The 41,724-nt window shown below is 36.7% G+C and carries 28 protein-coding genes and 1 pseudogene (1 of these 29 cut by a window edge); 21 read left to right on the top strand and 8 right to left on the bottom strand.

Going from position 1 to position 41,724, the window contains the following annotated elements:
* Positions 1-356: 356 nt before the first annotated feature.
* From CCAND38_RS04460 to CCAND38_RS04445, 4 genes and pseudogenes are all read right to left on the bottom strand, one after another.
* Positions 357-1,271 (bottom strand): hypothetical protein, encoded by a 915-nt coding sequence (locus tag CCAND38_RS04460; RefSeq protein ID WP_042344041.1) that lies wholly within the window; start codon positions 1,269-1,271, stop codon positions 357-359.
* Positions 1,272-1,276: 5 nt separating this feature from the next.
* Positions 1,277-2,119: a peptidase associated/transthyretin-like domain-containing protein gene (locus CCAND38_RS04455; RefSeq protein WP_042344040.1), complete on the bottom strand. Its 843-nt coding sequence runs from the start codon at positions 2,117-2,119 to the stop codon at positions 1,277-1,279.
* Positions 2,120-2,140: 21 nt separating this feature from the next.
* Positions 2,141-3,544 (bottom strand): TlpA family protein disulfide reductase, encoded by a 1,404-nt coding sequence (locus tag CCAND38_RS11350; protein ID WP_052458120.1) that lies wholly within the window; start codon positions 3,542-3,544, stop codon positions 2,141-2,143.
* A gap of 49 nt (positions 3,545-3,593) precedes the next feature.
* Positions 3,594-4,421: pseudogene (locus CCAND38_RS04445) on the bottom strand (IS1595 family transposase).
* A gap of 396 nt (positions 4,422-4,817) precedes the next feature.
* Here CCAND38_RS04445 and CCAND38_RS04440 point away from each other — a divergent pair.
* The 3 genes from CCAND38_RS04440 to CCAND38_RS04430 are packed head-to-tail and all read left to right on the top strand — an operon-like array spanning position 4,818 to position 10,370.
* Complete coding sequence (locus tag CCAND38_RS04440) at positions 4,818-7,730, top strand: SusC/RagA family TonB-linked outer membrane protein (protein WP_042344039.1); 2,913 nt, start codon at positions 4,818-4,820, stop codon at positions 7,728-7,730.
* A 30-nt stretch (positions 7,731-7,760) separates the two neighbouring features.
* Positions 7,761-9,341, top strand: a complete 1,581-nt coding sequence (locus CCAND38_RS04435) for a RagB/SusD family nutrient uptake outer membrane protein (protein WP_042344038.1) — start codon at positions 7,761-7,763, stop codon at positions 9,339-9,341.
* Positions 9,342-9,359: 18 nt separating this feature from the next.
* The gene (locus CCAND38_RS04430; RefSeq protein WP_042344049.1) at positions 9,360-10,370 is read left to right on the top strand and encodes a SusE domain-containing protein; all 1,011 of its coding nucleotides are present in this window, start codon (positions 9,360-9,362) and stop codon (positions 10,368-10,370) included.
* A 124-nt stretch (positions 10,371-10,494) separates the two neighbouring features.
* On the opposite strand, the gene CCAND38_RS04425 is transcribed toward CCAND38_RS04430, so the two are convergent.
* Positions 10,495-10,716 (bottom strand): hypothetical protein, encoded by a 222-nt coding sequence (locus tag CCAND38_RS04425; RefSeq protein ID WP_042344037.1) that lies wholly within the window; start codon positions 10,714-10,716, stop codon positions 10,495-10,497.
* A 131-nt stretch (positions 10,717-10,847) separates the two neighbouring features.
* Between CCAND38_RS04425 and CCAND38_RS04420 the strand changes: the two genes are divergently transcribed.
* The 3 genes from CCAND38_RS04420 (at position 10,848) to CCAND38_RS04410 (ending at position 15,460) form a co-directional block, all read left to right on the top strand.
* Positions 10,848-11,525 (top strand): DUF6261 family protein, encoded by a 678-nt coding sequence (locus CCAND38_RS04420; RefSeq protein WP_231549994.1) that lies wholly within the window; start codon positions 10,848-10,850, stop codon positions 11,523-11,525.
* Positions 11,526-11,712: 187 nt separating this feature from the next.
* Positions 11,713-13,125 carry an alpha-amylase gene (locus CCAND38_RS04415; RefSeq protein WP_042344035.1) on the top strand — a complete coding sequence of 471 codons (1,413 nt, stop codon included), beginning with the start codon at positions 11,713-11,715 and terminating at the stop codon, positions 13,123-13,125.
* A gap of 226 nt (positions 13,126-13,351) precedes the next feature.
* Positions 13,352-15,460 carry a glycoside hydrolase family 97 protein gene (locus tag CCAND38_RS04410; protein ID WP_042344034.1) on the top strand — a complete coding sequence of 703 codons (2,109 nt, stop codon included), beginning with the start codon at positions 13,352-13,354 and terminating at the stop codon, positions 15,458-15,460.
* A gap of 157 nt (positions 15,461-15,617) precedes the next feature.
* On the opposite strand, the gene recA is transcribed toward CCAND38_RS04410, so the two are convergent.
* The 3 genes from recA to dut form a co-directional block, all read right to left on the bottom strand.
* Entirely contained in the window at positions 15,618-16,760 is a 1,143-nt protein-coding gene (gene recA / locus CCAND38_RS04405) for a recombinase RecA (RefSeq protein ID WP_042344033.1), read from the bottom strand.
* 371 nt (positions 16,761-17,131) lie between these two features.
* Positions 17,132-17,908, bottom strand: coding sequence for a lipoprotein insertase outer membrane protein LolB1 (gene lolB1, locus CCAND38_RS04400; protein ID WP_042009446.1), 777 nt, complete (start codon positions 17,906-17,908; stop codon positions 17,132-17,134).
* A gap of 6 nt (positions 17,909-17,914) precedes the next feature.
* Positions 17,915-18,349 carry a dUTP diphosphatase gene (gene dut / locus CCAND38_RS04395; protein WP_042344032.1) on the bottom strand — a complete coding sequence of 145 codons (435 nt, stop codon included), beginning with the start codon at positions 18,347-18,349 and terminating at the stop codon, positions 17,915-17,917.
* 239 nt (positions 18,350-18,588) lie between these two features.
* Between dut and CCAND38_RS04390 the strand changes: the two genes are divergently transcribed.
* From CCAND38_RS04390 to purL, 15 genes are all read left to right on the top strand, one after another.
* A complete protein-coding gene (locus tag CCAND38_RS04390) occupies positions 18,589-21,714 on the top strand; it encodes a SusC/RagA family TonB-linked outer membrane protein (protein WP_042344031.1) in 3,126 nt (1,041 codons plus the stop codon).
* A gap of 19 nt (positions 21,715-21,733) precedes the next feature.
* On the top strand, positions 21,734-23,650 hold the full coding sequence (locus CCAND38_RS04385; RefSeq protein WP_042344030.1) for a SusD/RagB family nutrient-binding outer membrane lipoprotein: 1,917 nt from the start codon (positions 21,734-21,736) through the stop codon (positions 23,648-23,650).
* Positions 23,651-23,828: 178 nt separating this feature from the next.
* Entirely contained in the window at positions 23,829-25,967 is a 2,139-nt protein-coding gene (locus tag CCAND38_RS04380; protein ID WP_042344048.1) for a prolyl oligopeptidase family serine peptidase, read from the top strand.
* Positions 25,968-26,355: 388 nt separating this feature from the next.
* Positions 26,356-27,732: a T9SS ring complex lipoprotein PorK/GldK gene (gene porK / locus CCAND38_RS04375; protein ID WP_042344029.1), complete on the top strand. Its 1,377-nt coding sequence runs from the start codon at positions 26,356-26,358 to the stop codon at positions 27,730-27,732.
* Positions 27,733-27,786: 54 nt separating this feature from the next.
* Entirely contained in the window at positions 27,787-28,449 is a 663-nt protein-coding gene (gene porL / locus CCAND38_RS04370) for a type IX secretion system motor protein PorL/GldL (RefSeq protein WP_042344028.1), read from the top strand.
* 32 nt (positions 28,450-28,481) lie between these two features.
* Positions 28,482-30,056: a type IX secretion system motor protein PorM/GldM gene (gene porM / locus CCAND38_RS04365; RefSeq protein ID WP_042007223.1), complete on the top strand. Its 1,575-nt coding sequence runs from the start codon at positions 28,482-28,484 to the stop codon at positions 30,054-30,056.
* Positions 30,057-30,067: 11 nt separating this feature from the next.
* On the top strand, positions 30,068-30,967 hold the full coding sequence (gene porN, locus CCAND38_RS04360) for a type IX secretion system ring subunit PorN/GldN (protein ID WP_042344027.1): 900 nt from the start codon (positions 30,068-30,070) through the stop codon (positions 30,965-30,967).
* Positions 30,968-31,057: 90 nt separating this feature from the next.
* Positions 31,058-32,107, top strand: a complete 1,050-nt coding sequence (locus tag CCAND38_RS04355) for an NAD(P)/FAD-dependent oxidoreductase (RefSeq protein ID WP_042344026.1) — start codon at positions 31,058-31,060, stop codon at positions 32,105-32,107.
* Positions 32,108-32,281: 174 nt separating this feature from the next.
* Positions 32,282-32,692 carry a bactofilin family protein gene (locus CCAND38_RS04350; protein ID WP_042007230.1) on the top strand — a complete coding sequence of 137 codons (411 nt, stop codon included), beginning with the start codon at positions 32,282-32,284 and terminating at the stop codon, positions 32,690-32,692.
* A complete protein-coding gene (locus CCAND38_RS11495) occupies positions 32,658-32,882 on the top strand; it encodes an AtpZ/AtpI family protein (RefSeq protein WP_082021442.1) in 225 nt (74 codons plus the stop codon). Before CCAND38_RS04350 ends, CCAND38_RS11495 begins: the two co-directional genes overlap by 35 nt.
* Before the next feature lie 3 nt (positions 32,883-32,885).
* Positions 32,886-33,266: a hypothetical protein gene (locus CCAND38_RS04345; RefSeq protein ID WP_156129763.1), complete on the top strand. Its 381-nt coding sequence runs from the start codon at positions 32,886-32,888 to the stop codon at positions 33,264-33,266.
* Positions 33,267-33,363: 97 nt separating this feature from the next.
* Positions 33,364-34,914, top strand: a complete 1,551-nt coding sequence (locus CCAND38_RS04340) for a beta-N-acetylhexosaminidase (RefSeq protein ID WP_042344047.1) — start codon at positions 33,364-33,366, stop codon at positions 34,912-34,914.
* A 130-nt stretch (positions 34,915-35,044) separates the two neighbouring features.
* Positions 35,045-36,238: a glycine C-acetyltransferase gene (gene kbl, locus CCAND38_RS04335; protein WP_042007234.1), complete on the top strand. Its 1,194-nt coding sequence runs from the start codon at positions 35,045-35,047 to the stop codon at positions 36,236-36,238.
* Positions 36,239-36,341: 103 nt separating this feature from the next.
* The gene (locus tag CCAND38_RS04330) at positions 36,342-37,703 is read left to right on the top strand and encodes an OmpA family protein (protein WP_042344024.1); all 1,362 of its coding nucleotides are present in this window, start codon (positions 36,342-36,344) and stop codon (positions 37,701-37,703) included.
* 448 nt (positions 37,704-38,151) lie between these two features.
* Positions 38,152-41,724, top strand: partial view of a phosphoribosylformylglycinamidine synthase gene (purL, locus tag CCAND38_RS04325; protein ID WP_042344023.1) — the 5' portion only. The gene runs 90 nt beyond the window's last position; the window shows 3,573 of its 3,663 coding nt (coding positions 1-3,573); it begins with the start codon at positions 38,152-38,154; the stop codon falls past the right edge of the window.

Below are 41,724 nucleotides of genomic sequence, written 5' to 3'. Positions count from 1 at the left end.
AATATTCCCCGTAATTCGTAATTAACTATCGTAATTTGTAATTAATCTCTTACAGAGTCAATTACGAATTTGAAATTACGATTTACAAACATCTCTCGTAATTCGTAATTAATCATCGTAATTTGTAATTAAACTCTAATATAGTTTTTTTGAGAAGTATGAATTGTTGAGGCAAATGTAATGTTTTTTTATGGATACACAAAAATAAAACACATTTTTTCTTTCAAAAGTTGTATTTCACCAATGTGCCTATTTTTTTAGGTAAAAAAGAATGATTATTCGGTGTAATTTTTCAGAAAGTATAGCACTACATCTTGTTTATAAAAAGGGAATTTTGACATTTGATTTTACACGGTTTAATCTTGATATTCTATTTCTATTCCAAAGTTAAAGCATTGTTCACGGATTTCGCTATAAAACATCTCTCTCCACGTATTACAATATTTGTCGAAATCATAACTGTATTCACGAAATTTAGATGATTTTCTAATAGCAACCGCATCAAATCGTGGAGGGTTCATTCGTTTTGCTATATAAAATTCGGTAGCATAGACCGAAACCATTACGCAAATTCCTTCTTTTGGAAATTCAAGAATCATGGACTTATCTACTTCAATTTCAACTCGTTCACCCACTCGTTTGCCTACCACCCAATCCTCTGTTCGGATTTTTTCTTTTGGTAGGTTCGCTATTGTATCATAGCTCATCAAATTTACTCGAAAAGGTATGTAAAGTGTATCCAATTCAGATTGTTTATCCTCAGATTCCAAAATGATTTTCTTTATAAAAGTTTTTTTATCAGACTTATTATTTGGAATATAAACTGCAACAGATTCATACACCGTTGGAAGAAATGAATATTCAATGCGATTTGAACCATGTGTGTAAATCAATTGTATATCAGCTTTTTCCATAATTGTATTCAAAAGTGATTTTTCTGGCAACAATGTTTTTCTCTTTCGCTTTTTAGGGCTTGAAACTTCCACTTCACTCAATACAAAGGTATTTTCTTCTAATACGATTTGTTTATTTTCTGGGAGTTCAATCCTTTTTAAGGTTTTTGTTTGAAAAGAAATATGCTGAATTTCTAATTTTTCAAATGGTTTTTGTGGTATATTAAACTTCCCTTTTTCATCTGAATAAGCAAAAAAAACATCATCTAAGAATAAATGAGCATAAGAAACAGCAATCCCTTGTTTGTCCAAAAGCGTGTATTCTTGTGAAAAACTGATGTTTACGAAAATTAAAAACAAAAGATAGATTTTTTTCATACGGTTTATTTTTCGGTTTCTATATCCATACAGAAAATGTAAGGTTGTTTTTCCCAACGTACCTTGCTATGGATATTCCTGCTTAGGAATGATTTTTTTCCACCTTTGGAAGGTTCCATTTTTAGTGTTGGTACAGGCTCTATTACCGAACCGCTACGGGTGTAATACAAATTTTTGTCATAATATGATTTGTCCAAAGTTTCCAAAACCACATAAATTCCCTCTTTTGGCATTGTGATGTTTTCGTTGCTAATGTCAATAACTGTCCATTTTTTGTTATCTTTCCTACGAATGACCTCACTTTGGAAAATGACTTTATCGGGCAAACTCGTTAGCGTATCCACTGAATGTAAATTGGCTTTGAAAGGTTGATATTTTAATCCTTTAACTCCATTAAAATCAGCTAATCTGTATTTTAATTTTGTGATTTTCTTTCTTTTATTTTTAAAGGTCGCAGGAATGAACGTTACCGCATAGCTATTCATGTTGAGGTTTGTGCTAAACCCAAATGGTAGCCATTCTTTTTTTTCTTTGTGAGTTACTGTAACATCATCTAATTTGTAAACTTTTCTTTCCAAAAAATATTTCTTTTCTGACACATTTTCGGTTTGAAAATCAATATACCCTAAATGGGTGAAAATCAACTTGGTTTTGGATAAACTACTTGGAATCTGCAAGTTAAAATATCCATTTTCATCGGTTTTGGCGGTGGCGATGTTTTTTCCATCGACTTGAAGCAATACATAAGTATCGGCTATTGGTTGCCCATTTTCCTTGTCCAACACTTGAGTTTGAGCGTTAATATTTGGAAAAATAGCGATTAGAAAAATTGTTAATATATATTTCATTGTTAAACTTCTTATTTTTACTTATTCCAACAATTCCTCCAACTCTTTTTGAATTTCTTGTGAATCAGGTTGTGGAGCGTTTTTGTGTACTAACTTTCCTTGTTTGTCGAAAAGCAAATAACGTGGTATGGAACTCAGATTCAACTCTTTATAAAAATTTGCTTTTGGATAATTCACTGCAAACAGATTATTTCCGTCTATTGCCAATTGTTCTTGGGCTACTGCTTTTTGCCATTTGTCAAAATCTGTGTCAATGGAAATATAAACAAAAACCACTTTATCACCATATTTGTGATGCAATTTTTTAGAAAAAGGCATTTGTTTTCGACAGGGGGTACACCAACTCGCCCAAAAATCCACGTACACTACTTTCCCTTGATTGGCTTCTAAAAGTTTAGATAGAGTGGTTGTTTGTTTTTGATAATCAATGAAATGTATGTTATTTTTATCTGTAATTAACTCATCAAAATCAAGTAAAAAACTATTTTTTAATTCTGTGATTAGCAACGAATCTTTTGTGACCTTATTGAATTTATCCAATCGAAGTTTAACGTCAGTAAATGAGGTTTTATGTTGCATATTTTTTAAAGACTCATAAAGCAAAAACTCTTTTACGTTTTCTCCGTAGAAATTAGAATCGTAAACCGCATCAAACATAGACAAAGGTTCATAGAACACTTCATAATCACTTGATGTGAGTTTAATGGTAAATTTCTTTGCTGTAAAAGATTTTACATAAGATTGGTAAGCTCTAATTCCTATAATTGAATCGTGTTTTAGATGACTTTCATCATTGATGTCAATATTTTTTGTTTTACGTGAATAGAAATAAGACAATTTTCTTGCATCATAAATAAAAGAGGTTACCAGATTTTGAGCAAATAAAGAATCTAATTTTCGTTCGTTTTCTACTAAGCGTAAACTATCCTTTAAGTGATTTGCTTTTCTTTGTTGTTTATCATTTGAAAACATTACTTGTATGTCAATAGAATCTTTAACATAAATCGGTTCTATATCACCTTGTAAGGCATTTTTGCTTTGATAATATTCTTTGATGTTACGTAAATCTGAAAAATCAACAACAAGTGTATCTCCTGCTTTTAAGTAATAGGTATTACTTATAAAAGGTGAATGTGTTACCTTAGCAATCATTACTTTACTTTCGTTAGTTATTGATATTGTATCTGAATTACCTTTAAAATTTGTATATTTTTGCCTGATAAATGAATTAGGATTAATCACTTCAACAGGAGCATCCAAAGTCAATGTGTAATGGTATTTACTAAAATAATATTTTTCTGTTGGATGAAATTTTTTTAGAATTAAAACTGAACTATTTGTTTTAATTTGTTCCGCAATGGAATTGTTTTGATCACTACAAGAAATTAATATTATTAACGAAATAAATACAATAAATTTTTTCATAAATATAAATTTTAGGAAAAAGCTATTTATATTTTTTTGAGTTCCATACTTAACTACATATCAAATTTCTATGATAGACAGGCTCGGTGTCAATCATTCGTTTGATGAGGTTGTTGAATATATTATTTTTGGATTCAGAACGATTAATTTGGTATGAAAATTCAGTCAAATATCTATTCATATTGAAATCTGAAACTCGACAATAAATCGTTCTCAACCAACTTTTTACTTGGTGTATTATGGTATGTAAAATCGGGAAATTCATCCCTTTATTACTCGGTATTTGTTTGATATTGAAATCTTTAATAGGTCTGTAACCTTTCCAATCATCAGTGGTTACTTGGGCGGATTTGTCAATATATTTATTAAAAATAGTTCGCAATAATTTAGCAGAATAATCTTCTATTTTGTTGGTATATAATCGTTTAACCTTTCTGTCATCGGTCAGTTCGATCCCACAAACTATCTTCTTTTTCTTTGAGTCGTAGCTTTGTCCTTGTTTGCCTTCTTCTTTTCCTCCACTTGAACTTTACCTTTCATTTTATGTAATTCATTGGATTTCATCGATTCACGAACTTTGTGCATAAACAATTGAGCCGTATCTTCGGTAATTGCGTAACGAACAGACATTTGTAAGACAGTGGTTGCACGCATTTAACTTCGTCGAATCTTCGATTTCAAAACAAATAAAAAAAGCCTTACGAAGTCCGAATTTTACTTTGTGAAAAAGTGTTCCTGCCGTAGGGCTTTCTGTATCAGAACAAATGTTACAAGTTCTTGAAAAATCCTTACGAATTTAGCTTTTTGTATGCCCACATCTGCGACATACGAAGCCTTTTTCTCACTTGCAATGAGCTAAATATTTTTCACAATCCAAGTCAGTTTTGAAGCGTTAAGGGAATTCTAAAAGATTTTGACCTTTAAAAATTTCCATAACTAACTGATTTTATGAGTTACAAAAATATGAAAATATAGAGGAACTCAAAAAGTTTTTTTCAAAAAACCTTAAATTTGATTGTCTAACAAACATTTCAAATTAAAAAGCGAAATCCTTGTTGAGTTTATTTTGAGAAAATAAAAACAAAATATTTCCATAAAAAACATCTGATTTTACTGACTTTTGTCAGTAAATTTCGAAAAGTTATCCACACTCCATCGTTTTCGTTTCGGTTTATTTCGTCAAGAAATTTTTCGTAACAAAAAAAAGTTGTAGTTTTACAGCCGAGAAGTAAAAATTGTTATATAAAATCGTTTAACTATTAAAGAAATATTTATGAAATCGTTAAAACTACGTATTTTGCTTTTGTTTCTTTTCGTTTCTGTAGGGATGTATGCTCAACAAATCGTAAAAGGAACTGTCAAAGACGCAACCACAGGCGATCCGCTGTTGGGAGTTACGGTAGTCGTTAAAGGGACTTCACGTGGAACAGCGACCGACTTTGACGGAAATTATGAATTGAAAGCCGATCGTGGCGAAGTATTGGTCTTCTCCTCCATAGGTTTTAGAAGTCGAGAAATTACCGTGAACGGAACTGTTTTAAACGTAACGCTCCAAGAAGATGCTCAACAACTCGATGACGTTGTAGTTATTGGTTACGGTGTTGCTAAGAAAAAAGATGTTACCGGTTCGGTAAATTTGGTAAATGAGAAAGATTTTAACAAAGCACCGGCGGTAAATGCCGATCAATTGTTGCAGGGTAAAGTGGCAGGAGTACAGATGACCTCATCAGGAGGGGCTGTAGGTGAGGGGCAAACCATCCGTGTGCGTGGTAATGGTTCGTTATCCTTATCTTCAAATCCGCTTATTGTAATTGATGGCGTGCCTATGAATGACGGAGGCGTTGGAGGGTCACGTAGTATCTTTAATTTGGTAAACCCTGAAGATATCGAAAGTATGACGGTACTTAAAGACGCTTCATCAACAGCTATTTTCGGATCACGTGCCGCCAATGGGGTAATTATGATTACCACTAAAAAAGGAAAAGCGGGTCAGGATATGAAAATCAATTTCAATACGAGCTTATCTTTACAAAACGTAAGTGATTATGTAGATGTGATGAGCGCTTCTCAGTACAGAGACCTCATTACAAGCACCGGAAAAGCCAATCTGATAGCTCGTTTAGGAGCGGCTGATACCCATTGGCAAAAACAAATCTATCAGACAGCACCAATGAGTAACAGCACTTTGAGTGTTTCGGCAGGTGGGGTAGTGCCTTATCGTGTTTCTGTGGGACATTCGTATGCCGATGGCGTACTTCGTACCGATAATTTCCAACGTACTACTGCCAAAGTAACATTGACGCCAAGTTTGTTGGACAATCACCTAAAATTAGAGCTGAATGCTAACGGAACATTTATGAAAAACCGTTTTGCTGAAAAGGGTGCTATTGGTGCAGCCGTAGGCTATGACCCAACCAAACCGGTTTATGACCCAACTTCACGTTATGCAGGTTATAGTGCGTGGTCAGACTCGGTAACAGGGCTTCTCGGAGGTTTAGCCCCGCTTAACCCAATGGCGATGTTATTCCTTACTGATGACAACTCCAAAGTGTATAACTTCATCGGAAATTTAAAAGCCGATTACAAATTACCTTTCTTTCCTGAGGTAATCGCTACGGTGAATGTAGGGTTAGACCACAGTAATGGTAAAGGAGATAGAATTATCGACCCTCGCTACCCCAATTCGTCAAGCAACTTTGCAGGAAATCATAAAGTTTATGATAACAAAACCACTAACAAGTTATTCGATGCTTATTTGAATTACAACAAGGAGGTAAATAATCACAACATCGGTTTGATGGTAGGGCATTCTTACCAATCTTTTGAATTTGACAATCACGAAACCTTTTATGAAACCTTTGTAAATCCGGGAGATAATAAAGAAACACCAAAAATCGATAAAAGCAAAAACGTGTTGATGTCTTTCTTTGGTCGTGCCAATTACAGCTACAAAGATAAATATTTGCTCACAGCAACACTTCGTGCTGATGCCTCATCTAAATTAGCAAAAGAGCATCGTTGGGGATATTTCCCATCGGTAGCATTGGCGTGGAACATCGCTAATGAGAATTTCCTAAAAGAAAATGAAACGGTTAATGAGTTGAAATTACGTTTAGGATATGGTGAAGTGGGTAACGTTAACGGATTAGGAGATTATATTTTCTTAACCAACTATACACGTAGTACAAACGGAGCTTCTTATCAGTTTGGCGATAACTTCTACCAAACCTACCGACCAAGTGTAGTAAACACCGACTTGCGTTGGGAAATCGGTAATACGATCAATGCAGGTATTGATTTTGGTTTTTGGCAAAATCGCTTAACAGGAACTATTGATGTATATCGTAAACTGACCAAAGATTTGATTGCACCAAGCACTGTGGATGCCTTCACCAATTTCAGTAACGAAGTAAAAGCTAATATTGGTAATATGGAAAACCGAGGAATTGAATTGGGCATTGGTTACACTCCTTTCCGTACCGATGATTTCCGTTGGACAATCAATTACAATGTTGCCTATAACGAAAATACATTGAAAAAACTTCCGAAAGTAGAAGACGTTGGAGGTGTCTCAGGAGGAACTGATAATGAAGTTCAACGCCACCAAGAGGGGCAAACTCCATTTACATTCTTCGTATTCCAACAAGTGTACGATGCTAATGGTAAGCCTATTGAAAACGTATTCGTTGATAGAAACAGCGATGGAGTTATCAATAACGACGACCGCTATTTGTACAAATCACCATTTGCTCCTGTAACAATGGGATTAACGATGGATTTCAGCTACAAAAATTGGGATTTGAACATTATTACACGTGCCAATATCGGTAACTATGTGTACAACAACACGCAATCTTCTTTAAGTCAGTTTGAAACAGCTGTTGATGGACAGTACTTGCGTAACTTAATATCAAATTATAACGACACCAAGTTCACAAAACTTAGCGGATTGGGCGTAATAAGTGATTATTTTGTAGAGAATGCCTCCTTCTTTAAGTTGGATAACATTACTTTAGGGTACACATTCCCAACTACAAAATACAATATTCGCCTATACGGAACAATGCAAAATGTATTGACCCTTACTAAGTACAAAGGCTTAGATCCTGAGGTATTTGGAGGAATTGATAATAATTTCTATCCTCGTCCGAAAACCTATTTGGTAGGTTTGAGCGTGAATTTTTAGTCAAAATACAACGAATAAAATTTTTGAAAAATGAAAAGATATACCACATATAAGATATTCGGATTAGCTTTAGCCTTGTCGCTAACGGGCTGTATGAAAGACCTTGATCAGTCGCCTATTGACCCCGATAGCTTTACACAAGTGCAAGTGTTTGCCAATCCAACAGAAGCCAAAAGTGCTTTGGCTAAGGTCTATGCCTCCTATGCCTTAACCGGACAACAAGGGCCTCAAGGACAGAGTGATATAACAGGAATAGATGAAGGATATTCACAATTTTCTCGGCTTTATTTCGCCGCTCAAGAGCTTACTACAGAAACCGCTTTAGTAGGGTGGGCTGACCAAACCATTAAGGATTTCCACGCGTTATCTTGGTCTTCTTCTGATATGTTTCTTAACGGATTGTACAACCGCTTGGGGCAACAAATTTCCTTTGCCAATTCATTTATCACCAATGCAGAAGCGTTAAGCTCCGATGCTCAGGTGAGAGCATTCATTGCTGAGGCTCGTTTCTTACGTGCCTATTCGTACTATTGCTTGATGGATTTGTTCGCCAACGTGCCATTAGCTACCAAAGTACAAGCTACTTTACCTACGCAAAGCAACCGTCAGGAAATATTCCAATTTGTAGAAAGCGAATTGAAAGCCATTGAGGGCGAGTTGAAAGCTGCCAAATCCAACGAGTACGGTCGTGTAGATGCTGCCGCTGCACAAGCACTATTGAGCCGTTTGTATCTGAATGCAAAAACGTGGGTAGGCACCGAGCGTTATGCTGATTGTGTGGCGTATGCCGAAAAAGTAATCAACTCAGGATATGCCTTGCATAATGATTACAGACAATTGTTTATGGCAGATAATGATACCAACGGAGCTCAAAACGAATTTATTTTTGTGTTGAACTACGATGGCATCCAAGCCAATACGTGGGGAGGTGTTACTAACTTGTTGCTTGGGTCTATCGGAGGCTCAATGAAACCGGAGAATTACGGAGTTGTCGAGGGTTGGCACGGATACAGAACAACCAAAGAATTTGTTTCTAAATTCGAGACCAAAACCACCAATGTCAACGGAGAGCCAACAGCTTGGAACGACCAACGAGCAATGTTTTATACCGATGGACAGTCCTACGAAATCAACAATATTAGTGAATTCACCGAAGGCTATGCACTGCCTAAGTTTACCAATCGTACTTCAACAGGAGGCAAAGGAAAAGACCCGTCAGGGAAACACCCTGATACCGATTTGCCTATCATTCGTTTGGCAGAGATTTATTTGAACTATGCGGAGGCTGTAGTACGTGGCGGAGGTGGAAGCAAAGCAACTGCGGTAGGCTATGTAAATCAACTACGCACACGTGCAGGAGCAACCCCTATTACCGAAGCAGAACTTACCGCCGATTTTATCTTAGATGAACGTGCTCGTGAGTTGTATTGGGAAGGATTGCGTCGTACTGATTTGATTCGCTACGGAAAATTCACCACAGCCGACTATCTATGGACATTCAAAGGAGGAGCCATCACAGGGGTGGGTACAGGTGAGCACAGAAATATCTTCCCCATACCGGCAAGTGTACTATTGGCAAATCCGAACTTAAAACAAAACACGGGATATTAATTGTAAAAATAAATGGGTATGAAAAATATATTCAAAGCAGGGACATTATTCGGGCTGCTATTTGTCGCCACATCGTGTGAGAAAGATGAAGAGAAAGCGGTGCTTAATGCCGAAGCTAAAATAGAAATGAGTTTGTCTGCCAATACGTTGGCTTTGGACAAAGAGAAAGGAAGTGAAACAGCACTTAGCGTTTCGTGGGAAACGCAACAGCTGAACCTAAATTTGGGGCATTCGTACAGCATTTTGTTGGAAAGCAACGGAAAAAGCAAAGAGGTATCCGTAACCAAATCGCCATATAGTTTTTCTCACGTTGAACTTAACAAAATTTTACTTGCCAACTTAGAGCTTGCCGCAGGAACAGAGGCAGAAGTAAAAGTAACGCTTAAAGATGCCGTTAGTAATACGTATAGTATTCCTACCCAAGCAAAAACCATTAAAATAACACCTTATGCTGACCTTATCGAGCCTACTGAATGGGGTATTGTAGGACACGCAACACCTAATGGGTGGGATGGTCCCGATCTTCCATTTTGGAAAAACCCGACCAATAGCAATGAAAGGATAGCTTATGTGGCTTTGAAAGACGGCGAAATCAAATTCCGTAAAAACAATGCTTGGGCAGAAAATTATGGTGATGACGGGAAAAATGGAAGTCTTGAAAACGGAGGGGCTAACATTCCTGTTACTGCAGGGATATACAAAATCGTTTGGAACATTAACGAAAAAACCTACACCATTGAGAAATACTCGTGGGGAATTATCGGAGATGGAGCCAAAGGATGGGGAGATAACGATGATATTCCATTAGAATATGACGGAACTACCAATACTTGGAAAGCCACAGGCGTTACCTTGAAAAACGGAGGTATCAAATTCCGATTTAACAAGGCTTGGGCAGTCAGTTGGGGAGATAAAAATGCGGACGGTGTGTTAGACCAAGAAGATGATAATAACATTCCCGTTACCGCAGGAACATATACCATTACGGTTGATTTCTCAGTAACACCGCCTACATATTCCATCAAATAGGTTTTATAATGACAAACTTCGACTCTTAGGCTAAGCAATTTTGTTAATACGCAGGGCAGAGAGTCGAAGTTTTTTTATACGATGAGGAAGAGGTAATATGTTAAAAATCAGGTAAATGTTTGCTTTATGTTTTAAAAATATGTAACTTCGGGGTCTGTATGTAATGTTTATGTCTTTCTAAATCCTGAGATTTTATCTTTTTGTAAGGATACAAATCTATAAAATCAGACAGATTTGCATTTTTGTAAGGGTACAAAAGCACAAAATCGGTGGGTTTTACTCTGTTGTAAGCCAACAAGGGTATAAAATCGGGCAGATTTCCACTTTTGTAAGGGTACAAAAACATAAAATCGGTGGGTTTTGTACTATTGTAATAAATAAAAAGAGAAAAATTACTTTAAAAAGAACAGAAGTAGAAGACAAATTATATAAACTTACCTATAAACATCAAGTAAAAACATAAAAAAATATAAAAATATGATTTCGAAGCATAATTTATCAAGAGTTCGCCTGATGGAATTTGCCCAAGTGATGGCGAATGTAAAAAACTTTTTAGAGAAAGAAGACCTTGCTAATTTGGAACTTACGGCTATTAAAACGGATTTTGACCGAGATTTTAATGCCTTTGAAGCCTCGTTAAAGCCCGTACGAAAGAGCGAGTACACGCAACGAATCACCGAATTGGACAATCAGCGCGATATACTACTGATGGGCTACATTGGGCATTGTAAGTTATTTGTGAATTTTCCGGTGAAAGAGAAAGCTGAAGCTGCTAAAAAATTGGTGCTAATCAACGAAAAATATGGTAAATCACCACAGAAGCAATCCTTCCGTGAAGAAACGGCTATCATTCGTAATCTGCTCGATGATTTAGCCACTACTCAAGTAAAAGCTATGGTAACGCTCATCGGAGCCGAGCAATGGATTGAGCAACTTGCACAAGTTAATGAAGCCTTTGCTTCACTTCACACCGACCGCACCCAAGAGCAAGGAGCCGTTGAGGTGGGCAAAACCCAAACCACTCGTGCCCAAATGCAAACAACATTTACCAAACTTATTACTCTAATCAATGGTTTGACCATCGTAAAAGGAATACAAGCATATCAAAATTTGGTAAATTCTATCAATGAAGAGATAAAAAAAGTAACTCAATAGTCAAGGGAAAAGTTTCAAGAATCAAGGATAAAGGATAAAGTTTCAAGTTCCAAGTTTCAAGTTCCAAGTTTCAAGAAACAAGGATAAAGTAACAAGGGGCAAGAACCGTAATTCGTAATTTGTAACTCGTAATTCGTAATTGATTCTCGTAATTCGTAATTTGTAACTCGTAATTGATTTCATACTTATGAAAAAAAATATTTTAACAATGGTTTTCGTTAGTCTGCTACTGTTTCAATGCGGTAAAAAGGATAATAACGATGCTCCCACACCGCCACAGGAGGTTACTCCGCTGAATCTCTCGGCAATGGATAACGGTAATCGGGTAATGATGCAGACTTTTTATTGGGATGTAGAACCTCGTGGCGATTGGTGGAATTTGACAGCTACCAAACTCACCGATTGGAAAGCTAATGGCGTAAACCGAATTTGGTTGCCACCTGCCACCAAGGGGCAATCAGGAGGGTATTCAATGGGGTATGACCCGTCGGATTACTTTGATTTTGGCGAATATAACCAACACGGCACCGTAGAGACCCGTTTTGGCTCGCGTGCCGAATTGGAAAATCTAATAAAAAAAGCCCACGACAACGGCTTAGAAGTTATTGCCGATATGGTATTGGGGCATAATTCAGGGGGTGGATTGGAACATAACATCACGCGTGGGAAAGACACTTACACGATGTTCAACGAGCAACACGGCAATGCTTCGGGAAAATTCAACCGCAGTCATTTGGACTTCCATCCGAATGATTACCATTGTTGTGATGAAGCTGCTGATTTCTTTTCAGAACAAGACCTCTGCCATCATAAGGAATATGTACAGAATTGGCTTTGGAAATCGGATGAGTCTGTAGCCAAATATTACAAAAACACAATGAAATTTGACGGATGGCGTTTCGATTATGTCAAAAGTTTTGGCGCTTGGGTAGTGAAAGATTGGATGGCTTCGGTAGGGGGCTTTGCCGTAGGAGAATATTGGGACGGCGACGCTCAAAAGCTCAAAAATTGGGTAGATGAAAGCGGAGGAGTTCCGGCTTTTGACTTTGCGTGTTTCTATAAATTGGAACAGGCTTTGGACAAAAATGATATGCGACACTTAATGGGCAACCAAATGCTTCGAACCATCTATCCTGATAAGGCGGTTACTTTCGTTGCTAATCACGATACCGAGAAAGACAAAAATCTTGATAATGTAATCAGTAAAGAACGAAAACTCTTGGCGTATGCCTATATGCTCACCCATAGCGGCTACCCAACTATTTTTATTTCGGATTACGAAAATGATGAATTCAAAGCCAAAATACAGAATCTGTTACTCATTCACCGTAGTTTAGCCGTAGGCGAGGAGAAATTCTATTTGGCTTCCGATACCGAATTTATTGATTTCCGTTTAGGCGATGAAAACAGCCCCGGATTGATGCTTTTCCTCAACAGTGGAAATGCCCCTGCTACGCGTACCATTCCTACACATTGGAAAAACAAAACTTTGATAGATTATACCCAACAGAGTGCCACACGTCCTGTCACCGATGCTAACGGAAAGGTAACCATCACGGTGGGAGCAAATAGCTATGGGGTTTGGTCAATTTCAAAATAATTACGGATTTCGATTTTTAAATTACAAATTTCGAATTACAAATTACGAAAGTTAGAGCCGTAATTCGTAATTGACTCTCGTAATTCGTAATTGACTCTCGTAATTCGTAATTGATTCCGTAATTCGTAATTGGTTCTCGTAATTCGTAATTGGTTCCGTAATTCGTAATTGATTCCGTAATTCGTAATTAAATCTCGTAATTCGTAATTAAATAAAAAAAGTTGTAATGAAAAAAATATCTATTATCCTTTGTTGCCTTTTGGGGTGGCAATCTCAAGCACAAAACACACAAATTTCGCCTGATGGTAATGTAAAAGTTACCTTTGAGCTAAATCCGTCAGGAAAACCTTTTTATAAGATTTGGTACAAGAATCAGGAAGTAATCAAGCAAAGTTATATGGGCTTGGAGCTTAAAAATACTACTGATTTAATTGCTGATTTTAAGGTTATTAAGGAAAAAAAATCTACTTTTGATGAAACGTGGCAACCTGTTTGGGGCGAAGAAAGCCATATTCGTAATCATTATAACGAGCTTTTGGTGTCGCTTCATCAAAAGACTTCAGATCGTTTTATGAATATTCGTTTTCGAGTGTATAATGATGGTGTAGGTTTCCGTTATGAGTTTCCTGAGCAGAAGCATCTGACCTATTTTACGGTGGTAGAGGAATGGACGGAGTTTGCAATGACGGGTGACCACACAGCGTGGTGGATAGTAGGTGATTACGATACCCAAGAGTACGACTATACCGAGTCAAAACTCTCTCAGATACGCCTATTAAATCAAGGAGCCATCAATCATAACGCTTCACAAACACCGTTTTCACGCACAGGAGTGCAAACTTCTCTAATGATGAAAACTGATAGCGGACTTTATATCAATCTACACGAAGCAGCTTTGGTAGATTACTCGTGTATGCACTTGAACCTCAATGATTCTAATTTCGTGTTCCAATCGCATTTGACTCCCGATGCTACGGGCGATAAAGCGCATCTACAAGCTCCTTGCCACACCCCTTGGCGTACCATTATGGTTAGTGATGATGCTCGTAATATTTTGGCTTCACGACTGATTTTGAATCTAAATGACCCTTGTGCGTACGAAGACACTTCGTGGATAAAACCTGTGAAATACATCGGTGTTTGGTGGGAAATGATTTCAGGAAAATCTTCGTGGGCATACACCAATGAGTTACCTTCTATTCAACTTGATAAAGTAGATTATACAAAATTAAAGACTAACGGAAAACACGCCGCAAATAACCAAAACGTACGTAAGTACATCGACTTTGCAGCACAACACGGCTTCGACCAAGTGTTAGTAGAAGGTTGGAATGTAGGTTGGGAAGATTGGTTTGGACATAAAAAGGATTACGTGTTTGATTTTGTAACTCCTTATCCTGATTTTGACCTCAAAGCCTTGAACGAATATGCCCATTCCAAAGGAGTAAAACTGATGATGCATCACGAAACCTCTTCTTCTGTAAGAAATTACGAACGACATATGCATAAAGCGTATCAGCTTATGAATGACTACGGTTATAATGCTGTAAAGAGTGGCTATGTAGGTGATATTGTGCCACGAGGCGAACATCATTATGGGCAATGGCTTGTAAATCATTATTTGTATGCCGTAACCGAGGCAGCTAAATACAAAATTATGGTTAATGCACACGAGGCAGTGCGTCCTACGGGGCTTTGTCGTACTTATCCGAACCTTATCGGAAATGAGTCGGCTCGTGGAACCGAATTTGAATCTTTCGGAGGAAATAAACCCTTCCATACCACCGTACTTCCGTTTACACGTTTGCAAGGCGGGCCAATGGATTACACTCCAGGAATTTTTGAAACCCAAATTTGGAACGTAAATCCTGACAACGGAAGCTATGCACGTAGTACCTTGGCAAAGCAATTGGCTCTATACCTCACAATGTATAGTCCGTTACAAATGGCAGCTGATTTGCCTGAAAATTACAGTAAATATTTAGATGCGTTTCAATTTATTAAAGACGTTCCTGTAGATTGGCAAAAAAGTATCTATTTAGAGGCAGAACCTGGCAGATATATTACCGTGGCTCGTAAAGATAAGCATAGTAACGATTGGTATATCGGTTGCACAGCCAATGAAAACGGACATACATCGAAACTAAAACTCAATTTCTTAGATAAAAACAAGAAATATGAAGCCACCATCTATGCCGATGCCAAAAACGCACACTATAAAAACAATCCTAAAGCGTACACTATTACCAAAAGAAAAGTAGATGCCAACACCACCCTTACCCTCGTAGCTAAAGAAGGCGGTGGGTATGCTGTGAGTATCAAGGAAATCAAATAGACTTACTACCAAGTATGAATTACGAATTTCAAATTACGAATTAGAAAGACGTGATGACATAAAAAACAATCGGGGCAATATAATTCTGTTGAAAGTAAATTCTACGGAATTGTATTGTCCCGATTATATAAAATGGTATAAGTTGTTTTAAATCAAACTATTCTTCTTCTTCGTTTAATTCATCTTCATCAAAAGAGTCATCATCGGAGTTTTGAGTTTCTATATCTGCTTTTGATTTCCCCTTTTTTCCTTTTTTAGGAGTGGAATCATCATCGTTGTTTTTTAGGAACTCCTTGATTTTATTCTCCAGTTCTTCGGTAAGTTCAGGATTATCTTTCAATAGAGCCTTTACGGTATCCCGTCCTTGTCCAAGTTTTGTTCCCTGGTAACTGAACCACGACCCGCTTTTGGTGATGATATCGGCATCCACACCAATATCGATAATTTCCCCTATTTTCGAAATACCTTCGCCGAAAATGATGTCAAATTCTGCGGACTTAAATGGAGGAGCAACTTTGTTTTTAACTACCTTAACGCGGGTACGATTCCCGATAACCTCACCACTTGAATCCTTGATACTTCCCCCACCTGCTTTACGGATGTCCAAACGAACAGAAGCATAAAACTTCAATGCATTACCTCCTGTGGTGGTTTCTGGGTTCCCGAATGTGATTCCAATTTTGTCACGTAATTGATTGATAAATATTACAATACAATTTGCTTTATTAATACTTCCTGTAATTTTTCGCAATGCCTGTGACATCAATCGAGCGTGAACTCCCATCTTAGAGTCTCCCATATCGCCTTCGATCTCACTTTTCGGTGTTAAAGCAGCGACTGAATCCACTACAATCAGGTCTACCGCATTCGAACGAATTAACGCATCGGCTATTTCCAAAGCCTGTTCACCGTGGTCAGGCTGTGAAACAATCAGATTATTGATGTCTACTCCTAATTTCTGAGCGTAAATACGGTCAAAAGCGTGTTCTGCATCAATAAATGCAGCTGTTCCCCCAGCTTTCTGTACTTCTGCAATAGCGTGTAGGGTTAAGGTTGTTTTACCAGATGATTCGGGCCCGAAAATTTCAATGACCCTTCCTTTTGGATATCCTCCAACACCTAAAGCAACATCCAAACCTACAGATCCTGTAGAGAAAGTTTCAATTTCTTCAATTGGAGCATTTCCCAATTGCATTACAGCTCCTTTACCGAAGGTTTTATCTAATTTTTCGAGTGTCAGTTTCAAAGCATTTGCTTTTGCTTCTGCTGCACTCAATTCTTTTGTATCTTTCTTTGCCATATTTATATATTTTCTTACAAACTGCTAATATACGTTTTATTTTTATTACACAAAAACATATTAAAAAAAATTACGAATTACGAATTACAAATTATGAAAGCTATAAGCGTAATTCGTAATTCGTAATTTGAAATTTAGAATTATTTCCTCAAGAGTATTCGTAATTCGTAATTTGAAATTTAGAATTATCTCCTCAGGAGTATTCGTAATTCGTAATTTGAAATTTAGAATTATCTCCTCAGGAGTATTCGTAATTCGTAATTTGAAATTTAGAATTATTTCCTTAAGAGTATTCGTAATTCGTAATTTGAAATTTAGAATTATTTCCTCAAGAGTATTCGTAATTCGTAATTTGAAATTGGTAATTTTACTTACAAGATTGATTTCGTTCCTGATGGAATTTTAAAAGGAAAATTTACTTTTTCATTCAAACGAATGCTTTTGAATGATAGTTCTATTTCGGTTTTTTGTAATTCTCCATCCACCATTCTTTGTACGTTGATTTTAATAGTATCAGGAAACAAGACATTGTCTACTTTCTGATATGTATAAGTCACTTCAGATTTTTCTTTTGGATTCTCAGTATTTGTAATTTCAAGGAAACCAATGCGATATGTTTTCGGAGTGATTCCGTAAATGGTTTTTAGGGTGTTTATGTTTTCGGACTGTAAAATATAGTTTTGAGAATCAATAAGTATTATTTTAGTGTTTGAAGTATCTTGATCATAGATATATTGTCCCAATAGCAATCGTTGTAAGTTTTCAAAATTCACTTCAAAACCTAACAAATCGCTGATATTTGAAAAATCGCCATCAAAGTGAGTATTTTCTAAGCGGTTGTAGTAACTCGCTTTTTCGGGAGTGACAAAAACTTTAGCAACTCCCAAAGGAGCTGAAAACCAAATAGCTTTATCTTTTTGCATACGAAAACTCAAAGCGGGGAGCGATGACATATTTCCTTCACTACCATGAGCCAAAGAAATACTACCGTTCACTGTAACGAATTTAGGAAAGGCATTACTATGATGTTGAATCAGGGTTCCGACCTTCATTTTTCGGTCAACTTCACCTGCTGAAACGGTACTTTTCTTTGATTTACAAGCAAAAGTCAATAGACCTAATGCTACTAAAAAAACTATTTTTCTCATTCGTATTTATTTTTTACCAGTACTTCCGAAGCCTCCTGTACCACGAATTGTTTCCGAAAGTTCTTGAACTTCAGTAAGTGTTGCTTTTTCATATTTAGCAAAAACCATTTGTGCAATGCGTTCGCCGTTTTCAATTACGAAAGGCTCATTGGAAAGATTTACCAAGATAACTCCAATTTCTCCTCGATAATCTGAATCAATGGTTCCTGGAGCGTTCAAAACCGTGATACCGTGTTTGGCGGCAAGTCCGCTTCGTGGCCTTATTTGTGCCTCGTATCCTTTTGGAAGCTCCAAAAATAAACCTGTTTTTACAATCACTCTTTCCAGTGGAAGTATTGTGATAGGAGTGGTTACAAAAGCGTGAATGTCCATTCCTGCAGCTTCTTCCGTCTGATAATTTGGCAATGGATTGTTTGATATGTTTTTTATGTTTACATTCATGTGGTTTAATGTTTTAAACTAAAGGCAAAGGTACAGTTTTATTTTGATTACTCATACAAAGAATCGTTACTAAAAACACATACTTTGTTAAAAACGCGTATTTCTTTCGATTCATAATCAACAGATATTCTATTTTTTATAGATAATTTTGGAATAAAAGAAAAAAAGGGAAATAGTTTTGTACCAAAACGAAAAAAGTTGTACCTTTACGCCTCGAATTATAATTAATCAAACAGCTTATGAAATTAAAATTTTTAACATTGTTCGCGTTTGTGTTCAGTTGGTGTTTAACACTTTCTGCACAAATGGTGTCAGTAAAAGGAACCGTTACTGACGAGGGTAAAGTGCCACTACCAGGCGTAAGTGTTTTGATCAAAAACACTACTCGTGGAGTAGCTACCGATTTTGATGGTAAGTACGAAATCAAAGCAAATCGAGGAGATGTGCTTGTATTCAGTTACTTAGGCTTCGTAACACAAGAAAAAACAGTGGGAGCAGGTAGTTCACAGACTATCAACGTATTACTTGTTGAAGAAGCAGAGCAGCTTGGAGAAGTTGTAGTTACAGCGTTAGGAATAAAAAGAGAGAAAAAATCTCTGGGATACGCTTTACAGGAAGTGAAAGGAGACGCCTTAGTAGAAGCAAAAGAAACGAACTTAGCTAATGCTTTTTCTGGTAAAGTAGCAGGTTTACAGATTGTTAGAGGAAGTAATGGACCTGCTGCATCTTCTAAAATAGTACTTCGTGGTAACAACTCTTTGACAGGTGATAACCAACCGTTGATTGTTGTTGACGGTGTGCCGATGGATAACTTTACAGGGGCTTCAAACAACGACTTTTGGAATCCAACCAATGACATGGGAAATGGTTTGGGTGATTTGAATCCAAACGACATTGAAAGTATGTCAGTTTTGAAAGGACCTGCCGCTGCTGCTTTATATGGTTCACGAGCAGGTAACGGGGTAATCTTGATTACTACCAAATCAGGGAAAGCCCGTGAAGGGTTAGGAATTACCTATTCTTCTTCAATCGGTTTTGAAAATGTATTTATGAAACCCGATGTTCAAAATGTTTTTGGTCAAGGAGCTGACGGAAACTATGATCCACTTTCAGCTTCAAGCTGGGGGCCAAAAATTGAGGGACAAATGGTAGAAGATTGGAAAGGAGCTCGTATTCCGTTAAGAGTTCATGATAATGTAGAAGGATTTTTAAACACGGGTGTGGATGTTCAACATTCAGTGTCTTTCCAACAACAGGTTACCAATGGAACGTCTATCTATTCTTCATTAACGCACGTTGATAATCAAAGTAGTATTCCTGGGGCTACATTGGAGCGTTTAAATTTAATCAGTAGAGCGATTTCTCGTTTTGGAAAAGATGAAAAATGGACAACTGACTTCAAAGTGCAATATATCAACTCGAAAGTTAAAAACCGCCCAATCGGGGGACAACGAGATATCAACGTCTTCAATTCTATGTTAAATCTTCCTGTAACAGTTGATGTCACAGAATTTTCAAGGGCTATAGATGATTACGGCAACCACATTTGGTATAACACAAGTGGTTTGAATCCTTTTTGGTTGGCAAAATACAATACCAATGAGGACTCTCGAGATCGTTTTATGATGAACGGTTCGGTTAAATATCAGTTTACCGATTGGTTAAATGCTGAGGTAAAAGGAGGTACGGATTTATACACTACAAACGTAGAAAATAAAACCTATGGAAAAAGCTCATTAACGACAACAGGTCGTTACAGTTTAGGAAAAGATACTTTTAATGAGACAAACTTAAGTTTCTTGTTTAGTGCTCAAAAGAACGACTTGTTTGGGAAAGTAGGTATGGCTGCAACTTTTGGAGGTAATTTGATGAAACGTCATAGTTCAGGGTTATCCATTGATGCTGGAGAGCTTGAAGTGCCAAATTTGTTTGTAGTAACTAACTCTAAAGGAAATCCCGGAGTGAGCCAACATTACAGAATGCACAAAATCAATTCATTCTATGGAACATACCAAATCAATTACAATCAATATGCATTCTTAGATATCACAGGGCGTAATGATTGGTCCTCTACTTTAAGTAAAGAAAATCGTTCGTTCTTCTATCCTTCAGTTAGTGCTTCTTTGGTGTTTTCTGAAATGCTTGAGAAAGAGTATGATATTAAGCCAGAATGGTTTGACTATGCTAAGTTGAGAGCATCGTATGCAGTGGTAGGGAATGATATGGGGCCTTACCAATTGTATAACTTTTATAAAATAGGTAAAGATCCTAATGGAAATACTACAGCAACTACCAACGATGTTCTATATAACTCAAACGTAAAAAATGAGTTGATCAAGTCATGGGAGATCGGTGTGGATGCTAAATTCTTTAACAATCGTTTAGGGATTGATCTTTCATTCTATAAATCAAACGCAACCAATCAGTTGTTGAATATTCCATTGAACTCCATGAGTGGTTACAAAGCCATGAAAGTAAATGCTGGAGACATTGAAAATAAAGGTTTTGAGTTAATGCTTACAGGTCAACCAATCCGTGGTGAAAAATTCTCTTGGGACATGGTTGTGAATGCTTCAAAAAATATCAATACTGTTAATTCTTTAGTAGAGGGTTCTGAACCTGTAACCCAGTATGGATTAGGTACTTTTGATAATATTCAAATTTTGGCAATGTCAGGTGAGCGTTATGGAGTAATTTACGGAACTAAATTTGTTAGAGTTGAAGACATAGCGAGCCCTCATTACGGACGTATCATTGTGGATGAACACGGTGCTCCTAAAGGAACTGGAGAAAAATATATCTTAGGAAATCAACAACCGGATTTCTTGTTAGGTTTTACAAATACTTTCACATACAAGAACCTATCATTAAGTATCCTTGTTGATGGTCGTTTTGGAGGAAAAATATTCTCAGGAACTAACCATGGTTTAAAAACAAGCGGACGTTCAGCGGCTACTGTAGTAAATGGAGAGCGTGCTGACATTGTCTATAATGGTGTTGTAGAAAGTGGAAATGGTTATCAAGAAAACACCAAAGCGATTTCGCCTCAAGATTTTTGGGTAAATCGTATGGCATCAAGAACAGGAAACTTAGGTATTACAGAAGAAAACTTGTTTGATGCAACAAATATTCGTATCCGTAATCTACAATTGAATTATCGTTTACCTGATGATTGGGTGAAAGGATTAGGAGCCCAAAGTGCAAAGGTTGGAATGTCTGTAAATAACGTAGTGATGCTAAAAAGTTACTTGAACGGTGTTGACCCAGAGTCTGTGTTTGCTACAGGAACTAATGCAGTTGGATATGAAAACTTCTCTTCTCCAACAATGCGTTCTTATTATTTCAATGTAACGGTAAGTTTTTAATATAAAAATAAGGGATAAAATGAAAAATAAATATATTTTAATTGGATTGTTGGGAGCGTTTTCCTTGTCTTCTTGTGATGATTTTGAAGAAATTAACGTGGATCCAACAGCTGTTGGGGTGGAGCAAGTACAGGTGGAGTATCTAATTAACAATTCCATCGTAGGAGCTCAGCAAAATCCTCACGTATCGGAAAGGGCATTTGTTCTGTATTGGAAAGCAGCAGGTCGTATGGACAGAATTAGTGGATTGCCAACAGGTTCATACAATAATGATTGGTCAACTGATTATTATAATTCTTTGTCTGATTGGTTAAAAAATATCAATACAGCGATACAAGTAGCCGAAGAGAAGAAAGCATTAGGCAAAAATGAACCTTATTCTGATAACTTGCTTCAAGTAGCTCGTATTTGGAGAGTTTATTTGATGAGTGAGGCTACCGATAATTTTGGTCCAATGCCCCTAAAAGGATTCCAAGGGGTAAATCCTGATTTCAATAGCGTTGAGGAAATTTATGGATTTATGCTCAAGGAATTAGAAGAGGCAACTGCGAAATTAGACATGGGTGTAACAGGATTATCTCAAAACGTTAAAAAGCAAGACCCTGCGTACAAATATGACTTTGCAAAATGGAAAAAATACGGAAATTCAATGCGTATGCGTTTATCAATGAGATTGTCGGAAGTAGCACCATCGGTAGCAAAAGTTGAATTTGAAAAAGCTGTTAAAGAGGGTTATATCGCTGAGTTAAGCGAAGACTTTGAAGTACAAGAGCAGCCTGGTTGGAATGATTTAACAGGAGTAATGACTCGTGAGTGGAATATGCAGTACATATCCACTACACTAAATAACTTGTATGTTGGTTTAGGAGGTGTAAAGTCATCTGTTCAGTTGGCTGAAAAACCAAAGGCTCTTGCTAAAATCAAACCAGCAGACTGGTTAGGAGTTCATTACGAGCATCATATCGCAACGAAGACTAATAACCCTGTAGCAGGTTATTGGTTTGACGGATTGCCTCATGCAATTGATCCACGAGCTTATGCTTTGTATCCAATTCCAGGAGATTTAGATAATCCCCAGTATAATTTATATCCCTCTTGGTCAGTGGATGTTGTAAAGACATTTGAACGTAAGTTGATGCCAAAAAAAGACCATGTAGCGGATACTATTACCATCAATGGAGCCTATACTTGGAATGCTCATTCATTGGGTGAATGGGGAGATAAAGGAAGTTTGAATCAAGTATATTCTTGGCCAGGTATGACCCCTCGTTTGCGTAACAATTTACGCAATAGTACAGCGAAACGCTTGTTTTTTGGTGCTTGGGAGTCTTACTTTTTGATAGCCGAAGCTGCTGTAAGGGGTTGGAACGTACCAATGTCTGCTCAGGAAGCATATGAAAAAGGTATTAAAATGAGTTTTGATTATTGGGGAGTCTCTAATCATTACAATGCTTATATTTCTTCAGAAGAGTACAATCGCGTGGGAACTTCTGTAAAATGGTCACATACTGTGGAACCTACATCCGTTACTATGAAATACAAAAACGGATATACAGGAGCTGAATCAACTGTATCGTACAATTATCCTGTAAATAATTTATATCAAAACGGAACTGTGAAAAATGATGCTTTGACAAAAATCATCACCCAGAAATTTATCGCACAAGTGCCTTGGCTTCCGTTAGAAGGATGGAGTGACCATCGTCGTTTAGGGCTTCCGTTCTTTGAGAATCCAGCAATAGAAAAACCTTTAGAAAAAATGCCTGCATTAACCGATGCAAACTATATGGAAAGCAAAGTAGCATTTTTCCCACAACGTTTGCCTTATCCTGCTAACTTACAAGCAAATGTAAAAGAAGGATATCAACAAGCGGTTCGCCATTTGGGAGGTGAAGATACCGTTTTTACACCTCTTTGGTGGGCTAAAAAACAATAAATTTTTTAAAACATAATTACAAAAAAACTGTTCGATTTTTTTCGAGCAGTTTTTTTGTTACTTGTATTTAATGTAATTGTACTTGGAGGTTGAATCTAAGATTAACTGTGATAAAAAAAATTTGGAACAAAACGAAAAAATAACTACCTTTCGCCTGTCTATTAGTAAATTCAAAAATATGTATAAAAAAATCATTCCCTTAGGATGTGTGCTTTTGGCAGTATCTTGTTCTGAAAAGGTTAAAGAACAAGAAGTTAAGATTAACTATCCACAAACCAAAAAGGTAGATACCGTTGATGTTTATTTCGATACAAAAATTGAGGATCCTTACCGTTGGCTCGAAGATGATCGCAGTGAAGAGACTGCCAATTGGGTAAAGGCTCAGAATGAGGTTACCTTTGGTTATTTAGAGAAAATACCATATAGAAAAACGATTAAGCAACGTTTAGAAAAACTTTGGAACTATGAGAAAGTTGGAGCTCCGTTCCAAGAGGGAGATTACATCTATTACTATAAAAATGACGGACTTCAAAACCAAAGTGTTCTTTATCGCAAAGATAAAGACGGCAAAGAAGAAGTTTTCTTGAATCCTAATGAGTTTTCAAAAGATGGAACAACTTCTTTGGCAAATCTTAGTTTTACTGAAGATGGAACACTTCTAGCGTACCAAATTTCCGAAGGAGGTAGTGATTGGCGAAAACTTATCGTCATGAATGCTGTAACTCGGGAAATTATTGGTGACACCTTGGTGGATGTAAAATTCAGTGGCATTTCTTGGAATGGAAAAGAGGGATTCTATTATTCAAGTTATGACAAACCCAAAGGAAGTGAGCTCTCAGCGAAGACCGATACACATAAATTGTTTTACCATAAACTAAATACACCACAAAAGGAAGATAAACTTATTTTTGGTGGCACCGCAGACCAAAAATACCGTTATATTTCTGGCTATGTGTCTGATGATGGGAACTATTTGTTCGTATCTGGGGCAAATTCAACTTCAGGAAACAAATTGTTTGTTAAAGATTTAAAAAATCCAAAATCGACTTTTGTAGCAATTACTGAAAATTTCGATAATGATACCCAAGTAATTAACAACAAGGGTTCAAAACTTTATTTGGTTACAAACTTAAATGCTCCTAACAAACGTTTGGTAAGTGTGGATATTTCTGATCCAAAACCTGAGAATTGGAAAGATATCATCCCAGAAATTGATAATGTACTATCAGTTTCATTAGCAGGAGATTATATCTTCGCTCGTTATATTGTAGATGCAGTTTCTAAAGTAAAACAATATGATTATGAAGGAAAACTTATCCGTGAGATAAAATTGCCAGGTGTGGGTTCAGCAGGAGGATTCAACGCTAAAAAAGATGAAAAAGAAACTTATTTTTCTTTCACAAACTACAACACACCAGGTAAAATTTATAAAATGAATTTAGATTCAGGAGATTATCAATTATACTGGGAGCCTAAAATAGACTTTAATTCCGATAATTTCGAATCCAAGCAAGTGTTTTATATCTCCAAAGATGGTACAAAAGTTCCGATGATTATTACCTATAAGAAAGGAATCAAACTTGACGGGAAAAATCCTACCATACTGTACGGTTACGGAGGATTCAATGTAAGTTTAACACCTAATTTCAATATTTCCAATGCCGTATGGCTTGAAAATGGAGGAGTTTATGCTGTTGCCAATTTGCGTGGAGGTGGTGAATATGGAAAAAAATGGCATGATGCAGGAACCAAAATGCAGAAACAAAATGTGTTTGACGATTTTATAGCTGCAGCTAACTATTTAATTACCGAGCAGTATACATCAGCTAATCATTTAGCAATCAGTGGAGGTTCAAACGGAGGGTTGCTAGTAGGAGCAACCATGACTCAACGTCCAGATTTGTTTCGAGTAGCATTACCAGCGGTAGGTGTGTTAGATATGTTGCGTTACCATACCTTTACTGCAGGGGCAGGTTGGGCATATGATTATGGAACAGCAAATGACAGCAAAGAAATGTTTGATTATTTAAGAAGCTATTCACCAGTGCATAACGTTAAATCAGGAGTGGAATATCCAGCCACTATGGTCACTACCGGTGATCATGATGATCGCGTGGTACCAGCACACAGCTACAAGTTCGCAGCAGAGCTACAAGCTAAACAAAAAGGGACAAACCCAGTACTTATTCGCATTGAAACCAACGCAGGACATGGTGCAGGAACTCCTGTTAGTAAAATCATTGAACAAGCAGCTGATGTACAGTCGTTCATTCTGTGGAATGTTGGAGTGAAAGATATTAAATCAGTGGGGAATTAACTCTAAATATAATACTAGAGAACCATAAAACTTCCTTTTTAGGATCGTTTTTAGAAGATTTTTTTCTGAAAAGGGAGTTTTATCCTAATGGATAAATAGTTAAAAAACAATTTTTGAATCTGTAAAAATAACGTATTTTTTTCGCATAAATACAATATAAAAAAAATATATTTTTTTTGAAAATAGATATTATAATTGGTGATTTGACTAAAGAAAATATGATATTTCTTAAATAAATACTTTTTTTTGATGTAAAGTAGAAATTACTAAACATTTGTAAATATAGTGTTAAACTTCAAATTCAACATTCAATAAACTACAAATAATGTTGTGAGTTTGAAAATTATTGTCTACGTTTGCAGTCCAAACTGTAAAGTTAATTTAAACAATGTTTATGGCAAGAAGATTATTAATAATGTTAACGATACTCACCTTAGTCTATTCCTGCAAACGTGGAGGAGGAGATCATAAAGGGGAGCTTGTTGGCGTTAAAGGAAAAAGTTGGAAACAACCGAGACCTTATGGAATGACCTTGGTTCCAAGTGGTTCTTTTATTATGGGTAGCTCTGACGATGATAAAACAGGTAGTCTAAATGCACCTGTTAAGACTGTGAGTGTTGGGTCTTTCTATATGGACGAAACTGAGATCACAAATAGTGAATATCGTCAGTTTGTCAATTGGGTTCGCGATTCTATCATTAGAACAAATCTCGCCGAATTAGCAGATCAAGTAGGTCAAACGCAGGGTAATGGAGGTGTTGGTGAGTACGCATATCTAAATACAAATACAGAAAACATGAATGCGTATCAGCAATATATGTACAACACATATGGAGACCAGCAGACAAAGAAACTTAATAGAAAAGTACAATTGATTTGGGATACAAACAAGTTTCCCGATGAGTACTATTCAGAAGTTATGGATAAAATGTACCTCCCGATAGAGGAGTCTTATAACGGAAAGCGTATAATGGATGTTGAGAAATTCGTATTCAAATATCAATGGTTGGATATGGAAAAATCAGCTCGTGCAAAAGGAAATCGTAAGGATTTTGTCAAGGAAGAGCTGGTAAAGGTATATCCTGACACAACAGTTTGGATTCGAGACTTTGCGTACTCTTATAATGAACCAATGCACAATCAATATTTTTGGCATGAAGCCTACGGAGAATATCCAGTTGTTGGGGTTACATGGATGCAAGCAAAGGCTTTCTGCGAATGGAGAACCCTTAATAAAAACTCATATTTAAAAGCTAAAGGAGATGATGAGATAAATTCATTTCGTTTACCCATTGAGTCAGAGTGGGAATACGCTGCTCGTGGAGGTCTGGAAGGAGCTACTTATCCTTGGGGAGGTCCTTATACAACGGACGATAGAGCATGTTTCTTAGCGAACTTTAAGCCATTACGAGGTGACTACGCATCGGATAACGCACTTTATACTGTCGAGGCAAGGTCATATGAGCCTAATGGATACAATCTATACAATATGGCAGGAAACGTTTCGGAGTGGACAAACACCACTTACGATCCAAATTCCTATGAGTATATGTCAACCATGAACCCCAACGTAATTGATGAGAAGAATAGACGTAAAGTTATCAGAGGAGGTTCTTGGAAAGATACTGCCTACATGTTGCAAGTAAACACACGCGATTTTGAATATCAAGATTCTGCTCGTAGTTACATAGGTTTCAGAACAGTGCAGGATTTTATGGGTGTTTCTGAAGGGCAACAAGCTAAAACAGCTCGTGGATTTAGATAGGAATCAATAAATTATCAATAAAACAAACTAATCAACATTTAAAAATTTTATCTTATGGCAAAAGGAAATTCAACTAGAAAAAAAATCTTTAATATGGTTTACAGCTTAGGTGCTGCTGTCGTGATCATCGGAGCGTTGTTTAAGTTGACACACTGGACGATAGGTCCACTTAATGGTACCATATTATTGGCACTTGGATTAGGTACAGAGGCTTTAATTTTCTTCATAGCGGCATTTGAGCCTGTTGAGGAGGAGGTAGATTGGTCTTTGGTTTATCCTGAATTGTCAGGAGGAGCTCCTCGTCAAAACTTAGCTACTGCTCAGGTAGCCACTAAAGAAGATAAGGCTTTGAAAGAATCTCTTTCTGAGAAACTAGATGGTATTTTGGCAGAGGCTAAAATTGATGCGAATTTGATGCAATCGTTAGGTAAATCAATTGAAAATTTCGCGGGTGCAGCTAAAGAAATAGCTCCTGTAACTACTTCAATGACAGCTACTCATAAATATGGTGAAGAGCTTTCAATTGCTGCATCTCATTTAGAATCATTAAACAGTTTATACAAATTACAATTAGAAAGAACAGAGAATCAGGTAGCAGCTCAGGCTGGTGTTGTTGATAATCTCAATTCATTGAATCAACAAATGGTATCATTCCAAGATAATTTGAAATCCTTGAATAAAGTTTATGGAGGAATGTTATCTGCTATGGGTAAATAATTGTTAACTAACTAATTAAAAATTAATAACTTATGGCAGGAGGAAAATTAACCCCCAGACAAAGGATGATTAACCTTATGTATTTAGTTTTCATAGCTATGTTGGCATTGAACATGGGTAAGGAAGTTTTAAATGCATTTGGATTAGTTAACGAGAAATTTGAGGCATCGAATGTTAGAGCAAACGCAGCGAACATTGCAGCTATAGAGACGCTAGGAAATAGTGCAAGAGAAAATCCTGAGCAGTACGGAGAAGTGTACGAAAAAGCAAAACAAATGCGTGAATTGTCTGACGAATTGTACAGTTTTGTTCAAGAAATTAAAGACGGATTGAACAAAGAGATTGGACAAGAGGACAAGGGTGTCATGGAAAAAGATTATCAAGCAATGGATAAATCCGAGTACACGGACGATTTGTTTTTCAAAGGCGAGGGTTATAATGCTAAGGGACAGGAATTTGTTGATAAAATTGACAGTTACAGAGAAAAAGCCTTGGCTCTTTTAGGAGATGATCCTCGATACGCTGAACTTGTTGCAAAAATTAAAGCAAATTTTAATACCGAAAGCGTTAAAAAAGCAGATGGAACGATAGAAAAATGGTTGGATTACCACTATAAAGGGTTTCCTTACATCGCAACATTAGCAAAACTTTCGATGATGCAATCTGATATCAGATCTAATGGACAAGAGTTCTATGGTATGATGTTAGAAGGTAATTTGAAAGCTCAGATTTCGATGACTAACTATACCACTTTACTGGAACAAGGAAAAGGGGCGTATTATCAAGGAGAAACTTTTGATGGAGCTATTGTTTTGGGAAGAAAAGATGCTTCAACAAAGCCAAATGAAGTAGAGTTGTCATTGGATGGTAGAAAATTATCAGCAAATGAGTTTGATATTCAGGATGGAAAAGTGAAGTTGAAAGTGAATGCAGGAAATGCTGGAGAACATAGAATTACAGGTAATTTACACTTTGACCAAGATGGAAAACGTATTTCTGTTCCTGTAGATCAAACATTCTCAACAATTCCAAAACCTAATGCAGCTGTAATTTCTGCTGATAAGATGAACGTAGTGTATCGTCCGTTGGAGAATCCGATTACGATTTCAATGCCTGGAGTTGCTGATAACAAAGTGACGGCTTCAGCACCTGGATTATCTAGAAAGTCAGGTACAAGTTACGTTCTGAAACCAGGACAAGGACGTGAGGTAACGATCAACGTAGTAGGAGAAATAGATGGACAAAAATTCTCTTCATCACGTCAGTTCAGAATTAAAGACGTTCCTCGTGCGGTAACCGTACTTGCTGGACAATCAGGAACTGTTAAAATGCCTAAGGCGAACTTAGCAGCAATGCCTGTGGGAGCAACCATTGAGGATTTTGATTTTGAATTGAAGTATACGGTTACGTCATTTAAAGTTTCTGTTCCAGGACAACCTTCTGTTCAAGTGAATGGAGATAGAATGAATGAACAAGCTAGGGCTGCAATCGGTAGAGCAAGAAAAGGAGATATTATTCAAATTTTTGATGTTAAGGCAAATATTCAAGGTGCAGCTGGATATGTACCACGACCACCAGCTCCGATTTCAGTTGAAATAACAAACTAAAATAACAATTAATGAAATTTCAATCAAAAAACGTAGTTCTTTTTGTAGCATTTGTTTTAATTGCTAATCTTTCTTCAGCTCAGGCGAATTTGCTTAATGCTAAAAAGGTGGAAGATATTGGTAAGAAAACAGAAGCTCAAATTGATGCAGACAATGATAAACCATTACCTTACGGGTATGTCGATGAGAGAGATATTCTTTGGTCTGTGGAAACTTGGGAAATTATAGACCTGAACGAACGAGTAAATTTTCCGTTACTTTTCCCAATAGATACCTTGGATGTAAGTACTTATCGCCGTCCGTTGTTTGATGTTATTATGAAAAACGTTAAGAATGGTAAGTTAGACATCTACAGAGATTCTCATTTTGCTGAGAAGATAACATTGGAGAGTATCAAAGCCAGTTTAACTAAAGAGGATTTGATGGATGCGGGTTACGACCAATTGAACGCAGGTGAACAGGTTTCTGAGGAGTATAAAATTCGTCGTGATTTAACTGCGGGTGATATTGCTCAATACCGCGTGAGAGGTTGGTGGTACTTTGACAAACGTCAAGGAGAGCTCAAATATCGGATTTTAGCAATTGCACCAGTGGCTCCAGATGTCAACTTTATTGATTCAGAAGATGCTCAGGCTTCTTTGATTGAATTGTTTTGGATATTCTACCCACAAGCAAGAGAGATTCTGCATGAGGCTAAGACTTTCAACAGAAAGAATGATGCTAAACCAATCTCCTTTGATCATTTGCTAAATGCAAGAATGTTTAGCGGAGTTATTTATAAGGAAGCAAACGTTTATGGTGACAGACCAATCAACGAGTATTTACCGGGTAATTCGTTATTCCAGCTCTTAGAATCTGATAAAATAAAAGAGAAAATCAGAAGTAGAGAGCACGATATGTGGGCAAATTAATATTAAAAAATAAATTTTATAAAAAACTGTTTTGAAGCACTGAGTTGTTTCGGAACAGTTTTTTCTATTGAGGATAAATTCGATTATTGTATGTTTGATTTTATTATTGTTGGAGCTGGGTTGGCAGGTGTTTCTTTTGCCCATATGTTAGAAAATGAGAACAAGACGTTTTGTATTATCAACAATCATTCACAATTGGCGAGTTTGGTGGCAGCAGGGGTGTATAATCCAGTTGTTTTAAAGCGTTTTACTCCTATATGGAAAGCTGATGAACAGGTAGATTTGTTACATAACTTTTATGACCAAATGGAACAAAAATTGAGCAAAAAAATACGTATTGAGCAATCTATACTTAGAAAATTTAATTCAATTGAAGAACAAAATAATTGGTTTCACGCTTCTGATAAACCAATTTTGTCAAGATATTTGAATCCAAGTATTTTACCAGAGAATAATACACATATTAAAGCTCCCTTTGGGTTTGGAAAGGTTCAATACACGGGAAGGCTTGATGTGAAAACATATTTGACTGAATCTATCAATCGATGGAGGGATGAAAATATATATCACCATAGAAATTTTTTCTATGAGGATTTACATATTGAGGACGATGTTGTTTACTATCAAACTATTTCGGCAAGGCATATTGTTTTTTGTGAGGGTTATGGAGTACTTAAAAATCCGTTTTTTCAATATTTACCTATGAAACCATGTAAAGGAGAAACTTTGACTTTTTACGCCCCTGATTTGGATTTGAATGAAATTCTAAAAGGAGATGGTGTAATTATACCAATAGGGGAGGGGGTTTACAAAATAGGAGCTACATACGAATGGGATGACCTGAGTGATACTATCACTGAAAAAGGTCGTAAGGAATTGGTTGATAAATTAGAAAAACTGATTTCGTGTAGTTATGAAATTATTGAACAGGAAGCCTCCGTACGTCCGACAGTTTCGGACAGAAGACCTTTAGTAGGAAAGCATCCAAAGTATGACAATATGTGGATTCTCAATGGACTTGGCACACGCGGGGTAATGAACGCTCCGTATGTAGCGAAAGCACTTTATCAAACTGTTTTTGAACAAACTGAATTGCTCAAAGAAATGGACGTAGTCCGTTATCAGAAGTTTTGGAAATAAATAATTAAAAATCAGATATTTATCTATATCAATACTTTTGATAAAATAAGAACTTCTTTTTTTGAGCAATTTTCTTGAGCCTATGACTTAAAAAATTGAGTAAAACATTTTGTATGTAATAAAAAAGCATTAACTTTGGGAAGTGATTTTTTAATCTTTTAAAAGAAATAGATTATGTTCAAAGAAAATAAGAAGGTTATGGCAGAGAATACAGCAGCAAGTAGTAACAGAATAGTTACGGATACAAAATTTAAAGGAGAGATAGTATCTAAAACCGATTTTAGAATTGACGGGGAGGTGGAAGGAAATTTCCAAACCAGTGGAAAATTGGTAGTAGGAAAAACGGGAATAATCAAAGGTACAGTGATTTGTGAAAATGCAGATGTTGAGGGAAGAATAGAAGGAACGCTTCGAGTGAATAGTGTTTTAACTTTAAAATCAACGGCTGTTATTGAAGGAGATGTAACCGTTGACAAACTTTCCATAGAGCCTGGAGCAGTGTTTAATGTATCATGCACCATGAAAGGAAGTAATAGACCAACTAGTTTAAATGAAAAACCGACTACCGACAAAGCAATTAAATAAGTGGATACGATTCTCCCAAACGGGGTTGCAAATGGCAGTAACTATTGTTGCTTGTTGTTTTTTAGGAGTTTGGTTGGATGAAAAGTACGTGAGTTTACAACCTCTTTTTACTGTGCTTTTCTCTCTTTTGGGAGTTTTTGTTGCTATTTATTCTGTGATTAGGCAAGTGAAGAATTTTTCTGAAGACTAACCTATGAAGAGTTTTGTACGTTTTTTTCTGACAGTCTGTGTAGTAATCGCACTGACCCAGTTTCTTATGGATTTACTGATCAAGCAGTATGCTTTGAATCTTTTTTCTTCTGTTGAGAAAATTTGTTTGTTTCATTTGATATTATCATTAGGGGTATTAACCATTATTTATACTGTACACAGGCTACGTCCAAAATATACTTCTTTTGCTTTTTTGGGGACAGCTTTTCTGCGTATGGGAACCATGATTGTTTTCGTATTACCTTTAGCTAAAGCTGTGGAGCAAACTCCAATCACAGATGTTATATTTCTTATGGTACCATATTTTATTCTAACCACCATTGAAGCTATTTTTACCGTAAAACTTATTCGAAACGCAACCTAAAATAGTTGTAATAAATTCATAAAGTAAAATAACGAAGTTGTTACTTGTTTTTATAAAACTGATAATCAGAGTATTGTATATGAAAAAAATCTATATAATGAAGTTATTTGGTCTATTCTTTTTTGTATTTATGGTAGGAGCAAATGCTCAACAGATTTCAGTAGTTCCCCAACCAAACGAGGTTTTTTTTCGAAAAGAGAAGTGTCGTTTGGATAGGACTGTCATTTTTGAAATCGACAAAGCTTTTGATTCATTACAAGAAGAACTATCTCTTCTTTTCCCAACAGATGATAATTCTTCTAAATCTACTCTAAAAATTTCTGTTAAGCAAGATCATTCTATCAACAATCAAGAAGGTTATATTCTTGATATTCAACCTAAAGTGATTATTATTAAGTCCAAAGAAAAGGCAGGTGCTTTCTATGCAATTCAGACTTTGAAGCAATTGGTAGCACAGTCAAAATACAATCGGTCAAATTTCATAACCTGTATGAAAATTAATGATGCACCTCGTTTTGCTTATCGAGCATTGATGGTTGATCCTGCACGACATTATTGGAAGATGGAAGATCTGAAAAAATACATTGATGCAATGGCTCAATACAAATTTAATTTTCTGCATTTACATCTTACGGATGATCAAGGGTGGCGTATTGAAATTAAAAAATATCCGAAATTGACAGAGATTGGGTCTAAAAGAACAGATTTCGAGGGAGATAAACGTAATAACGAAGGGTATTACACACAAGATCAAATGAGAGAATTAGTGCAATATGCATTGCAACGCAACGTTCAAATTATCCCAGAGTTTGACGTTCCAGGTCATAGCGATGCTGCTATTGCGGCCTATCCGGAGTTAAGCTGTAATGATACGATCATTAAAGTACGTAACGTTGCAGGGGTTTCTAAAAATCTGCTTTGTGTGTCCAAAGAAAACGTTTTTAGGTTTATTGATGATGTGATTACGGAACTTTCGGATGTATTTCCGTGTTCGTATTTCCATATTGGAGGTGATGAGGCGCCGCTTGATAAATGGATTGAAAATCCATCGGTACAAGATTTAAAGAAAAGATTACAAGTTACAGATAATCACCAATTGGTTAGCTATTTCTTTTCAAGAGTCAATGAATCATTAGTTAAAAATGGAAAACAACCTTTGGTGTGGTTAGAATTAGAAACGCCTGAATATCCAAAAAACAGCATTATGTATTTATGGCGTTATAATACAACGCCTGAAGTTTTAGAAAGAGCAAAAAAAGATGGCTTTAGAGTCATTTGCTCCCCTGGTGAATATGCATATTTTGATTATCCACAGTGGAAAAATGATTTGCCTAACGTTGGTTGGATGCCTACTTTGACTTTGCAACGCGTGTATGAGTTCAATCCGTCATTTTCTTTAAATAAAGAGGAAGAAAAGCAGTACATCTTTGGTGTGGAAGCCACCCTTTGGGGAGAAAGTGTAAAGGATTTGTTCAGAGCGTTTTATATGACATTCCCCCGAGCATTTGCTATGGCAGAAGCAGGTTGGACAGAAATGCCAAATCGTAGCTGGGAAAATTTTGTCAAAAAATTAGATTTTCAACTGGACTATCTGTTGAAGCAAGGAGTGAATTATCGTCCCCCTGTGGAATTGTATAAAGATAGGTAGTGATACAAAGAGAATAAAAACCATAATTTCATGACACAATCTGCCACGTATTTTTACAAGAATATTTTTGTAGTCAATGAATAAATAACTACCTTTGTAGTCTAAAGAACAATCAAACAATTTTTCAATTATGTACGGAGAAATAAAAAAGCATTTACAAGCTGAAATAGAATCAATTAAAGAAGCGGGTCTTTACAAGAAAGAACGCATTATTACATCAAAACAAGGTGCTGAAATCAAGATTTCAACGGGAGAGGAAGTGATTAACTTTTGTGCTAATAACTATTTAGGACTTTCCTCACATCCCGAAGTAATTCAAGCTGCCAAAGATGCTTTAGATTCACATGGCTTTGGCATGTCTTCCGTCCGTTTCATTTGTGGAACTCAGGATATCCACAAAGAATTAGAAAAAAAAATAGCAGACTTTTACGGAACTGAAGATACCATATTGTATGCTGCAGCTTTCGATGCTAACGGAGGGGTGTTTGAACCTTTATTCACCGAAGAAGATGCAATTATTTCCGATGCCTTAAATCACGCATCTATCATTGATGGTGTTCGCTTGTGCAAAGCAAAACGTTTCCGCTACGAAAATAGTAACATGCAAGATTTAGAAGCTAAACTTCAGGAAGCAAATGCAGCAGGAGCGAGATTTAAAATTATAGTTACCGATGGGGTTTTTTCGATGGATGGTGTGGTTGCACCTCTAAATGAGATTTGTGATTTGGCTGATAAATACGATGCTTTGGTAATGGTAGATGAATGTCATGCAGCAGGTTTTATCGGAGCTACAGGGAAAGGAACTATGGAAGCTAAAAACGCTTTAGGTAGAGTCGATATTATTACAGGTACGTTAGGAAAAGCCTTAGGCGGTGCGATGGGAGGTTACACCACAGGTAAAAAAGAAATTATTGAAATTTTACGTCAACGTTCGCGTCCGTATTTATTTTCCAACTCATTAGCACCAGCTATTGTGGGAGCTTCTATCAAGGTTTTTGATTTGATTTCTAAAGATACATCGCTTCGCGATAAATTGGAATGGAATACTAACTATTTCAAAAAAGGGATGAAAGCAGCAGGATTCGACATTGTGGAAGGCGACAGTGCAATAGTACCAGTGATGCTTTACGATGCTCAAGTGTCTCAAATTATGGCAGATGAATTGCTAAAAAAAGGAATTTATGTGATTGGATTTTTCTATCCGGTAGTTCCAAAAGGAAAGGCTCGTATACGTGTACAACTCTCAGCAGCACACTCTAAATCACACTTAGACAAAGCAATAGAGGCCTTTACAGAAGTAGGAAAGTCTTTGGGAGTAATTTAAATATCGAAAAAAGCAAAAAAAATTCGTGAAAAGCATAAAAAATAAAAAATTATAGTTATATTTGCACCCAAAATAAAGTAGTAATCAAAATTCATTTTTAAGTATGAAGAAAATCAAAGTAACTTTAATTGCCTTAGCAGCTGTTTTTTCGGTAGGTGTTCAGGCACAAGATGAAAGCAATCCTTGGCAAATAGGATTTGGAGTTAACTCAGTAGATATCCGTACACCAAGTACTTTTGGAGAACTATTGAAAGATTGGGCAGGACCAAGCGACATCAACGTTCTTCCAGCTGTATCTCGCCTTTCAGTAGGTAGATATATCGGAAGTGGTGTTTCTGTTGAAGTTTCAGGATCTTTGAACAAAATCGAAAAAGGTTTCGGATATCAAAAAGGAGGACAAAAAGTAGACAAGTCTTTCTGGGCTATCGACGCAAGAGGTAAATATCACATAAATACGTTGTGGGAAGGAGCAAGATGGTTTGATCCTTATGCACAAGTAGGGGTAGGTTACGCTAACATCGACAAAGAAGGAGAATTCAAATTTTTAGGAGGTGCTGGAGCTAACTTCTGGTTTACTCAAAATATCGGTTTGAATGCTCAGACTACTTACAACCACATGCCAAAAGGTGAAGTAGGTTTAGACTATGCTCAACACTCTTTAGGTGTTACTATCAAATTTGGTAGCAAAGACACTGACGGAGACGGAATCATTGATGAAAAAGATGAGTGTCCAGAAGTAGCTGGTCCAAAAGAATTAAACGGATGTCCTGATTCAGACGGAGACGGAATCGCTGATAAAGATGACGCTTGTCCAAACGATGCAGGTTCAAAAGATTTCAACGGATGTCCTGATTCAGACGGAGACGGAATCGCTGATAAAGATGACGCTTGTCCAAACCAAGCTGGTCCAAGATCATTGAACGGATGTCCTGACTCAGACGGGGATGGCGTAGCTGATAAAGATGACGCTTGTCCAAAAGTAGCTGGTCCAAAAGAAAACAAAGGTTGTCCTTGGCCAGACACTGATAAAGATGGTGTTTATGACAAAGATGATGAGTGTCCGCAAGTAGCTGGTCCTGCATCTAACAAAGGTTGCCCAGAGGTTACTGAAGAAGTACAAAAAACATTGAATGAGTATGCTAAAACTATCTTGTTCGAAACAGGTAAAGCTTCTATCAAACCTCAGTCAGCTGCAGTATTAGAGCAAATCGTTAGCGTATTGAATCAATATCCTAACTCTAAATTTACAATTGAAGGACATACTGACAGCACAGGTAACAAAGCTAAAAACCTTACACTTTCACAAGAAAGAGCTGATTCAGTAAAACTTTACTTGGTTCAAAGAGGTATTTCTGATACACGTTTATCTTCAAAAGGATACGGAGTTGAGAAACCAATCGCAAGCAACAAAAATGCTAAAGGAAGAGCTTTAAACCGTCGTGTTGAAATCAACTTAGTAAAATAATTTGATAAAATAGACTATAAAAAAGGTTGCCAAATGGCAGCCTTTTTTGTTTCTTTATAGGAAGGTTGGTTATCAGGTAGAAACTTCGGAAATTAGTATTAAAACATATCTCCGTTTAATAATACGTTTGATAGAAATATTAAAAATACCACTTCCTAAGCTTTTTGGTTCAACATTTTCCGACGTTATAAAAATCGAATAAATAAACAATTGTTTTGAGCTATATTTTAATAAAACAACTCTTATTACACTGGGCAAATATTTTGATTAACTTTTGGTTTTAAAAACGATTCTGTAATTTACTTCTAAAAAGATCATCTATCACAAATTTTTAACAGAAGTATTTCTTTGTAATGTGAATTACGAATATTGGCACAAATTTTTCATTCTCCCTCGTTTCGCAATTCGTTTTTTTTGTCTAAATTTGTCGCTTAAATCCATAAATCAAATGATACATTTCTTTAAAAATCCGAAGCAGAATTTATATGCGGTGCAAACTACCGAAAACTTATCTGAACAAACGATTTCTAAACTAAATTGGCTTTTTGGTGGAGCTAAGAAAATTGAGCAGGAAGTTCTCAAAGGATTTTTTGTAGGACCCCGTGCAGCAATGATTACCCCTTGGAGTACAAACGCTGTCGAAATTACCCAAAATATGGATATCCAAGGAATTATTCGTATCGAAGAATTTAACGAAGTATCCAAGGATTTTACTGATTTTGACCCAATGCTATTTCAGAAATACAATGGGCTGTATCAAGATATTTTTACCATAAATATTACACCCGAACCTGTTTTAGAAATTGATGATATTGAGGAATATAATCAAAAAGAAGGCTTATCATTAAGCGTCGAGGAAGTAGAATATCTTAACAATTTATCAAAGAAGTTAGATAGAAAACTCACTGATTCAGAGGTGTTTGGGTTTTCTCAAATTAATTCGGAACATTGTCGTCATAAGATTTTTAACGGAACTTTTATCATTGATGGAGAAGAAAAACCAAGTTCTCTTTTCAAACTGATTAAGAAAACTTCTGAAATAAATCCTAACGAAATTGTTTCTGCTTACAAAGATAATGTCGCTTTTATTCAAGGTCCTGTTGTAGAGCAATTTGCTCCAAAAACGGCTGACAAACCTGACTTTTTTGAAACTAAAAAATTTGAGTCTGTTATTTCGCTTAAAGCAGAAACACATAATTTTCCAACGACTGTTGAACCCTTTAATGGGGCGGCGACAGGTTCTGGTGGGGAAATTCGCGACCGCTTGGCAGGAGGACAAGGCTCATTGCCACTTGCAGGGACGGCAGTGTATATGACTTCGTATTCTCGATTGGAAGAAAATCGCCCGTGGGAAAAGGCGATGGACGAACGTAAGTGGTTGTATCAAACACCGATGGATATTCTTATCAAAGCTTCAAACGGAGCTTCTGATTTTGGAAACAAATTCGGACAGCCACTCATTGCAGGTTCGCTCTTAACCTTTGAACACGAGGAAGATGCAAAGAAGTTGGGATTCGATAAGGTAATTATGTTAGCTGGTGGTGTAGGATATGGAAAGAAATCTCAAGCTATAAAGCATCAGCCAAAAGAAGGAGATAAAATCGTAATTTTAGGTGGAGAAAATTATCGCATTGGTATGGGAGGGGCTGCTGTTTCAAGTGCTGATACAGGAGCTTTTGGTTCTGGAATTGAACTAAATGCAATTCAGCGTTCTAATCCTGAAATGCAAAAACGAGCTGCCAACGCCATCCGAGCAATGGTAGAGGCTGATGAAAATCCGATAGTTTCCATTCACGATCACGGGGCAGGTGGACATCTGAATTGCCTTTCTGAGCTTATTGAAGAAACAGGCGGGAAAATTGATTTGGACAAACTTCCTGTGGGCGACCCAACGCTTTCTGATAAGGAAATCATCGGGAACGAATCGCAGGAACGTATGGGGTTGGTTATTGGAAACAAGCATATTGAAAAATTAAAAACCATAGCCGAACGTGAACGAAGCCCGATGTATGAGGTAGGAGAAGTAACTTCTGATAAGCGTTTTTCAATAACTTCTAAAAAGAAAAACACGAAGCCTTTGGATTTTCATCTGTCGGATATGTTTGGAAGTTCTCCAAAAACTATAATGGAGGATACTTCTGTCAAAACAGAATATGAAGATTTAGTGTATTATCAAAGTAATATAAAGTCATATTTAGAACAAGTTTTACAACTTGAAGCTGTTGCTTGTAAAGATTGGCTTACTAATAAAGTTGACCGATGCGTGGGCGGACGTGTAGCGAAGCAACAATGTGTAGGGGCTTTGCAGTTACCACTTAATAATGTGGGAGTTATGGCTCTTGATTATCAAGGCAAAGAGGGGATTGCGACAACCATAGGGCATTCGCCTCTTACAGCATTGATTGACCCTGTGGCAGGAAGCCGAAATGCAGTTGCAGAAGCTCTGTCTAATATTGTGTGGGCTCCGCTTAAAAATGGAATCAATGGGGTTTCGCTTTCAGCTAATTGGATGTGGGCTTGTAAAAATAAGGGAGAAGATGCTCGTCTGTACGAAGCTGTAAAAGGCTGTTCGGATTTTGCTATTGAATTGGGAATCAATATTCCAACAGGAAAAGATTCTCTCTCAATGAAGCAAAAATATCCTAATGGAGACGTGATTGCTCCTGGTACGGTAATCATTTCATCTGTCGCGAATTGCACGGATATCACCAAAGTAGTAGAGCCTGTTTTAAAACGAAACGGCGGAGCGATTTATTATATCAATCTCTCACAGGATAAATTCAAATTAGGAGGTTCTTCGTTTGCTCAAATTTTGAATAAAATTGGGAAAGAAGCTCCGACTATCAAAGATGCTGAATATTTCAAAAAAGCATTCAGTGCTATTCAATATCTTGTAAATCAGGGTAAAATACAAGCGGGACACGATATAGGAAGTGGTGGACTCATTACTACTCTGTTAGAAATGTGTTTTGCTGAAAATGATTTGGGAGCTGATTTTGATTTTTCAGTTTTTAAAGAAGAAGACACAGCGAAATTATTATTTAATGAAAATATTGGTCTTGTTTTTCAAGCAGATACAGAAGCAGAAAATTATCTGAAATCAGAAGGGATTGAAGTTTTCAAAATTGGAACAGTAACAAATTCTGATATCCTGAATGTTAAGAATTTTGATACAGAATTGACATTTAATATTTCGGAATTACGTGATATTTGGTTTTTAACTTCTTATTTGTTAGACAAAAAACAAACTAAAAACGATAAAGCAACAGAAAGATATCAAAATTATTCTGAACAACCGCTAAATTTTGTATTTCCGAAGCATTTTACAGGTCAAAAACCTAAACTTTCGAGTGGAAAACGACCAAAAGCGGCTGTAATTCGTGAAAAAGGAAGTAACTCTGAACGTGAAATGGCAAATGCAATGTATTTGGCAGGTTTTGATGTGAAAGATGTACATATGACTGACCTTATTTCAGGAAGAGAAACGTTGGAAGATGTGCAATTCATCGGAGCTGTGGGCGGATTTTCAAATTCGGACGTGTTGGGAAGTGCCAAAGGTTGGGCAGGAGCTTTTCTCTATAACGAAAAAGCAAAAACGGCTTTGGAAAATTTCTTCAAACGCAAGGACACGCTTTCGGTAGGAATTTGTAATGGTTGTCAGTTGTTTATGGAGTTAGAAGTGATTAATCCTGAGCACGAAACACACGGAAAAATGGTTCATAACGATAGTGGAAAACACGAAAGCGGATTTACTTCGGTAACTGTTCAGAAAAATAATTCGGTGATGCTTTCTTCGTTGGAAGGAGCAACATTAGGCGTTTGGATTTCTCACGGGGAAGGAAAATTCCACCTGCCAATGGCTGAAAATGAGTATAATATTGTAGCAAAATATGCCTATGAGGGTTATCCTGCGAATCCTAATGGTTCAGATTATAATACGGCAATGCTTTGTGATAAAACTGGACGTCATTTAGTAATGATGCCACATATCGAACGCTCTATTTTCCAATGGAATTGGGCA

The organism is Capnocytophaga canis, assembly GCF_000827555.1.
Classification (GTDB): domain Bacteria; phylum Bacteroidota; class Bacteroidia; order Flavobacteriales; family Flavobacteriaceae; genus Capnocytophaga; species Capnocytophaga canis.
The sequence above is the reverse complement of the archived record's forward strand: the minus strand, read 5'-3'. Positions and strand labels throughout refer to the sequence as shown.

What these genes read in the sequence shown, in the direction of transcription:
- CCAND38_RS04460 (WP_042344041.1), bottom strand. Translation starts at nt 1,271, where the DNA reads ATGAAAAAAATCTATCTTTTGTTTTTAATTTTCGTAAACATCAGTTTT.
- CCAND38_RS04455 (WP_042344040.1), bottom strand. Translation starts at nt 2,119, where the DNA reads ATGAAATATATATTAACAATTTTTCTAATCGCTATTTTTCCAAATATT.
- CCAND38_RS11350 (WP_052458120.1), bottom strand. Translation starts at nt 3,544, where the DNA reads ATGAAAAAATTTATTGTATTTATTTCGTTAATAATATTAATTTCTTGT.
- CCAND38_RS04440 (WP_042344039.1), top strand. Translation starts at nt 4,818, where the DNA reads ATGAAATCGTTAAAACTACGTATTTTGCTTTTGTTTCTTTTCGTTTCT.
- CCAND38_RS04435 (WP_042344038.1), top strand. Translation starts at nt 7,761, where the DNA reads ATGAAAAGATATACCACATATAAGATATTCGGATTAGCTTTAGCCTTG.
- CCAND38_RS04430 (WP_042344049.1), top strand. Translation starts at nt 9,360, where the DNA reads ATGAAAAATATATTCAAAGCAGGGACATTATTCGGGCTGCTATTTGTC.
- CCAND38_RS04425 (WP_042344037.1), bottom strand. Translation starts at nt 10,716, where the DNA reads ATGTTTTTGTACCCTTACAAAAGTGGAAATCTGCCCGATTTTATACCC.
- CCAND38_RS04420 (WP_231549994.1), top strand. Translation starts at nt 10,848, where the DNA reads ATGATTTCGAAGCATAATTTATCAAGAGTTCGCCTGATGGAATTTGCC.
- CCAND38_RS04415 (WP_042344035.1), top strand. Translation starts at nt 11,713, where the DNA reads ATGAAAAAAAATATTTTAACAATGGTTTTCGTTAGTCTGCTACTGTTT.
- CCAND38_RS04410 (WP_042344034.1), top strand. Translation starts at nt 13,352, where the DNA reads ATGAAAAAAATATCTATTATCCTTTGTTGCCTTTTGGGGTGGCAATCT.
- recA (WP_042344033.1), bottom strand. Translation starts at nt 16,760, where the DNA reads ATGGCAAAGAAAGATACAAAAGAATTGAGTGCAGCAGAAGCAAAAGCA.
- lolB1 (WP_042009446.1), bottom strand. Translation starts at nt 17,908, where the DNA reads ATGAGAAAAATAGTTTTTTTAGTAGCATTAGGTCTATTGACTTTTGCT.
- dut (WP_042344032.1), bottom strand. Translation starts at nt 18,349, where the DNA reads ATGAATGTAAACATAAAAAACATATCAAACAATCCATTGCCAAATTAT.
- CCAND38_RS04390 (WP_042344031.1), top strand. Translation starts at nt 18,589, where the DNA reads ATGAAATTAAAATTTTTAACATTGTTCGCGTTTGTGTTCAGTTGGTGT.
- CCAND38_RS04385 (WP_042344030.1), top strand. Translation starts at nt 21,734, where the DNA reads ATGAAAAATAAATATATTTTAATTGGATTGTTGGGAGCGTTTTCCTTG.
- CCAND38_RS04380 (WP_042344048.1), top strand. Translation starts at nt 23,829, where the DNA reads ATGTATAAAAAAATCATTCCCTTAGGATGTGTGCTTTTGGCAGTATCT.
- porK (WP_042344029.1), top strand. Translation starts at nt 26,356, where the DNA reads ATGTTTATGGCAAGAAGATTATTAATAATGTTAACGATACTCACCTTA.
- porL (WP_042344028.1), top strand. Translation starts at nt 27,787, where the DNA reads ATGGCAAAAGGAAATTCAACTAGAAAAAAAATCTTTAATATGGTTTAC.
- porM (WP_042007223.1), top strand. Translation starts at nt 28,482, where the DNA reads ATGGCAGGAGGAAAATTAACCCCCAGACAAAGGATGATTAACCTTATG.
- porN (WP_042344027.1), top strand. Translation starts at nt 30,068, where the DNA reads ATGAAATTTCAATCAAAAAACGTAGTTCTTTTTGTAGCATTTGTTTTA.
- CCAND38_RS04355 (WP_042344026.1), top strand. Translation starts at nt 31,058, where the DNA reads ATGTTTGATTTTATTATTGTTGGAGCTGGGTTGGCAGGTGTTTCTTTT.
- CCAND38_RS04350 (WP_042007230.1), top strand. Translation starts at nt 32,282, where the DNA reads ATGTTCAAAGAAAATAAGAAGGTTATGGCAGAGAATACAGCAGCAAGT.
- CCAND38_RS11495 (WP_082021442.1), top strand. Translation starts at nt 32,658, where the DNA reads ATGAAAAACCGACTACCGACAAAGCAATTAAATAAGTGGATACGATTC.
- CCAND38_RS04345 (WP_156129763.1), top strand. Translation starts at nt 32,886, where the DNA reads ATGAAGAGTTTTGTACGTTTTTTTCTGACAGTCTGTGTAGTAATCGCA.
- CCAND38_RS04340 (WP_042344047.1), top strand. Translation starts at nt 33,364, where the DNA reads ATGAAGTTATTTGGTCTATTCTTTTTTGTATTTATGGTAGGAGCAAAT.
- kbl (WP_042007234.1), top strand. Translation starts at nt 35,045, where the DNA reads ATGTACGGAGAAATAAAAAAGCATTTACAAGCTGAAATAGAATCAATT.
- CCAND38_RS04330 (WP_042344024.1), top strand. Translation starts at nt 36,342, where the DNA reads ATGAAGAAAATCAAAGTAACTTTAATTGCCTTAGCAGCTGTTTTTTCG.